Genomic DNA, 57,671 nt, shown 5'->3' on the forward strand with positions numbered 1-57,671 from the left:
AAAGGCCAGCGGACCGGAAGATGTGATGGAGTGGATGCGTTTCTTTCGAGGGCAGAATAAAGAGGAGCTGAAAGAAGTGGCAAAGGGAAATGAATATCTGGAAGGAGCATACGAAGATTTAGTAAAGATGAGCCTGGATGAGCAGAAGCGTCTAGAGTATGAAGCCAGAGAGAAAGCGATCCTGGATTACAGATCCAATATGGAGGGAGCCCGGAATAGGGGCTTCCAGCGGGGCATGGAGCAGGGCTTCGAGCGTGGAATTACTCAGGGAGAGCAGTCGATGCTGATTCAGCTTTACCGAAAGAACCGTCTGACGTTGGAAGAGGCGGCAGAAGAGGCAAAAATGCCAGTAGAAGAGTTCCAAAAGCTTGTGGAAAGCAAAGAGGAATAATATACATTTTTGCGGAAGGCGGTCTTCCGGTAGAAGATGTTGCGTGGGCATGTGACTGTTATGACGCAGCGCGGGAAATGCAGATCGGAACGTCTTTGAATCTCTGGGATATCCCGGCTATGCAGTAGTGTGCGGGTAGAAAAACAGCATGAAAAAGTGAAAAAGGATAGATTATCAGCACTCTTTTGGAAAGAGTGCTAATTTTCTATTGACTTTTTCAGATCCGAGTATTAAGATTACTGTTAGATGTGAAAAGAAGATATGCCGGCGGAGCTGAAAGTGCCATGAGAAGGAGTGCACCGCCGGCACGATATATGATGAAGGAGTGATTATCATGTCAGTAAAAAAAGGAAGTCTTTCCATCAGCAGTGAAAATATTTTTCCTATTATAAAGAAGTGGGTGTATTCAGACCATGACATTTTCTTCCGTGAGATGATTTCAAACGGATGCGACGCCATTACAAAGCTGAAAAAGCTGGATATGATGGGCGAATACAGCCTGCCGGAGGATTACAAGCCGGAGATTCACGTTGTAGTCAATCCGGAAGAGAAGACACTGAAATTCATCGATAACGGTATCGGTATGACAGCAGATGAGGTAGAAGAATACATCACCCAGATCGCATTTTCCGGTGCAACCGAGTTCCTTGAGAAATATAAAGACAAGACGACAGAAGACGATATGATCGGCCACTTTGGACTTGGATTTTACTCTGCGTTCATGGTAGCGGATGAAGTGCATATCGATACTCTTTCCTATAAAGAAGGAGCTGAATCCGTTCACTGGGTAAGCGAAGGCGGCACAGAGTATGAGATGCAGCCAGGCAATAAGGAAGGCGTAGGTACCGAGATTACTTTGTTCTTAAATGAGGACAGTTTACAGTTTGCAAACGAATACCGTGCAAGAGAAGTACTTGAGAAATACTGCTCTTTCATGCCGGTTGAGATTTATCTCGAAAAGGCCAATGCACCGACCGAGTATGAGACCATCGATGAGAGCGAACTGAAAGATACCGACGTCGTAGTAGAGCACATCCATGAAGATGCAAAGATGGAAGAGCGCGAGAATGAAAACGGCGAAAAAGAAATGGTAGAAGTTTCTCCGGCTAAAGAGAAAGTCAAAATCGAGAAACGTCCGGTTCCGATCAATGACATTCACCCGCTGTGGGCAAAACATCCAAACGAATGCAGTAAAGAAGACTACATCGAGTTTTACAGAAAAGTATTCCTGGATTATAAAGAACCATTATTCTGGATCCATCTGAATATGGACTACCCGTTCAACCTGAAAGGAATCCTGTACTTCCCGAAAATCAACACCGAGTACGATTCTATCGAAGGAACAATTAAGCTGTACAACAATCAGGTATTTATCGCGGACAATATCAAAGAGATCATTCCGGAATACCTGATGCTCTTAAAAGGTGTGATTGACTGTCCAGATCTTCCGCTGAACGTATCACGAAGCGCTCTGCAGAACGACGGATTTGTAAATAAAGTGGCTGACTACATTTCCAAGAAAGTCGCTGACAAACTGACAGGAATGTGCAACACAGATCTGGAAAATTACGAGAAATACTGGGACGATATCAGTCCGTTCGTAAAATTCGGATGCCTCAAAGACCAGAAATTCTGCGATAAGATGATGGATTCCATCCTCTTCAAGAACCTGGATCACAAGTATCTGTCCATGAAAGAACTGATCGGCGAAGCACCGGAAGAAACCGAAGAAGAAAAGACAGAAGATCAGAAAGCAGAAACAGCAGACGAGAAGAAAGAGCCGGAGAAGAAGACTATCTACTACGTGACAGATGAACAGCAGCAGAGCCAGTATATCAACATGTTCAAGAGCCAGGGCATGGATGCGGTCATCCTCTCCCACAATATCGACTCTCCGTTCATCACACAGTTAGAGCAGAGAAATCCACACATCCACTTCCAGAGAATTGACGCTGACGTCACAGATCAGTTCAAAGAAGAAGTGAGCGCAGAAGAAAAAGAAACATTCGACAAACGCGCAGAAGAAATTGCCGGCATCGTGAAAAAAGCGATGAACAACGAAAAATTAAACGTCAAAGTCGAAAAACTCAAAGACGAGAGCGTTGCATCCATGATGACCCTCTCCGAAGAGTCCAGAAGAATGCAGGAAATGATGAAGATGTATGGCATGGGCGGTATGGACGCTTCCATGTTCGGAACCGACACCACACTCGTACTGAACATCAACCATCCACTGGTACAGTACATCGAAAACAACAAAGACAACGAAAACATCAACCTCATCTGCCAGCAGCTCTACGACCTGGCAATGCTGTCCAACAAACCACTCAACCCGGAAGAAATGACAGCATTCATCAAACGAAGCAACGACATCATGATGATGCTCACAAAATAACTTTTTTATTCAAAGGGGACGTGTTCCGATGCATCGGAACACGTCCCCTTTGAAAAATCTGTATTGCAATCTGTACCGTACAACTTTTGTGCTTGTGGTGTTTTCTACCGATTTTCTTCAAATTCCAGTCCTTTTTGTGTGAATATTTTGGTTACCATGCTGTCCCATGTGTGTTCCAGGCTTTTGTCAAGTACAAATGTGTGGAAGGATGTTCCAGTGGTGCATGTGAGTCTGGTGCCGTCGAAGCGAAAGTTCAGGTACAGGCCTTTGATATCGCTGGTCTGGTATGGGAGTCCTTCGTTTTGGAGGAGGGACTCAATCTGATCCGGAGCGAGGGAGAGAATGAAGTGGAAGCGTAATGGTGTCTGTTTTCCTTTGATGAGGGAGAAGCAGTATTCTCTTACCTGTTTCCAGCGGACGTAAGGCTCAGGGCTTTCATTTTCGGTGTCCGGATAGAATTCCGGGTGGTAGGTTCCGTCGATCTGGAAGGTGCAGTAGGTCGTGATTTCTCCGCTGATGAAGGAGAAATTGTCGAAGCGGCCGGACAACAGAAGGACGGACATACAGTTTTTTGTATTCATGATATAGCTGACCATTCGTAAGCCTCCATGGTTTGTAGTTTCTTAATTTCCTTGTACCAGTATACCAGAATCGTTGTAAAAAAGATATAGACTTGTTTGGAAGTTCTCCCGGCGTTGACTTTTTGTCTTGTTGTAAGTAAGATAGAGGTAGCGCAAAATGAGATCAGGAGGTCAGATGACGATGAATGAAATAGAACGCTTGCTTACATTTACAAAGGAAGCGGTTTCCCCGTTCCATACGGTGGAGGCGGCGGGGAAGCTGCTGGAGGAGAAGGGATTTTCCCCGCTTTCCTGGAAAGAGGAATGGAGCCTGAATCCGGGCGGAAAATACTACCTGGTTCACCATGGATCCGCGCTCTTTGCATTTACCATCGGAAAAGACGCAAAGAAGGAGCAGGAGATACGGATGGCGGCAGCCCATGGTGATTTTCCGGGATTTCGGATCAAACCGGATCCGGATATGAAGGCAGAAGCGTATATCAGGCTGAATACGGAGCCTTATGGAGGGGTGAATCTGGCGAGCTGGATGGACCGTCCGCTTTCGGCAGCGGGACGTGTGGCAGTCCGCGGGAAAGATGCCTTTCATCCGGAAATGCGGCTGGTAGATTTTGAAAAACCGGTTCTGACGATTCCGAATATTGCTATTCATCTGGACCGTGAGATGAATAAAGGAAGAGAATTAAACCGTCAGACCCAGATGCTCCCGCTTGCAGCCATGGGAACCGGAGCGGAAGAGAAGGGATTTTTTAAGAAATACCTTGCGAAAAAGCTGGATGTAGCGGAGGAGGATATTCTGGAATATGAGATGAATATCTACAATGCGGATCCGGGAGAGCTGATTGGATTTGAAGAGGAATTTGTATCCGGACCGAGACTGGACGACCTGACCGGAGTGCTTGCGATTCTGGAAGGCCTCTGGGACGGCGAAAGAACGGGCGGCATCAATCTTGGAATCGTGTTCGATCACGAGGAGATCGGAAGCAGCACCAAGCAGGGAGCCGGATCGACGCTGCTTCTTCTGCTTCTGGAGAGAATTGTGACAGCTCTTGGATGGGACCGGATGGATCTTCTGAGAATGCTGGAGGATACGATGCTGCTTTCTGTGGATGTAGCCCACGGTGTACATCCGAATTATCAGGAAAAGGCGGATCCGACGAATCATCCGGTGCTGAACGGGGGATTCTGTATCAAGGAAGCTTCTTCCCAGAGCTACGCTACGGACAGCGAAGCGATTGCCATTGTACAGGCACTCTGCGAGGAAGGAAAGATTCCGTACCAGAAATTTGTAAACCGCTCGGACGGAACCGGCGGCGGAACACTGGGAGCGATTGCGTCCGCCCTGGTACCGGTGCGGACCATTGATATCGGCGTGCCGCTTCTTGCTATGCATTCCAGCAGGGAATTGATGGGAAAGAAAGATATGAAAGCGCTGACTTCCTTTATCCGCACTTTCTTTTCAGCGGAATAATGGAAGATGAGAAAGAGAAAAGGGGAGAAAACAGGATTTTGAACAGCCAGATCGAACGACAGTTTCAGGAACGTTCCAAAAGAGAAGCTTTACGTCTGAATAAATTTTTGAGCGAAGCAGGGGTCTGCTCCCGCCGGGAGGCGGACCGTCTGATTGAAGCCGGCCGGGTGACCGTGGACGGAAAAAAGGCCGAAACAGGTATGAAGATCACGCCGGGACAGGAAGTCCGGGTAGACCAGAAACTGGTGAAACCGGAGGAGGAAATGATTGTCCTTGCGGTCAACAAGCCAAGGGGAATTGTCTGTACGGAAGAGAAGCGGGAGCCGGACAATATTATCCGCTTTCTCAATTATCCGACCAGAATCACGTACGCAGGCAGGCTTGACAAGGATTCCGAGGGACTTCTTCTGATGACAAATAACGGGGATATTATCAATAAGATGATGCGGGCAGGCAATTATCATGAAAAGGAATATCTTGTTACGGTGGACAAACCGGTGACAGAGGAATTCCTGCAGCATATGGCCCGTGGAGTTCCGATTCTTGATACGGTGACAAGACCATGTCAGGTAAAGAAAGAGGGGAAAAAGACCTTCCGGATTGTCCTGACACAGGGACTGAACCGTCAGATCCGCCGGATGTGCGAGGCACTCGGCTATAAGGTCGTGACGCTGAAGCGTGTGCGGATCATGCAGATCCGCCTTGGAGATTTAAAGCCGGGGCAGTACCGGCCTCTTACAGAGCAGGAGCTTGCAAGCCTGGACCGGATGCTGGAACACTCTTCCAACATGCCGGAGCGTGATCGGAAGAACCGGGAAAGAAAAGAGAACAGGAGACAGAAACCATGACAAAAATACAGGGAAGCATAGAAGAAAAGAAGCAGAGGATGACCGAGCTTGTCGATCTGTTGAATGAGGCAGGACGCGCCTACTATCAGGAAGCGCGGGAGATCATGAGCAACTTTGAGTATGACAGGCTTTATGATGAACTGCTTTCGCTGGAGGAGGAGCTTCAGACGACCCTTGCGGCAAGCCCGACGGTGCATGTCGGATACGAGGTAGTCAGCGAGCTTCCAAAAGAACGGCACGAGCGTCCGATGCTCTCTTTGGACAAGACCAAGGAGGTGGGCCGTCTGAAAGAATTTCTGGGAAACCAGACTGCCCTGCTTTCCTGGAAAATGGACGGGCTTACGATTGTCCTGACCTACCGGGACGGGGCGCTTTTTAAGGCGGTCACCAGAGGAAACGGAGAAATCGGGGAGGTTGTTACCAACAATGCCCGGGTGTTCAAAAACATTCCGTTAAAGATTCCTTATCAGGGAGAACTGATTCTCCGTGGCGAGGCGGTGATCCGTTATGATGATTTTGAACGGATCAACGAGGAAATCGAAGATGTGGATGCGAAATACAAAAATCCGCGGAATCTTTGCAGCGGTTCCGTGCGGCAGCTGAATAATGAGATCACGGCAAAGCGAAATGTCCGCTTTTATGCCTTTTCCCTTGTGCGGGCGGATGGCGTAGACTTTGAGAACTCCAGAAAACGCCAGATGGAGTGGTTAAAAGAACAGGGCTTTGAGACTGTAGAATATCATATGGTAAATGCAGGCACGATCGAGGAAGAAGTGGCCTGGTTTGCGGATCAGATTCAGAAAAATGAAGTGCCGTCCGACGGGCTGGTGCTTCTGTATGACGACATTGCTTACGGCCAGTCTTTAGGAAGTACTGCCAAATTCCCCCGGGATTCCTTCGCTTTTAAATGGGCGGATGAAATCCGGGAGACGACGCTTCGGGAGATCGAGTGGAGTCCGTCCAGGACAGGGCTGATTAATCCGGTGGCTATTTTCGATCCGGTAGAGCTGGAGGGAACGACCGTTTCCAGAGCCAGCGTCCACAATATCAGCATTATGGAGGAACTGGAGCTGGGCATCGGGGACCGGATTCAGGTGTACAAGGCCAATATGATTATCCCGCAGATCGCGGAAAATCTGACCAGAAGCGGAGTACGGGACATTCCGGAAACGTGTCCGGTGTGCAGCGGGAAGACCGAGGTCCGGCAGATCCTGAATGCAAAAGCGCTCTACTGTACGAATCCGCAGTGTCAGGCAAAACAGATCAAGGCATTTACCCTTTTTGTCAGCCGGGACGCCATGAATATTGACGGGCTTTCTGAGGCGACCATGGAAAAGCTGATCGGAAAGGGATTTATCCATGAGTTTGCGGATATCTACCACCTGGATGAACACCGGGAGGAGATTCGGGAGATGGACGGTTTTGGAGAAAAGTCCTGCCAGAATCTGCTGGACAGCATTGAAGCGTCCAGAGAGACGACACTTTCCAGGCTGATCTACGCCCTTGGTATTGAAAACGTGGGGGCGGCTACGGCAAAACTGATTTGCAGACAGTTTGATGACGATCCGGAAAAGATTGCCGATGCAGACCGGGAGGCATTGAGCCGGATTCAGGGAATCGGGGATGTTATTGCCGGAACATTTACAGAGTATTTTCAGGATCCGGAAAAGAGAGCCCGGTATGAAAATCTGTTAAAGGAAGTTCATCTGCAAAAGGAAGAGCGGCAGGAGCAGCAGAGCTTTGCCGGAATCAATTTTGTCATTACCGGATCGGTTACACATTTTAAAAACAGAAACGAAGTCAAGGAAGAGATTGAGAAACGGGGCGGTAAGGTGACAGGTTCTGTAACATCCAAAACAAACTACCTGATCAACAATGACACCGAATCCACTTCCTCCAAAAACCGGAAGGCGAAAGAGCTCGGAATTCCGATTCTTTCGGAGGAAGATTTTCTGGATATGCTGAAAAACGAGGGATAAAAATGGGAAATCATGCAGAAAATGAAATAGAAGCGTACCTGCCCTTCTGGGAGAGCCTGACTGAGTCCCAGAAGGCGAAGATCCGTTCGGAGGCAGTGCAAAAAACAGCCGGAAAAGGAGAAATTGTCCACCGGGGAAGCGGTGACTGTCTGGGATTTCTGATTGTAAAAAGCGGGCAGCTAAGAGCCTATGTGGTCTCGGAGGAAGGAAAGGAGATCACGGTATACCGGATGTTTGAGAGGGATATGTGCCTTCTGGCGGCAAGCTGTATTTTCCGGAACATTGATTTTGAGATCTGGATGGAGGCGCGGGAGGAAACGACCTACTGGGTCATCCCTCCGGTCGTCTATCAGGAGCTGATGGATACGTCTCTTCCGGTCATGAAATATACAAACGACCTGATGGCGGAGCGGTTTTCCGACGTCATGTGGACGATGGAGCAGATCCTTGGAAAGAGTGTGGACAAGCGTCTGGCAGCACTGCTCATCGAGGAAGCCCAGAATACCGGGGAGGAGGAATTTTCCCTCACCCACGACCGGGCGGCGAGAGAGCTTGGAACGGCGCGGGAAGTGGTCACAAGGATGCTGCGGTATTTCCAGCAGGAGGGGCTTGTGCTTCTTTCCAGAGGAAAGGTCCGGATCCTGGACCGGGACCGCCTTTATGCGCTGGCGGAGGAGAGTCTTCGATAAAAAAGCGGCCGGCTTTGTGACTTTGTTACGGAAACAGGTGGGAAATTGCGTATAATAGGAGACAGAAACAAGGAAAACAACAATTCACAGGAGGAATAATAGATGGCAGAAGTAATGACAATCACACAGGAAAATTTTGAAGCGGAAGTATTAAAATCCGAGAAACCGGTATTAATTGATTTCTGGGCAGAATGGTGCGGACCATGCCAGACCTTTATCCCGATCATCCATTCCTACGCAGAGAAGACGGACGCGGTAAAAGTCGGAAAGATCAATGTGGATGAAAACAGAGAGCTTGCAAAGCAGTTCCGGATCTTGAGCATTCCGACAGTCATGCTGTTTCAGAACGGCGAATCCGTAAAACGCCATTCCGGAGTCCTGATGGAGGACGAATTAAAGGCGTGGGTGGAAGAGTAAAGCATCAGTTTAGAAAAACTTTACTTGTCCGAACGGGACATCTGGGCTATAATATCTTCTATAAAATTCTATAAAATCAGTATAGAAGGGGTTTTAGCAAATGTCAGATGAAAAGAATACAACGATCGACGAAGTGAACACAGATGACCGGAAACTCGAAGAGACTGTCAAAGGCGTTGTAGAAGATACGTCAAAAGATGACAGCGAATATGAAAAACTCTGCTCTATCTGCCACCGCCCGGAAAGCATTGCGGGAAAGATGATAGAGCTTCCGAATAACCTATATGTCTGTCCGGATTGTATGCAGAAGAGCTTTGATATGATGAATAACGGACAGATCGACTTAAACCAGTTGATGCGGATGCCGGGTGTTCAGATTCTGAATATGCAGGATCTGGAAAACATGATGCCGAAGCAGCAGAAGGTAAAGAAGAAAAAAGAGAAGAAAGAAGAAAAGCCGGAGCTGGATCTTCACAATATTCCGGCGCCGCACAAGATCAAGGCAAAGCTGGATGATTATGTGATCGGCCAGGAGCAGGCGAAGAAGATTATCTCGGTAGCGGTTTACAACCACTACAAGAGAGTGGTGACCGATACGATGGATGACATCGAGATCGAAAAGTCCAACATTCTGATGCTTGGACCGACCGGTTCCGGTAAGACATACCTTGTAAAGACACTGGCAAGGCTTCTGGATGTACCGCTTGCCATCACGGATGCGACTTCCCTTACAGAGGCCGGCTATATCGGTGATGACATCGAAAGCCTGGTGTCAAAGCTTCTGGCGGCAGCCGACAATGATGTAGAGAAGGCAGAGCGGGGAATTATCTTCGTAGATGAGATCGACAAGATTGCCAAGAAGAAAAATACAAATCAGAGAGACGTCAGCGGCGAATCCGTACAGCAGGGAATGCTCAAGCTTCTGGAAGGAAGCGATGTGGAGGTTCCGGTAGGAGCCAACAGCAAGAATGCCATGGTACCTCTGACTACGGTCAATACGAGAAACATTCTCTTTATCTGCGGCGGAGCCTTTCCGGGGCTTGAGCAGATTATCAAAGAGCGGCTCAATAAGCACTCCTCCATCGGCTTTATTGCAGATCTGAAGGACAAATATGACAACGACAAAAATCTGCTGTCAAAGGTGACGGTGGAGGATCTGCGAAACTTCGGAATGATTCCGGAATTTCTGGGACGTCTCCCGGTGATCTGCACATTGCAGAGCCTGGATCGGGATATGTTCGTCAAGATCTTAAAAGAGCCTAGAAACGCGATCCTCAAGCAGTATCAGAAGCTCCTTGCTTTGGATGAGGTGCGTCTGGAATTTGAGGATGACGCGCTGTACGCCATTGCGGAGAAGGCAATGGAGAAGGATACCGGAGCCAGAGCGCTGCGTGCCATTATCGAAGAGTTCATGCTGGATATCATGTATGAGATTCCAAAGGATGACAGCATCGGAGAAGTGATTATCACAAGGGACTACATAGAGGGAACCGGCGGACCGGTGATCCGGCTCAGGGGCCAGGAAGTGCCTCCGCTGCTTGAGAATAATCCGGTACAGGAGTCCGGTCTTTAAAAAAATGAAATAAGTAATATGGGACCTGCATATACTTACAAAAAGTATATGCAGGTTTTTTGATGGATGTAGAACAGTGCAGGGAAGCGGTTTTGTCGGAAGAATATCGGGATTTTATGTTCACAGACCGTTTTTTTTCTTTACTCAGGGAAGGCACCTATCTGACACAGCCGGCAGGAACTTTGTATCAGAATGTGTATCTGCCGCGCTCTGAGGCAGAGCGTTTTCCGGAAAATGATATTCCTTATTATTCCATTCCAAAGTGTTTCACGCCGCTCGATATGGGGGCCTTAAATGCTGCCGGGATTACGACAGTACAGAATTATCCGGGACTGGAGCTGAAAGGGCAGGGGATGCTGATCGGATTTCTGGATACCGGGATCGATTATACAAATCCGGTGTTCCGAAGTCTGGACGGATCCACCCGGATTCTGGGGATCTGGGACCAGACCATTCAGGACGGCAATCCGCCGGAAGGATTCTGCTATGGAAGTGCCTATACAAGAGAAGATATTAACAAGGCACTGCAGCAGGAAGATCCGTTGGCTTTTGTGCCGACAAAAGATGAGGACGGGCATGGAACCTTTACGGCAAGCGTGGCAGCAGGAAGCGCCAATGTGGAGAACCAGTTCGTGGGGGCTGCGCCGGAGGCGATGATTGCCATGGTGAAGCTGAAACCCGCAAAACAGTATCTGCGGGAGTATTATTTTATCCGGGAAGGGGCCTTGGCCTATCAGGAGAATGATATGCTTGCCGGACTTTACTATTTAAACCGGCTGGCGCTGAAATATGACCGGCCGCTTGTACTCTGCGTGCCCCTGGGGGGCAGTCTTGGAGGGCATAACGGGACGGCGCCGGTATGTGAGGAACTGGAATTCTATGCCGGTCAGAAAAACCGCGTAGTTGTGACAGGAACAGGAAACGAGGCAGATAAGCGGCATCATTATCAGGGAGAGACCAGCGGACAGAAGGAAAGGGAGATGGTGGAACTTCGGGTCGGGCCGGGAGTACGGGGATTTCAGGCGGAAATCTGGACAGACATTCCGGATGTTCTGGCAGTCTCATTATACTCTCCGTCCGGGGAGCAGATTCAGAAAGTTCCGATCCGTCAGAACAGTAGAAATGAATACCGTTTTCTTCTGGAACAGACAACAGTTATTATAGACTACCGTCTTCTGGTAGAGCGGACGAATTCGGAACTGATTATTCTGAGATTTATCAATCCGGCAGAAGGAATCTGGAAAATCGGTCTGGAACCTCTGCAGAGTATCGACGGGCTTTTTCATATCTGGCTTCCGGTTTCGGATTTTCTGACGGGAGAAGCCTATTTTCTGAGGTCGAGCCCGGACGAGACGATTCTGGAGCCGGGAAGCACACCGTCAGCTATTACCGCTTCCTTTTATAACTGGGAAGAAAATTCGGTTGCGGTTCAGTCCGGCAGGGGCTATACTAGAAACAGGATGATCAAGCCGGAATTTGCCGTTCCGGGCGTTAATGTGACAGGGGCTGTTCCGGGAGGAACCTTTACGGAGAGGTCCGGTTCCAGCGCGGCGAGCGCTATTGCGGCCGGAAGCGCGGCGCTTCTCTTGCAGTGGATTATACAGGATCAGAAGTCTCAGGCATCCTCGGCTCAGGTGAGGAATATTCTTATTCTTGGTACAAGAAGGATTCCTGGAAACGAATATCCGAACCGGCAGTGGGGCTATGGTACGATGGACCTTTACCACACCTTTGAAGAGATACGGCAGTTATAAAGGAGGAAGAAACAATGGATGATTTTTTTAGCGAACTTGGGAAGAAAATTTCAGAGACTGCAGATATTGTAGGAAAAAAGACCAATGAGATCCTGGATACGGAAAAGCTGAAAAGCCGGATCCGTACTCTGGAACGTGCCAATGAGCGGGACTATATTGACATCGGCAAGTCCGTCTATGAGAAGTTTCAGGAGAATGAGGTGACAGATGAGTCATGCATTGAGTTCTGTGAAGCGATTGAGAAAAGACAGGAGCAGATCGAAGACCTGAAAAAGGAGATCGACCGGATCAAAGGAGAATAAATGCGGATGAAGAAATGGATGATGGGATTTGCGGCCGTTCTTCTGGGTGCAGATCTCTTCTGTAAGTACCGTACGGAACAAAAAGCCGACGTAGAGAAAGAAAAAGAGCTTTTCGGAGGGAAAGTGCTGATCCGCAAGGTACACAATCATGGATTTGCCCTGAATGTGTTAAGCGGAGAGGACCGGATTGTAAAGGGAGGATCCCTTCTTACCGGAATCCTGCTGCTTTGTTACCATGTGAAGCTGTTTTTTTCTAAAAAAGGAACATGGAAATTTGCAGGGACATCCTTGATGCTTGCCGGGGCGCTGAGTAATCTATACGACCGTTTCAGGAGAGGCTATGTGGTGGATTACATCGGATTTGCGGCGGCGGATCCGCAGATACGAAAGATTACGTTTAATATCGGAGATTTCTGCCTGATGGCCGGGGCTGCCGTTCTTGCAGCCGCCCAGGCCGCCAGATCAGTCACAAAAGAAATCCGGAAAGAGGTTAAGAAGCAGAGAAAAACTCTTTAATCTGACCATGAATAATTTCCATCAGCCGGGTGCGGGATTCTACCGCCGCCCAGGCAACATGGGGTGTGATCAGAAGTTTTTTACTGTCTCTGATATCAAAGAGGGGATTGTCAGCTGACATCGGTTCCTGACAAAGTACGTCAAGACCGGCCGCGGCGATGGTTCCCTTTTTTAATGCGTCCGCCAGATCCTGCTCCACAACGATCGGTCCCCGTCCGAGGTTCAGCAGGATGGCGGATGATTTCATCTTTTCGAGAGCTTTTGCATTGATCAGCCCTTCCGTATTTGAATTCAGAGGGGCGTGAATGGAAATAATATCGGAGGTGGATAATAAAGTGTCAAAGTCCACCTGATGATAGCCTTCCTGCTCCGGGCTGCCTGAGGTAGAATAGTATACAACGTCCGCACCAAAACAGGAGGCAATATCAGCTACCCGGCGGCCGATGTTTCCAAGTCCGATGATGCCGAAGCGCATGGAGCAAAGTTCATGAAAGTGCTCGGCAAAATGGGTGAAGATCCGGTCGTTGATATAGCTGCCTTCCTTGACATAGTCATCGTAATAGCGGAGCTTTTCCAGCAGGTAAAAGAGCATGGCAAAGGTGTGCTGCGCAACGGATTCGGTAGAATAGCCGGCCACATTGTGCCAGGCTATCCCACGGCGTTCCAGATAGTCTTTATCCAGATTATTGGTACCAGTGGCGGTGACGCAGACCAGCTTTAAATGGGAAGCGTTCCCGATGGTTGTTTCGTTGACGGGTGTTTTATTGACAATCAGAACATCAGCGTCCTGAGTCCGTGCAGATGCTTCCGAAGGTGTCGTGAAGTCGTGATAGATCACTTCGCCCAAGTCTTCAAAAGCGGACAGATCGATATCTGAGCCGATGGTTTTGGCATCCAGAAATACAAGTTTCATGAAAGAGCCTCCTTATTATTTCTTTTTTTTCATTATAGACAGAACGAACGGAAAAGTAAAGAAAAGGGGTTGACAATAAATCAGAAGAAATAGTATACTAATCCTCAGAAGAGCATTTGCGAATTATACTAATAGTTTGCAGATGTTATTTTTTTGGAAAAAAGAGAGTAAAACTGCGGAAAGGAGAATCCAACATGAAGAAACTGGATACGAAGAAACTTGGAATTGACATACTGATTGATATTGTCGGGGGAATTCTGATTGCAATTGGAACATACAACTTTGCCGCCATGGCGAAATTCCCAATGGTAGGATTTAACGGAATTGCTTTGATTTTCTATCATTTGTTTGGACTGCCGATCGGTACGGTTGCGATGCTTCTGAATATCCCGGTTGCCATTGCGTGCTTCCGGATCCTCGGAAAAGACTTTTTTATCCGCTCCATCCGGACGATCATCATTACGTCCGTGATCATGGACGTTGTTGCGCCGATGTTCCCGGTATATACCGGTGACCGGATGCTGGCAGCAATCTGTACGGGTATTTTCTCCGGTCTGGGCTATGCCCTGATCTACATGAGAAATACATCTACAGGAGGATCGGATTTCATCATGCTTTCTATTAAGGCGTTGAATCCGCATCTGTCTCTTGGAAAGATTTCATTTGCGCTGGAAGCGATTGTTGTTCTTATTGGAACAATTCTTGTTTCGAAAGATATTGACAGCCTGATCTACGGTATGATGATCAGCTTTATTCTCTCAGCGGTTGTGGACAAGGTAATGTACGGAATTGATTCCGGAAAGATGTCTCTGATTGTGACAGACTTTCCGGTAGAAGTGGCGGCACGGATCGACGAAGAAGTCGGACGGGGAAGCACGTTCTTAAAGGCAGAGGGAAGCTATTCCCATATTCAGAGAGATGTTGTACTCTGTGCATGCAACAATAAAGAAATGTACGGAATCCGTAAGGTTGTAAAGGAGATTGACCCGAAGGCATTTATCATCATTGTAGAGTCCAACGAAGTACTTGGAGAGGGATTCAAGGCCCACTAAAGCCCGGGACATGTAGGAGAAAACAGAAACGGCAGAGATCATTCAGGTCTCTGCCGTTTTTTTCGTATTTTTTATTTCTGTTCTGCGTAAAGCTTTACGATTTCGACTACTACATCGGTTGCAAGATCCATTCCCTCTACTGTGATATGTTCATATGGTCCGTGGTATGCGTGTCCGCCGGTACCAAGGTTCGGGCAAGGAAGTCCTTTGAAGCTTAACTGGCATCCGTCTGTGCCGCCGCGGATCGGAAGAATCTGAGCCGGAACATTGGCACGTTCACAGGCAGTTTTCGCATTCTCAATGAGGTGCATGCAGTCCTTGATAATGGTGGACATATTCTTGTACTGCTGTGTGATCGTCAGTTTTACTGTGCCTTCGCCCCATTTTTCGTTCAGGTCTTTTTCGATCAGACGAAGTGTCTGCTGGCGTGCTTCAAACATGGAAGCGTCATGATCTCTGAGGAAGTAGTGGAGTTCCGCCTTTCCTACATCTCCGCTCATGGAAACAAGATGGTAGAATCCTTCATATCCTTCAGTTCCACGAGGTGTCTCGCAGCCCGGAAGCATGTTGTTGATTTCCATGGCAACAAGGCTTGCATTGATCATTGTATCCTTGCTGGATCCCGGATGAACGGCAAAGCCTGTGATTTCAAAGTCTGCTTTGCATGCGTTGAAGTTTTCGTACTGGATTTCCCCTTCGCCGTCTCCGTCCAGAGTGTAGCCGAAGTCCGCGTCGAATTCCTCTACATTGAAGTGGGAAGCGCCGGTTCCGATCTCTTCGTCCGGTGTGAAAGCAACACGGATCGCTCCATGAGGAATGTTTTCTTCTTTGATGCGTTCGATCATGGTCATGATCTCGGCAATGCCGGCCTTGTCATCTGCTCCGAGTACTGTCGTGCCGTCTGTTGTGATCAGAGTACGGCCTTTCAGTTCCGGAAGATGAGGGAAGGCGCTGACTTCCAGTACACGGCCGCTGTCGCCAAGCACAACGTCTCCGCCGTCATAGTTTTCATGGATCACCGGAACGATGTCATGGTCGCAGAAATCGGAAACCGTGTCCATGTGAGCGATGAATCCCATCTTCGGGCAGTTCTCGTAGCCCGGAGTTGCCGGGATCTTTCCGTATACATAGCACTGATCGTCCACATGAGCCTCCACGCCCAGCTCTTTCAGTTCGTCTACCAGAATGTTCGCGAGATCAAACTGGCATTTGGAAGATGGAACAGTTTCGCTGTTCTCATCGCTTGGTGTCCTGACAACGACGTATTTTAGTAATCTTTCATAAGCTTTCATTGGAATTCCTCTCCTTTATTGTAAATTTTCCTATATCCCATTATAGCATTTTTTACAGGATGTACAAGTCCCGAAAATCCGGAAGGACACTTTGGAGGGAGAATTGTAGGGAAAAAATAGGGAAAGATGTAGTATAATAACGCTGAAATGATATGGAAAAGAAGAGGGAAAGAAAATGGAACGACTTTTGATTGTAGATGATGAACCGGGAATCCGGATGCTTTAAAAATTATCTCGCAGCCGGAAAAGAGTACATCCGGCATCATCTGCCGCAGCAGGCACTCGTTAGTGCCGTTCTGTTTGGCGCGGCTCCCCTGATTGCCGGAGTCGAGAATTTAAGTCAGGTGGAGACAGCACAGCTTCTGGATTTTTATGCCGTACTGCCCGGCATGATTCTTTTGATTCCGATTTTCCTTCCGGAACAGAATCCGGACATCCGGGATCTGATCCGGTCAAAATATACTTCCATGGGAAGCATTTATCTGATCCGGATTCTACTAAGCGCTCTTGTGATGGTGCTTCTGACCACGGCTTTTGTGTGGATGCTGAAACAGGGCGGATGCAGTTTTCCAGCAGGGAAATTCCTTCCGGCAGCACTTTCCGGAATGATTTTCCTGGGAGGACTGGGGGCCGCGGCTTACGCTCTGAGCGGAAATCCGGTCATCGGTTATATGGCATCTCTTGCATATTATCTGTTCGCTTTCGGGACCGGAGAAAAATATCTGGGCAACTGGTTTTTGTTTTCCTTGTCGGCGGGAGGCTATACAGAAAAAAGGTATCTGGCTGTGACCGGCCTTATATGCCTCCTGATGGCAGTGTGGGTAAGTATTCATAAAGAACGATCCTGAAAAAGAAGCACTTGCCTTTTCTGGAAATCGGAGTAAGATAATAGAAGACCGATGCAAAGGAGAAGGATAATGGAACGAGTGATTGTAATTGCAGTGTTTATCTGCATGATGATGACGGCGCTTCTGATTGCCCACGCAGTGGTCTTTACTGTTCTGGGTGAAAAATGCGTCTGGCTGATTAAAAGTTACCGGGATCTTCCAAAGGAGAAACAGAATCTCTATGATCCGGGCCTTGTTGTAAACGGGGCAAGAAACGGACTTGTGTTGTGGGCACTGTGGTTTGTGCTCGGAGCCGTGCTTTCCTATGTGCTGACACCGTTTCTTGTAGTGGTATTTCTCGGCGTATGGCTGGCGGCTTTCTTTTCCGGCAGAAGCTTTAAGGAAAAAAAGTACGAAAAATATAAAAGGTCTTGACAGAGCACTCCTTTCGATCTAGAATGAAGAAAATCGAAAGGAGCTGCTTTTTTGTATGAGCCCGGTATTAATGAATCAGTTTGTAAGCATGAACAGGGACGACGATAGGTAGCGCTTGTATTGTGAGAGAGTTCACAGGTACAAGCGCTTCTTGTGTTGTACCTGTGTGGAAGAAATAGAAACAGAATCACACAGGATGAGGAGAAATCTTGTGTGGTTCTGTTTTTTTGTTACCGAAAAGCCAAAGGTACAGCCAACAGCTCTTTTTATTCTGGCAGGAAAGGTTGTGATCGAATGGGACATAAAGACGATGCCCACATGGATGAGGATCCGGATGGAAAAGGAGAAAATAACGATCAGAAATTCATGAAAGGGTAAGGAAAAGAAAGATGGAAGAAATCAGATATATCGGAGGAAACGTAAAAAATCAGCAGGAGGAACTCAGCCTTCTGGAGCATGCAGGGGAGATTGTGGAGATACACGGAAGCATTTACAAAATCCGGAAGATGAGAGGGTTTGCATTTGTGCTGCTGCGGACGGCAAAACACGTGATTCAGTGTGTTTATTCCGAAGAAAAGGCATCCTTTTCGCTGGAGGAACTGGAAGAGGAAAGCTGCGTGATCTTCCAGGCGGAAGTGGTGAAGGAAGAGCGGTCACGGACCGGTGTGGAGCTGCATCTGATCGGGATGGAAGTACTCTCAAGGCCGTATGAAAAAAGCCCGGTGGTCATCAATCAAAAGCAGGTGGACACATCCATCGCCACGCTGCTTGACTATCGTCCGGTGACACTTCGCAATGAAAAGGAACGTGCCATTTTCCGGATTCAGAACGGCATTACCAACGCGGTACGCAGATTTTTGCAAGGAGAGGGATTTACGGAGATTCATACACCGAAGATCGGATCCGCAGGAGCCGAAGGCGGAGCCAATATTTTCCGGCTGGACTATTTTGGAAAGGAAGCGTATCTGGCACAGAGCCCGCAGTTTTATAAGCAGATGATGGTAGGCGTCTACGAGAGAGTCTTCGAGATCGCGCCGGTATTCCGGGCGGAGAAACATGACACCTCCAGACATTTAAACGAGTATATAAGCGTGGACTTTGAGATGGGATATGTGACGGGAGTGGAAGAGCTGATGGAGATGGAGGCTGCAATGCTGAAATTCGTATTCACTTCTCTGAAAGAAGAGTGCAAAGAAGAGCTTGCCCTCCTTCAGGTGGAGATTCCGGAATGGAAAGAAATCCCGGCGATTCCATTTGCCAAAGCAAAAGAGATTGTGGCCAAGATTCGGAAAAGACCGGTGGAGGAGCCGGAAGACCTGGAACCGGAAGAAGAAAAGCTGCTTTCCGAATGGATTCTAAAAGAGACCGGAAGCGAGCTTGTCTTTGTAACCGAATATCCGGAGAAAAAGCGTCCATTTTATGCTATGGACAGCGAGACAAATCCGAATGTGACAAAAAGTTTCGACCTTCTTTACAAAGGTCTGGAAGTCACGACAGGAGGGCTTCGGATTCACAATTACGAAGAACAGGTGGCGAAGATGAAACGAAGAGGTATGCATCCGGAAGTGTTTGAAAGCTATCTCATGGCACATAAGTGCGGACTGCCGCCGCACGGAGGCCTGGGACTTGGACTGGAACGATTTACAAGCAGGCTGCTTGGCTTTGAAAATGTGCGCCGGGCATCCCTGTTTCCAAGAGACATCCACCGGCTGGTGCCGTAGGAAAGTAAAGCGAAGGCTGTGCGGAACGACATCCGCACAGCCTTCGCTTTAGTCTACCGGAGATTCCCAGGTTTCCAGAATGGCATCCAGTTTCTCCTGGCTCAGTGAAATGATCCGGTGGTTTGCGTCAAAATAAGTTTTTTCAGAAACCGCGTTCATGAAGTCTTCGTAACAGACAGTACGCTGATCCTTCAGCATGAGATACCAGTCCTCAATCCCCTTGATCTGATCAAGAATAATATAAGGTTCTGTCGGCAGGACGGTCGGAAGATCTGCTTCAGATCCTCCAGAGCGCCCATGGATGCGTTCGCATCATTCTGCATCAATGTATCGATGTCACGTAGAGTTTGTGTCTGGCCTTCCAGAATAAACTGTTTTGTTTTCAGTGTGGTGCAAAGAAGCTTGACCACTTCATAGAAACGGCGGATTTCCGCTTTGCTGGTAGGAAGGCTGAGCTTCAGGGAAATTGCATTTTCGTTTACGGAAAGCTCCATCCCTCTCGCAAGTGTTTCCGGGTCATACAGAAGGGTACAGTTCCCGGTTTCACGCTCTATGAGCCGGAAATTTTCATCGGCGGTCCCATAAGACAAGCCGGACAGACGGATCACATCCTCCAGGGTCAACGGTTTTCTGAAAATAGATTTTTGACGGATCTCTACAGTTACGGACATAGGATCACCCCTGATTTCATTACACAATAAGGAAAGAAAGAGAACAATCGCAAAGCATTTCCCTGGCAGAACTGTAGTTCCGAGCGGTTTAGTACGGTTAGCTGATCGATTTTTGCTGTAAGAACCGTAGACACGGGCGATATAGTACGGTTGCCGGATCAAATTTCGCTGTAAGAACCGTAGACACGAGCGATATAGTACGGTTAGCTAGCCAGTTTTCGTTAAGAGAACCGTAGTTACATACGATTTACTACGGTTACCAGCTCGATTTTCGTTGTAAGCACCGTAGTCACCCACATTTTACTACGGTTCTAAAAGAGAGTTTCCTTGACAGAACCGTAGTTTTATCGCACAGGCGGATAACTGGCGATGATCTTCTAAGTCAGGTAAGAACTAGATAGTGAAAGAGCAGGAAATATAGAAAATTGAAACGAGAAAATTCAGAAAATTAGCACTCAAGTGTTGACAGTGCTAATAAAAAATGCTATTGTTATATCGTCGATAGAACAGACAAACAGAAACTGGAAATAGATTAAGAGAATTATTCGTAAGGAGGAAGAAAGGTATGAATATTAACAAATTCACACAAAATTCTATGCTTGCGGTACAGGGATGCGAGAAGATCGCAGATGATTACGGAAATCAGGAGATCGAGCAGGAGCATCTGCTTTATTCCCTGCTGGCACAGGATGGGAGCCTGATTCTGAAGCTGATGGAAAAGCTCGGGATTCAGAAAGAACTGCTGATTGAGCGTGTAGAGCAGGCGCTCAGGAAGCGTCCGAAGGTACAGGGCGGACAGCTCTATATCGGTCAGAATCTGAACAAGGTGCTGATCCATGCGGAGGATGAGGCAAAGCAGATGGGGGACGAATATGTTTCAGTAGAGCATATTTTCCTGGCACTTCTGAAGTACGCAAACCGTGAGGTAAAAGAGATTTTTAAAGAGTTCAGCATCAATCGGGAGAATTTCCTGCGGGTGCTTTCCGAAGTCAGAGGAAACCAGAGAGTAACAAGTGACAATCCGGAAGCGACCTATGATACGCTGAACAAATACGGGTATGATCTGGTGGAACGAGCCAGAGAGCAGAAACTGGATCCGGTCATCGGACGTGACGCCGAGATCCGGAATGTAGTCCGGATTCTTTCCCGTAAAACGAAGAATAACCCGGTGCTCATCGGTGAGCCGGGTGTCGGAAAGACCGCAGTTGTCGAAGGGCTGGCACAGCGGATCGTCCGGGGCGATGTTCCGGAAGGACTGAAAAATAAGCAGCTGTTTGCACTGGATATGGGTGCGCTGGTAGCAGGAGCAAAATACAGAGGTGAATTTGAGGAACGTTTAAAAGCGGTTCTCGAGGAAGTCAAAAACAGCGACGGAGAGATCATTCTCTTCATCGATGAGCTGCACACGATCGTGGGAGCAGGAAAGACGGAAGGCTCCATGGATGCCGGCAATATGTTAAAGCCGATGCTGGCAAGAGGCGAGCTTCACTGTATCGGAGCCACCACGTTGGATGAATATCGGGAGTACATTGAAAAAGACGCTGCTCTGGAGCGGCGGTTCCAGCCGGTAATGGTAGATGAGCCGACAGTGGAGGATGCCATTTCCATTCTTCGTGGACTGAAAGAGCGGTATGAAGTCTTCCATGGTGTAAAGATTACAGACAGTGCCCTGGTAGCGGCGGCAACCTTGTCAAACCGTTACATCTCCGACCGTTTCCTGCCGGACAAGGCGATCGACCTGGTGGATGAGGCATGTGCATTGATCAAGACGGAGCTGGATTCCATGCCGACCGAGCTTGACGAGCTTAGAAGAAGGACGATGCAGCTGGAGATCGAGGAAGCAGCTCTTAAGAAAGAAGACGACCGGTTAAGTCAGGAGCGTCTTGTAAAACTGCAGCAGGAGCTGGCGGAAAACAGAGAAGAATTTGCCAAACAGAAAGCCCAGTGGGATAATGAAAAATCATCTCTGGAGCGGGTACACCGTCTCCGTGAAGAGATTGAAAGTGTCAACCAGGAGATTCAGAAAGCACAGAGCAGCTACGATCTGGAGAAGGCGGCAGAGCTTCAGTACGGCCGTCTCCCGCAGCTGAAAAAACAGCTGGAGGAAGAAGAAGCAAAGGTCAAAGATGAAGACATGTCCCTGGTACACGAAAGTGTGACAGAAGAAGAAATTGCGAAGATTGTTTCCAGATGGACCGGAATTCCGGTAGCCAAGTTAAATGAAAGTGAGCGGAGCAAGACTCTTCACCTGGATGAGCAGCTTCATAAACGGGTGATCGGACAGGACGAAGGTGTTACCAAAGTGACAGAAGCTATCATCCGTTCCAAAGCGGGTATCAAAGACCCGACAAAGCCGATCGGATCCTTCCTGTTCCTTGGACCTACCGGAGTCGGAAAGACGGAGCTTGCCAAGGCACTGGCGGAAAGCCTGTTTGACGATGAAAAGAACATGGTTCGTATTGATATGAGTGAGTATATGGAGAAATATTCCGTGTCCCGACTGATCGGAGCACCTCCGGGATATGTCGGATATGACGAAGGCGGACAGCTCACAGAGGCAGTCCGGAGAAAACCGTATTCGGTTGTCCTATTTGATGAGGTGGAAAAGGCACATCCGGATGTATTCAACGTCCTCCTGCAGGTACTGGATGACGGGCGGATCACGGACTCTCAGGGACGGACGGTAGACTTTAAGAATACCATCCTGATCATGACATCCAATATCGGTTCTGCCCACCTGCTGGAAGGAATCGATGAGAACGGAAACATCCGCCCGGAAAATGAAGAGCTTGTTATGAACGAACTGAAAGCGCATTTCCGTCCGGAATTTCTGAACCGTCTGGATGAGATCATCATGTTCCGTCCGCTGACGAAAGAAAACATTACCGGAATTGTTGATCTGCTTGTCAAAGATGTCAATAAACGTCTGGCAGACCGGGATCTGCACATTGAACTGACAAAGGATGCCAAGAAGCACATTGTCGAGGGCGGCTACGATCCGATGTACGGCGCAAGACCGCTGAAACGGTATCTGCAGAAATATGTGGAAACCCTTGCAGCCAAGCTGATCCTGGAAGGAAATGTCGGATCCGGCGATACGATCATTATCGATGAAAAGGACGGAGAACTGACAGCAGGTACCGGAGGACGGGTACCGATGGAATATCAGGAAAACGACAACTAACAGAGAATCAGGGGCGGTACTTATAGAGTACCGTCTCTTTTTTTGCGCGTTTATAGGAAATATCTATTAGAGCAGCCGGAGCATTTGTGATACCTTATTGTTAACACAAAAGAAAGCGAGACAGGATATGATTCGGGATTATGCGTGCAGACCGGAAGCATCGGATCAGGGGATTGCCGGTCTGATCCGGGAATACGATCTTCCGGTTCCGGAAATATATAAAAAGAGAGAACAGATGATCAAAGCTGCAGTGCTGGAAAGAGAGAAACGGAAGAAACCATTCTGTACGTTGCCTTTTGACCATACGCTGGAGGCAGAGAATATGGGCGGGAGCATCCGTTATGGAAATGAGAAAGCAGGACCGAGGGCGGCTGCCCCGGTCTGCAGTTCTTTGGAGGAACTTTCTTTTCTCTCCCGGATGGATCCGGAAAGCGGCAGAATGGCAGAAACACTGGCGGCGTGCCGAATGCTCAGAGAGCAGGGAGAGGAAGTGGTATTTCAGATGTCCGGACCTTACACGATCTGGAATACGCTGATTGAACTGAAACAGGTCTTTAAGGCCGTCAGAAAAACACCGGAACAGGTGGAAGCGCTGTTTCAGAAGCTGGAGGAGGATCTGCTCGGCCTGCTTCTGGAAGTGAAGAAAAACGGTGTACGGATGGTCAGTTACGCAGATTCCGCAGGAGGGCTTTCTATTCTTGGTCCCCGTATGTTAGAATGGACAACAGACGTGTTTACGGCACCATTTCTGCGAAAAGCAGAGCACATCCTTGGACAGGAGATGGTGATGATTCTTTGTCCGAAGACAGCCTGTGCGCTGGAAGACACCGGATCTGCGGTGAGAGAGGAGATTGCCCTGCCGGAAGAGATGACGTATCAGAAAGCCTGCATCTATGCAGCAGGGAAAGCCCGGTTTCCGGCTCAGATGTGTATCAATGGCGGCGGGAGCGTGCTGAAAAGCAAAACATTACAGGTGATCAGGCTTTGCCGGAATGAAATAGAGGAGTAATAGCGAAGACGCCGGGAGGCGAAAAGGAGGAACAACATGAGTTCAAAGGAAGAATTATTAAAACGGATGTCCGACGGCGTGGTGGACATGGAAGAAGATGATGTGGCTGAGGCCGCGCAGGAATTTATCGATGCGGGATACCCGGCACTGGAAGGAATCATGGACGGGCTGATTGACGGAATGAACCGGACAAGCGTTCTGTTTGAAGAGGAAGAGTATTTCGTGACCGATGTCCTGCTCTGCTCGGACGCCATGTACGCAGGATTAAACGTATTAAAACCGCATCTCCCGGAGGAAGACCCGGAGAGCAAAAAGAAAGCGGTGATCGGCGTTGTAGAAGGAGATACCCACGATATTGGAAAAAATCTGGTTAAGATTATGATGGAGACGGCCGGTTTTGAGATGGTGGATCTTGGAAGAGACGTGCCGCTCCAGAAGTTTGTGGATACGGCAAAGGAGACCCGCGCGGATCTGGTCTGCCTGTCCACGCTGATGACAACGACCATGAGCGGAATGAAGACAGTTATTGATCTGCTCAAAGAGGCCGGTATCCGGGATGAGGTCAAAGTAATGATCGGAGGGGGACCGGTATCCAAGAACTTCGCGGATAAAATCGGTGCCGACGGCTATTCGCAGAATGCAGTGGAGGCAGTGCGCCTTGCGAAAAGTCTGCTCAACATCGCATAACAGAAAGAAGAGGGAAAAGAAATGCTGACACCAAAAGAACGACTGAAAACGGTACTTTCCGGAAAGAAGGCGGACCGTACGCCGTGTATCTGCCCGGGCGGTATGATGAATATGATTACCGAAGAGCTGATGAAAACGGTTCAGATCTATCTGCCGCAGGCGCATACAGATGCCAGGATGATGGCGGGTCTTGCAAAGGCGGTCTACGAACAGGGATGCTTTGAAAATTACGGCGTGCCGTTCTGTATGACGATTGAGGCGGAGGAGCTGGGGGCCGGGGTGGATATGGGATCCAGTGCCTACGAGCCGCATGTGACAGAATACGTGATCGGGACAGTGAGTGACTGGGAAAAGCTCCCAAAACTCGATGTGACGAAAGGAAGGGCAAAGGTAGTTCTGGATGCTCTGGGGATTCTGAAAGAAGAGGGAGACGCTGTGCCGATCGTAGGAAATCTCACCGGTCCGGTCAGTACGGCAAGCTCGGTGATGGAACCGGTCGTCTTTTATAAAGAACTTCGGAAAAAGAACGCGGACGCGCATGCGTTCATGCAGTTTGTGACAGACCAGCTGATCCGGTTCGGGCAGGCACAGATTGAAGCGGGGGCGGACGTGATTGCCATTTCCGACCCAAGCGCAACCGGGGAAATTCTGGGGCCAAAATATTTTCGGGAATTTACAGTCCGGTACGTAAACCAGATTGTGGATGCCATGAAGGAGGCAGGTGCGCAGACGATTGTGCATATCTGCGGCCACATGAATCCGGTGTACAAAGAGGTGGACGAAATCCACAGCGATGCACTGAGCTTTGATTCCGTCGTACCGATGAAAGAAGCAAGAGAAGAGCTGAAAGGCCGGACACTGATGGGAAATGTCAGCACCTACACACTGGAATTCGGGGATCCGGACAAGGTGGAGACACTGGCGAAAAACTGTGTCAAAAACGGATCTGACATCATTGCCCCGGCATGCGGACTGGGAATGCGCTCACCCCTTGTCAACATCCGCGCCATCCTCCAGGCGGTGAGAGAGGAGGAGAATCATGCCTGAAATCAGAGTAAAAGGAAGCGAAAAAGCCATTCTTTGTGAGAACGGAGCCAATCTGTTACAGACCCTCTTAAAGGAGGGCTTTTTTGTGGACAATCCATGCAACGGAAATGGGACATGTGGAAAGTGTAAAGTCAGAATCCTTTCCGGAGACGAGCCTGGCATCCGGCTTTCCTGCCTGGTAGAGGTGACGGAAGATATGGAGGTGGAGCTTCTTGGAACAGAAAAGGAAGGAAAGGTGCTCACTTCCGGCTATGTTCCGGAATTTGAAAAGGAATTCCGGGACGGATACGGAATTGCGATGGATATCGGTACGACAACGGCGGCGTTGGATCTGGTGAGACTCTCCGATGGAGAAGTACTGGGCCAGGCGTCCATGCTGAATGCCCAGAAGCAGTTTGGCCAGGACGTGCTGACACGGATCACCTATGAGTACGACCACCCGGATACCGGGATTGCGGACCTTCAGCGGGCAGTCGTGGAGTCTTTGAATGAAGAGATCCGGCAGCTCTGCGAAAAAGCCGGTATCGAAAAAGAGGAGATCCGGGAGATAGATGTGGCGGCAAACTGTACGATGATGCATATGCTGCTCGGAGTAGATGCAAGATCCATCGGACGCGCGCCGTACCGGCCGGAATTTACAAAAGCACAGAAATTAAAGGCGGCCGGGATCGGCCTGTGGGCAGGGGAAGAGACCATGCTCTACTGCCTGCCGTCGGTTTCTGCCTATATCGGTGCGGATATCGTGGCAGGCGTGCGGGTCTGCGGCCTGCATGAGGAAACGGAGAAGGTGCTTTTTATCGATATCGGCACGAACGGAGAGATTGTCCTTGCAGGCGGAGGACATCTGCTCAGCTGTTCCTGCGCGGCGGGGCCTGCGCTGGAAGGAATGAATATCAGCTGCGGAATGAGGGCGGCGGACGGAGCGGTGGAGGATGTCCGGATCACCGAAGACGGAATCCGGCTTACTACAATCGGAGACGGAGAGCCGGAAGGACTTTGCGGAAGCGGAATCCTGGCAGCGGTCAAAGAGCTTCTCCGTACCGGACTTGTCAAAAAGACCGGAGTTTTTGTCAAAAAGGATGCTCTGGATCCGGAAGATTACCGCTATGATCTGATCCGTCTGAACGGTACCAAACGGGAGCTGATTCTTGATGACGAACGGGATCTGTTCATCACACAGGGGGATGTCCGCCAGGTACAGCTTGCAAAAGGAGCGATTCTCTCCGGGTTTACCGCCCTTTTGAAAAAGGCGGGGATCGAGATGAAGGATCTGCAAAAAGTACTGATTGCCGGGCAGTTCGGAGCCCATCTTCCGGCAGAGTTCCTCACCGGTGTGGGAATCCTGCCAGAAGAGGTGGAGGACCGCCTTGTCTATGTGGGCAATTCTTCCAAGACCGGAGCCTACATGACATTGATGTCAGAGACGATGAAGCAGGAGATGGAAGCACTGGCGGAGAAAATCGAATATATGGAACTTGCCGAGACAGAAAATTACGAACGGATTTTTACGGAAAGCATGATCTTTCCGGGAAACTGACGGAGGTGAAAAGCAGATGAAAGCAGAACCGAACAGACGGGATCAGATGACACCCCATGAAAGAAGGCTTGCCATGGAGAAAGGGGAAAGGACAGACCGGATTCCGGTGATTCCTTTTATCGGAGAGATTTCCGGCCGCCTGACAGGGACATCGAGCCGGGAGTACTGGCACGATGCAGGGAAAATGGTGGAGGCGGAGATTGCGGCCTTTAACCGGCTGGGACACGACGAACTCAGCCTCGGCCCGAATACGTGCGGGATTCTGGAGGCCCTTGGAGGGAACGTTGTCTACCCGGAGGAGGGAATGCCTTACTTTGAAGGAAGATATCTGACAGACTACCGGATGCTGGACGGGATGGAGCCGGTACGTCCGGAACAGTCGAAGCGCCTGCTGTTTTTCCGGGAGGCGCTGGAACGGATGAAAAAGGCGGCGGACGGAGTCGTGGATGTGGCCCCGAGTATCGGCGGCCCGTTTACGATTGCTGCCAATTTACGAGGCGTGGAATATTTTCTTCGTGATTTGAGAAAGGAGCCGGAACAGGTGAAGCGTCTGCTGCGCCTTGTGACCGATTCCATGAAGAACTGCGTGGACATGATCGCGCCTTATGCAGACGGTCTTCGGATGGCAGATCCGGTGGCATCCCCGGCACTGATCTCTCCGAAATATTTCCGGGAGATGGTTTATCCTTATCTTGTAGAGATCATGGAGTATGCCGACGGGAAAATCGGGCAAAAGCCGTCCCTTCACATCTGCGGAAATACGAGAAAAGTATGGGATTATTTCCGGGAGATGCCGATCCGTGCCATCAGTCTTGACAACATTATGGATCTGGAAGAAGCAAAACAGGAACTGGGCGGCCGGATGACGATTGTAGGAAATATCCCTCCGGTGGAATGTCTCCTGCATGGCTCGGAAGAGGAACTTCGTAAAGAAATCCGGGAAGAGGTACAAAAAGCAGCGGGAAGTTCGAAAGGATATATCAGTGCCAGCGGATGCGATGTGCCGTACCAGACCGATTTTGCCATGCTGGATAGCTGGATGGATGAAATCCGTAAGATTTCCGGCTTATAGAAAATGCCTATGTCCATATAGAAATTATTGATTTGTGGAAATAACAAACTGCGTGATATCATAAACGATGATATATATTGTAACTTTTTATAAGATACAGGAGGAGAGAACATGAAAAAGAAATTAGTGAGTGTACTGCTTTGTACAGCCATGGTCACAGGACTTCTCGCAGGATGCGGAGGGGGATCCGATGATAAGGGCGGAAGCAGCGACGGAGGAAAAGAGACGATCACCATGTGGTGCCCTCCGCTTGATGACAACATGCTGGAAAACTGGGAGCCGCTTTTAGAAGACTTCAAAGAGGAAAATAACTGTGAAATCGATATCCAGATTCAGCCTTGGGAAAACTATGAAGAAAAATGGTCCACAGGCGCGGCATCAGGTGAACTGCCGGACATCGGATATATGTATGCGGAGATGTTCCCTACTTACATCGATTCCGGAGCCGTGGCGGACATGAGTGAATACATTACGGATGAAGACAGAGAAGAATATCTCTATCTGGATCATGGGTACATGATGGACGGACAGTACGGATTTCCGATTGTAACAGGAGTACCGTTTGTTCTTTACTATAACGAAGACATTCTGAATTCCCTTGGCGAACAGCCGCCGGAGACATGGGAAGACTTCGCGCGCATCTGTGAAAAAGCAACACAGGATACAGACGGTGACGGCAAGGTTGATCAGTACGGATATGCAGTCGGATTCAATAATGGAAGCATGAACATGCTTTACCTTCTGAACGCATATTTTTACAGCTTGTTGTGGCAGGCAGGAACAGATATCTACAACGATGACTATAAGACTGTGAAATTCAACGATGAAGCAGGTGTAGAGGCAGCGGAATTCTTCTATAGCCTGAAAGACTATATGCCGGAGAACATGATGTCTCTTGCGGCTGAGGATGCATTTTCTACAATCTTCGGACAGGGAAAAGCGGCGTTCGGAGTAACACGTTCTTCCGCAATTCAGGAGACACTGTTTGCAGAGTCCTATCCGGATCTGAACTGGAACTATGTTACATCCTTAAAGAATAAAGATTATGGTACATTCGGAGCAACAGACTGTCTGACTTTATCTTCACAGGCGGAAAATCCGGAACTTTGCATGAAGCTGATCAAGTACATCACAGGATCCGAGTTCATGACAGAGTACCACAAGATTGCTTCCGGCGCTCCGCTGACAAAGAGTGAGCAGTACCAGGGAGATCCGAAGATGGAACGAATTGTAACTGAAGACAGAGATAAATACCGTCCGCTTCAGGTAGGACCTTGCGGAAGCGATATTCTTCAGAACCTTGCAAGCGAGCTTCAGGGAATGATGGAAGGAAGCAAGAGCCCTCAGGAAGCAATGGACGATGCTGCCCAGTACGCGAATCAGGCTCTGGATGAATATTGGGCTGATAAAGAATAAACCGGCTTTGGCGGTTACAGAAAAGGAGCAGAGATGAAAAAAAGGAGAAAGTTTTTATCCACCATCGCGCCCTACGGGTACGTGATGCCGATCAGCCTGATTCTTCTGACCTTCGTGGTCGGATCTGTCGTGATCTCGCTGATCTTCAGTTTTACAAAATACAACCTGCTTCTGGATCCGGAGTTCATTCAGTTTGATAATTATAAAAGGATGCTGACAGATCCGAAGATGCATCTGGCTGTTATAAATACACTGAAAGTCATGGTACTGGTAGTTCCTCTGCAGGTAGTATTATCTGTACTGTTTTCCGTGCTGGTAGCATCCAGAAAGCATACTCTGATCGGTAAAATTGCCAAGGCGGCAATCTTTATTCCGGTGATTTCATCCAATGCGGTCGTCGGTACTGTATGGAAAACAATGTTGAATGCAAGAATTCCGGTACTTTCGGATCTGCTGGATCTTTTCGGTATCGATACCGCAATGCTTCTTGGAAGCAGTACCACTGCAATCGTTACGGTGTCCATGATCATGGTGTGGAAAAGCTTTGGATACTATATGGTACTGAATCTCGCGACACTTCTGTCCATACCGGACAGTTACTATGAGGCTGCAAAGGTGGATGGAGGCGGAACACTTCAGCGGTTCCGGTACATTACTCTTCCACTGATGAAACCGGCGATTATCATGGATGTATTTTTAAGCGTGGTCAGCTCACTGCAGAGCTTTGAACTGATTTATACAATGACCGGAGGCGGTCCGGCAAATTCCACTATGACGATGGTATTTTATGCGTACAATCTGACATTTAAAACCGGAAAGGCCGGATATGCCATGGCGGTATCCAATGTGCTGTTCCTGCTTGTTCTGGCAGTCATGGTGCTGCAAAAAGGATTCATGAAGCGGGAAGCTTCGGAAATATAGAGGGGAGGAAGAGCATGAAAGGAAAGAAAAAAATACCGGGATTTCTTGGTGATCTTCTTCTGCTTGCGACAGCGGTATTCTGTGTGCTTCCATTTATCTACATGATTCTGATGTCATTGAAAAGCACGGTGAATGCCTATGATTTCAGTTTCAGTTTGTCCGAAGCAACACTGGAACAGTATATTAAGATTTTTACCAAAAACAATTTTTTGCAGTATCTGACTAACAGTGTGATTGTGTCATTTGGGGGAGTTGCCCTGACACTGCTCTGCAGCTGTCTGGCTGGATATTCATTTGCAAAGCTGAAGTTTAGAGGAAATGACAAGATTTTCTTTTTTCTGATGATGACGATGGTTGTACCTTCGGAAGTGATTATTGTACCACTGTACCTGATTGTCCGTGGATTTGACTGGATTAATACATTCCGGGCGCTGATCCTGCCGCTCCCGACGGCGTTTGGGGTTTTTATCATGCGGCAGGCAATCATCGGGGTTCCAAAAGAGCTGATTGAGTCTGCAAAACTGGACGGCGCCGGTGATATGAAGATTTTATGGAGAGTGATCCTTCCGCTTGTGAAGTCTTCCATGATGACACTTGCCATTTTCACTTTTGTAGGTGCATGGAATAACTTTATCTGGCCGCTGGTTGCAACAACGGAGGATTCCATGCGGACGCTGCCTCTTGCCATCAGCACGATGAAAACAGCCTATGATTCGGATGTAGGGCTGACTATGGCAGGTGCAGCAGTGACCTTCCTTCCGCCGTTTATCTTTTATCTGATTTTACAGTCGAAATTCGAAGAGGGAATCACCATCAGCGGAATGAAGGGATAACCGCCTGGGAAAAGAATAGAAAAGAAGCAGGATTTTGCTGGAATCCTGCTTCTTTTGCTGTTACCATAGAAGCAGAAGAGAAAGGCGGCGAAGAGGATGAGACGGATTATTTTTCATATTGATGTGAATTCCGCGTATTTAAGCTGGACGGCAATCGAATACTTAAAAAGAGGGGATGAGGAGGATATCCGCGATATTCCGTGCATCATCGGAGGCGACAGAAAGTCAAGGCACGGGGTTGTCCTCGCCAAGTCCATCCCTGCAAAGGCCTACGGCATCCGCACCGGGGAGCCGGTCGTGTCGGCCATCAAAAAATGTCCGACCCTTCGGATGGAGCCGCCGGATCACAAGATGTACGCAAGGTACAGCAGGAATCTGATGGATCTTCTGCGAAGCTACACGCCGGACATCGAGCAGCTCAGCATCGACGAATGTTTCCTCGATTTTACCGGCATCGCCCACCAGTTTGCCACACCGATTGACGCGGCTTTTGAGATCAAGAACCGGATCCGGGAGGAGTTTGGGTTTACCGTGAATATCGGGATTTCCACCAACAAGCTGCTGGCAAAGATGGCCTCCGATTTTGAAAAGCCGGACCGGGTGCACACTCTGTTCCCGGAGGAGATCGAGGAGAAAATGTGGCCGCTTTCCGTTTCGGAGCTTTACATGGCGGGAAAGGCAAGCGTGGAAGTGCTGAAAAAGCTGGAAATCCGTACTATCGGGGAGCTGGCTCATGCGGATCCGGATTATCTGGAGATCCATCTGAAAAGCCACGGCAGGCTTCTGTGGGAATTTGCGAACGGACAGGGGGATGACGTTGTCCGGTCCGAAGGGGAAGAGGCAAAGGGGATCGGAAATTCCACCACCCTTTCCGAGGATGTCGAGACAGAAGAAGAGGCGAGGAAAGTACTTCTGATGCTTTCCGAAAGTGTCGGAGGGAGACTGCGGAAGGCGGGAAAGAAGGCCGGAAGCATCACTGTGGAAATCCGGTATGCCACCTTTCAGAATGTCTCCCATCAGATGCAGATTTCACCACCCACACAGTCGGATTCCATTCTCTATCAGAAAGCGTGCGTTCTTTTTCATGAGCTGTGGAACGGGATGCCCATCCGTCTGCTTGGAATCCGGACTGCAAAACTGGAAGAAGAGAGCGCTCCGCAGCAGATGAATCTTTTCGATTATCTGGAGACGATACAGGAAACACAGAAACAGCCAAAGAGGAAGGACGAAAAGCATCAGAAGCTGGATCAGGCCCTGGATCAGATCCGGAAGAAATTCGGTGACGATGCGGTGATGCGTGCCGCTTTTCTGAAAAAAGAGGAAAAGGACCCGAAAGAGCAGGGATAGCGTTTGACAGCGGTTTCCTGGAGGGTTATAATAAAACGACGTGAAACAGGAGAAAAGAGGAAAAAACTATGGAATTTGTGTCAAGAGAATTCATACCGGTTCTGCTTGGCGGTGACATCAACACGTACAGTGTGGCGCGCGCCTTCTATGAGCAGTATCAGGTAAAGACGTATATTTTTGGAAAATATCCGACCGGACCGAGCTACCAGAGCAGGATGATCGAGTACCGGGCCAATCCAAAGATTGATACGGATGACTATTTTCTGAAAACCGTACATGCCTTTGCACGGAAACATAAAGATAAAAAGATTGTACTGATCGGCTGCGGAGACAGCTATGTAGCGCTGATCAGTAAGCATAAAGCGGAGCTTGACGATAACATTATTGCCCCGTATATTGATTTTGACCTGATGAACAGCCTTCAGCAGAAGGAGACCTTCTATAAGCTTTGTGAGAAGCACGGGGTAGACTATCCTGGAACCTTTGTTTATAAGAACGGCATGTCTATGGATTTTACCATCGACTTCCCGTACCCGGTGATCTTAAAGCCGTCCGACAGTATCAAATACTGGGAGCATCCGTTTGACACCCAGAAGAAGGTTTACACGATCCGGTCCAGACAGGAGTTAAACAGCGTCATCAAAGAGATCTACGATGCGGGATACGATGATGACCTGATTATCCAGGATATGATTCCGGGAAATGACGAGTACATGCGTGTGCTGACTTCCTATTCCGACAAAAACGGAAAGGTGAAAATGATGTGTCTGGGACATGTACTGTTAGAGGAGCACACACCGCACGGACTTGGAAATCATGCGGTGATCATCACCGAGCCGAATCAGGAGCTGATGAAGCGGGTAAGAAATCTTCTGGAGGATCTGCACTATGTAGGATTTTCCAATTTCGATATCAAGTACGACAGACGGGACGGAAAGTACAAGTTTTTCGAGATCAACACAAGACAGGGACGGAGTAACTACTATGTGACCGGTTCCGGGTTCAATGTTGCAAAATATATTGTAGAAGAATATGTGTACGGAAAAGAACTGAAGTTTGAGACTGCAAAGGAAGAGCACCTCTGGATGGTTGTTCCGAAGGCGGTCGCATTCAAATATGTCAAAGATCCGGAGTCAAAAGCGAAGATGAAGAAACTGATCAAAGCAGGAAAGATGGTCAACCCGGTCTTCAAGAAGGGAGATCTTGGATGGCCGAGACTTTACCGGATGCTGCGGACACATTTCAGCCACTTTATCAAATTCAGGAAGTACTACAGCTAGAAGGCTGGAAATGACAGGAGGAGCCATGAAGAAAAAATTAGGGGTAATCGGCGGCATGGGACCGGAGGCAACCGCATATTTTTACGAGGAAGTGATCCGGCATACGAAAGCGGACTGTGACCAGGACCATCTGGACATGACCATCTTAAGCCATGCTTCCATGCCGGACCGGACGAAAGCGATCCAGACGGGAGAAAGCCGGAAGCTTCTGCAGGCGATGGCTGAAGATATCCGGATCATGGAAGCGGTCGGTGCGGCCAATCTTGCAATTCCATGCAACACCTCGCATTATTTTTATGACCAGATTCAGGAAATGACAGACATTCCGATCATCCACATGCCGAGGGAGACGATCCGCTACGCAAAAAGCCATTATGAAAATGTAAAGCGGATCGGAATCATGGGGACGGACGGAACGGTATCTGCCGGTATTTACCGGAAAGAGTGCGAAGCTTTGGGAATCGAGGAGATTGTGCCGTCGGAAAAAAGACAAAAAGACGTCATGTCTCTGATCTACGATGATGTCAAAGCCGGAAAAAAAGGAGATTATCAGAAATTTGAGCGGGTGATGGAAGAGTTCATCAAAAAGGACTGCGACGTGGTGATTCTGGCATGTACGGAGATTTCGGTCTTTAAAAAAGATCACGTACTGCCGGAGATCTGCCTGGATGCCATGGATGTGCTGATCCGGGAGTCCATCGTAAGGTCCGGGGCCTGCTATCAATAAAGAAAAGGAGAAAACAGATGTCACAGAGGAAAAGCGATACCTTGAAAACATATGCGGATCTGATGGAGGAGTGCGGTCTTCTTGTAAAAGCAGAGTTCTTCGGACAGGAAGACAGTCATCCGGAGGTGCTGACCTATGACTCACGGGAAGTGACGAAAAATACGATGTTCATCTGCAAAGGTGCTGCATTTAAGGAAGAGTATCTGACTTCCGCCGTGGAAAAGGGAGCAATCCTTTATATCAGTGAGAAAGAGTACGATACCGGGAAGGATATCCCGTATATTCTTGTAAAAGATATCCGTAAGGCAATGGCAGTACTGGCAGATGTCTTCTACGGTTCCGCATGGAAAGAGCTTACCGTGACCGGAATCGGCGGAACAAAAGGAAAATCCACTTCCGCATACTACATGAAGTCGGTTGTGGATGATTATATGAAAGAGATCGGGAAACCGGAGAGCGCGGTCATTTCTTCCATCGATATCTATGACGGTGTCAGCAGAGTGGAGTCCCACATCACAACACCGGAGGCGGTAGAGCTTCAGCGCCATTTCCGGAACGCGGTGGACAGCGGAATTACTTTTGCGGAGATGGAAGTATCCAGCCAGGCGCTCAAATACAACCGGGTGGACAGGATGCGCTTTGATGTTGGAATCTTTTTAAATATTTCAGAAGACCATATCAGTCCGATTGAGCATCCGGATTTTGAGGATTACTTTACATCCAAGATGAAAATGTTTGCCCAGACCGATCATGCGGTAGTCAACCTGGACGCGGACTTTTCAGACCGGATTCTGGAAGCCGCCAGGGCGGCAGGCGACCTGACCACGTTCAGCCAGAAAGATGAGGGGGCAGACTACTTTGCGTACAACATCCGGAAAGACGGACATGAGACGAAGTTTTCCGTACGTTCCAAAGACGGGGAGGAAGATTATGTCCTGACCATGCCGGGCCTGTTTAATGTGGAAAACGCGGTGGCAGTCATTGCGGCGGCAAAGATTCTTGGCATTCCGGATTCCTGCATTCATTCAGGACTGGAAAAAGCAAGATCCAGCGGACGGATGGAGCTTTACGCAAGCAGGGACAAAAAGATCATTGCCATTGTCGATTATGCCCACAACAAGCTCAGCTTTGAAAAGCTGTTCTCCTCTACGAAGGAGGAATATCCGGACTACGCCATCAAGTCGGTGTTCGGATGCCCGGGAAAGAAAGCCTACATCCGGAGAAAGGATCTGGGAACTATCGCGGGACAGTATTCCGAAAAGGTGTATCTGGCGGCGGAAGATCCTGGATATGAGCCGGTGGAAGAGATTTCCGGCGATATCGCCCAGTATGTGAAAGCCCAGAACTGTCCGTATGTGATGATCGAAGACCGTGGGGAAGCCATCCGTACAGCGATCGAGGAGTCAGAGGACAAGACCGTGATCCTTGTGACAGGAAAGGGAAATGAGACACGTCAGAAGTACGGAAGTGAGTACATCGACTGCCCGTCCGACGTGGAATATGTGAAAAAATATCTGGAGATTTACGACCAGACTCATTAAAGAAAAATGCCGGGGATGTGCTTCCCCGGCATCATTTGTCAGAAGGCCTCTTTTCGTTCGGCGTTTGTGATAAAGTCAACCAGCTCGGAGACAAAGTCGGCGGTCCGGTTATCGCGGTCAAACTCCTGGTTGAACTCGACGATATCATACGATACAATCGGCAGTTCTTTCATCAGAGTTCCCATCATTTCATAGACTTCTTCTTCCGTAAAGCCGCTTTTGACAGGAACAGACACTCCCGGCATCAGGGCCGGATCCATGGAGTCAATGTCAAAGCTCAGATGGAAGTAGTTCAGACGGGAGAGATACTGTACCGCCTCGGAGAGACACGAAGCCAGTCCCTTTTTGCAGATCTCCGGATAGGTATAGAAGCGGATCCCAAGATCCTTCATGATCGTAAGCTCCGGCGGATCAATATCACGAAGTCCAAGATATACAATGTTCTCAGGGCGGACCTTGGCACCCGGGTGTAAGAATCCGGTGAGTTTAGGATCGCCAAGTCCCAGAAGAGAAGCTACCGGCACACCGTGAATATTTCCGGTTACCGTCGTGGCATCCGTATTGATATCCGCATGGGCATCGATATAGATCAGTCCGATTTCCTCCTGAAAGTGATCCTTTACATAGACGCTGGCAGCCGAGGCAGAGCCCATCACCACACTGTGGTCACCGCCCAGAAACAAAGGCGTCTTTCCCGTCTCAAATACAGAATACATATACTGGGCGATGCTCTGACAAGTAGCAGCCACGGTATTCCGGTTTTTTAATACGCAGTCCGGATCTTCCTCCATGATGATTTCCGGAAGCTTTACAATTCTTAAATTTTCGTAACGATTTCTCAGATAATCCAGACTATATTTCAGTCCTGGTGCGCCAACCCCAAAGTGCATCGGACATCCAAAAATACTGAACATAGCAACCTCCAATGATATAGTTTTTGTGCCTAACCAGTATAACATGAGGGTATGGAAAAGACAAGGAGGGCTCTAAGATGACGGTTGGCGAAAAGTAACAATTATGCTATGATTACTTATATTGATAGTAAGAACTGTCAGAAAGTATGCGGGCTTATGAGAGCAGTTGAGCTTTTACAGGCAGTCCGGTATGAGCCGGCAGGAGAGAAGATCCGGTTTCCGGACAGAGAGATTTCCGGAGTCAGCATCGATTCCAGAGACTGCCGGGAGGGTTCGGTGTTTGTATGCATCCGGGGAAGCGTATGCAACGGGAGCCGCTATGCAAAAGAAGCGGTCCGGCATGGAGCAAAGGTTCTGGTGGCAGCAAAAGAAGAGCAGGAACTGATCGGTAAGATACTTGGGCAATTCCCGGAATGTGAAGGAGTCCTTGTAGAGGATGAGCGGGAGGCAGCGGCCCTTCTGGCGGCAAGGTACGAAGGAGAACCGTCGAGATCCATGACGATGATCGGCGTGACAGGAACAAAGGGAAAGACGACGACAGTCAGCATGATCCGGAAGATCTTATCGGAGGCCGGAATCCGGACCGGAATGATCGGAACGACCGGGCAGTTTGACGGGAAGGAGCATCTGCCGTCCGAACATACGACGCCGGATGCGGTGACCTTGCAGAGAAGTCTCGCAAGAATGAGGAAAAATGCCTGCCGTGCCTGTGTGATGGAAGTATCCTCCCAGGCATTGAAGCTTCAGAGAACGAAGGGGATCTGCTTTGATACCGGCGTGTTTTTGAATCTGGGGGATGATCATATCGGAAGATTTGAGCACGCGGACAAAGAGGAATATCTGGCATGTAAGAGGAAGCTGTTTTTGCAGAGCCGGGAGGCAGTGGTCAATGCGGATGATCCGGCATGGAAGCAGATGCTTGCGGGTACGGGATGTCCGTTTCAGACCTTTGGTATCCGAAATGGAGACTTCCGGGCGGTAAAGATACGGACGGAAAGCTTTGTCCAGGGGCATCCGGGAGTGGAGTTTGACATCGGGAAGGTGCATTTTCAGATCCCGGCACCCGGAATCTTTACCGTATACAATGCGCTGGCAGCTGTCCGTGTCTGTATGCAGTACGGCGTGACGCCGAAGACGGCAGCCGGATCCCTTCTTGATTTTCAGGTAAAGGGACGGATGCAGTTTTTCTCCATCCCGGGAGGAGGAGAGGCGGTCATCGATTACGCGCACAATGCCATGAGCCTTGAAAGTGTGCTTACGACGCTTCGGGCATACCGACCGGCCCGGCTGATTACGGTGTTTGGCTGCGGAGGCCAGAGGGCGAAGGAACGTAGATTTCAGATGGGCGAAGTCTCGGGAAGACTGTCGGATCTGACGGTGATTACATCTGACAATCCAAGATGGGAGGCCCCGGAGGCGATTATGGATGACATCGAGACCGGAGTACGAAAGACAGACGGGAAGTATCTTCGGATCACGGAACGGAAAGAAGCAGTGAAACAGGCGGTGGAGATGGCAGGACCGGGCGATCTGGTTGTGATCGCGGGAAAAGGCCACGAGAATACCCAGGAGATTCAGGGTGTTTTCTATCGGATGGATGAACAGGAATTGGTAGAGGAAGCATGTACGCAGAAATTATTATAGATATCACACATGAAAAACTGGACCGGATCTTTGAGTATAAGGTGCCGGAAGAACTGGAAGGGACACTTGCCGTCGGAAGCAGCGTTCTGGTTCCGTTTGGAAACGGGGACAAAGTCCGAACAGGTTTTATCATCGGATTTTCGGAAAAGAGCAGCTTTGATCCGGCAAAGATCAAAGAGATCAGGGGAAAAGCTCCGAAAAGTATCCGGATCGAGGAGAATCTGGTAGCGCTGGCAGCCTGGATGAAAGAGCATTACGGCGGTACGATGATCCAGGCGCTTAAGACGGTCTGGCCGGTAAAGAAACAGGAGCGTCCAAAAGAAAAGCGGATCATCCGCCGGACTGTCACAGAGGAAGAAGGAAGAGAGTGGCTTGCTCTGTTCCAAAGGAAGAATCAGAAGGCAAGGGCAAGGCTTTTGGAGGCGCTTCTGGAAAATGAGGAGCTGGATTACGGCTGGATTTTGAGAAAGCTTGGACTGACCGCTTCGGTTGTCCGGGCACTGGAGGAAATGCAGATTCTTACCGTGGATACAGAAACGGTATGGAGAAATCCGGTCAAGGCATCGGAAGAGTCCCAAAAGCAGATTGAATATACAACAGAGCAGAAAGAAGCAATCCGGATTTTCAAGGAGGATTTCCAGCGGGGAAATCCCGGCACCTATCTTCTGTACGGTGTGACAGGAAGCGGAAAGACGGAAGTTTACATGGAGATGATCCGAAGCGTTGTACAAAGCGGCAGGCAGGCGATTGTCCTGATCCCGGAGATTGCATTGACCTATCAGACGGTCATGCGGTTTGTGCGGGTATTTGGAAACCGGGTGTCCATTATGAATTCCAGACTGTCTGCCGGGGAACGCTATGACCAGATGATGCGGGCGAAGAATGGTGAGATCGATGTGATGATCGGCCCAAGGTCGGCGCTTTTTACCCCGTTTGAGCATTTGGGTCTGATTGTGATTGACGAAGAGCATGAGACGACTTATAAGAGCGAACAGGTACCAAGGTATCATGCAAGGGAGACCGCGATCGAGAGGGCCAGAATCGAAGGGGCGGGCGTGGTGCTCGGATCGGCAACGCCATCGCTGGAAGCCTTTGAAGGATGCAGGAGAGGGCAGTACCGCCTGCTCCGCCTGACCCAAAGGGTGAAGAAGCAGAAGATGGCCGAGGTGTCCGTGATTGATATGCGAAAGGAACTGCAAAAAGGAAACCGCTCCATTTTAAGTGACTGTTTACGGGAGAAGATCGAGGACCGGCTGAAGCGGCGGGAACAGGTTATGCTTTTCCTGAACCGGAGGGGATTTGCGGGCTTCCTGTCTTGCAGGTCCTGCGGATATGTAGTAAAATGTCCTCATTGCGACGTGTCTTTATCCTGGCACAGAGGGGGACGGATGGTCTGCCATTACTGCGGGTATGAGGAACCGATGATTCATACCTGCCCGTCCTGCGGTTCCCCTCACATCGGAGCCTTTAAGGCAGGGACGCAGCAGGTGGAAGATCTGATCCGGAAAGAGTTTCCGGAGGCAAAGGTGCTTCGGATGGATCTGGATACGACAAGAGGGAAGGAAAGCTACGAGACTATTCTCTCGTCGTTTGCAGATCAGGAGGCCGATATTCTGATCGGTACCCAGATGATCGTAAAGGGACATGATTTTCCAAATGTCACCCTGGTCGGGGTGCTGGCGGCGGATCTTTCCCTTTATATCAGTGACTACCGGGCGGCAGAGCGGACTTTTGCGCTTCTTTGTCAGGCGGCAGGCCGTGCAGGCCGGGGGGATCTGCCGGGAGAAGCGGTGATCCAGAGCTACAATCCGGAGCATTACAGCATACAGGCCGCGGCAAGGCAGGACTACGAGGCGTTCTTTGCGGAGGAGATGAAGTTCAGGACGCTGATGGGATATCCGCCGGCGGCTCACCTGATGGCGGTGCTGATGACGAGCGAAGATGAGGCGCTTTTAAATAAAGGGGCCTACTATCTAAAGCTGTTTGCGGGCAGGATCCGGACGGATGCAGGGCTTGAGATCATCGGGCCTGCCAGTCCTGCCATCGGAAAGGTGAAGGATCAGTACCGGAAAGTGCTTTATCTGAAGCATGAGGATTACCGCGTGCTGACAGAGGCAAAGGATAAGATGGAACAATATATTGAGATTAATGAAGGATTTCAAAACATCCGGATCCAGTTTGACTTTGATCCGGTTCAGACATTTTAATAGTAAAGAGAGGGATTCATTATGGCAATCAGAAAGATACGGGAAGTTGGAGATGACGTACTGGAAAAGCAGTGCAAAAAGGTGGACAAGATGACACTTCGGACGAAGATCCTCATTCAGGATATGTTCGATACGATGTATGACGCAATGGGAGTCGGACTTGCGGCTCCGCAGGTTGGCATCTTAAAGCAGATCATCACCATTGATGTAGGAGATCAGCCGATCGTGCTGATCAACCCGGAAATCATTGAATCGGACGGCACGCAGACCGGGGAGGAAGGATGTTTAAGTCTTCCGGGCAAATACGGCATTGTAACCCGTCCGAACCATGTCAAAGTGCGGGCGCTCAACGAGGACATGGAAGAAGTCATCTGGGAGGGAGAAGGCCTCCTTGCAAGAGCATTCTGTCATGAGATTGATCATCTCTCCGGCCTGATGTACATGCGTCTTGCAGAAGACGGCATCCATGACAATGCAGCGGAAGAAGAATAGAAAGGACTGTGACAGAGTATGAAAGTCATTTTTATGGGAACACCGGATTTTTCCGTCGGAACACTGGAGGCGCTTCTTGAGGCAGGACATGAGGTTGTCCTTGCGGTGACACAGCCGGACAAGCCGAAGGGAAGAGGAAAGGAAATGCAGTTTCCTCCGGTCAAGGAGACGGCTCTTCGGCATGGAATTGAGGTTTACCAGCCAAGAAGGATCCGGGAAAAAGAATGTATCGAGAAACTTGCCGCCTATCAGGCGGACATCATGGTTGTCATCGCTTTTGGACAGATTCTGCCAAAAGAGATTCTGGAGATGACGCCGTATGGCTGTGTCAATGTTCATGCCTCCCTGCTTCCGAAGTACCGGGGCGCGGCGCCGATTCAGTGGGCCGTGATCAACGGGGAAAAGGAAAGCGGAGTGACGACCATGCAGATGGATGAAGGGCTGGATACCGGAGACATGCTGTTAAAGACAACGATTGTTCTGGATGAAAAGGAGACGGGAGGAAGCCTTCACGACAAACTTTCAGATGCCGGGGCAAAGCTTTGTGTTGAAACATTAAAACGTCTGGAGGAAGGAAGCATCCAGCCGGAAAAGCAGGGAGAAAGCCCGACGGAATATGCCCGGATGCTGAATAAAGCGATGGGAGCCATTGACTGGAATCAGGATGCGGTTTCTATTGAACGGCTGATCCGTGGTTTAAATCCATGGCCAAGTGCATATACTACATGGGACAACAAGACAATGAAAATCTGGGATGCGGATGTGACAGAAGATGTGCCGGGAACGGAAGATGCCGGACCGGGAGAGATCACGGCAGTGTCCAAAAAGGATTTCACAATAAAGACCGGAGAGAAGAGTCTGGTGATCCGGGAGCTTCAGATTCCGGGGAAAAAGCGGATGGACGCGGGTGCATTTCTGCGTGGATATCCGCTGGAAGCAGGAATGAGTTTAGGGGAGAACTGATCTGAATAAAGAAAGGGAGAGGTAGAAATGCCATTTTACTATTACTATGATCCGACGTACAGCCTTGTACTGATCGGGCTCCTCCTTTGCCTTGCGGCATCGGCACGGGTCCGTTCCACCTATGCAAAGTACGGGAGAGTGCGGAGCCGTTCCGGGCTCACCGGACGGGAGGCTGCCGAGCGGATTCTGCGAAGCGCAGGGATCTACGATGTGCGGATCGAGCATGTGAGCGGAAATCTGACGGATCACTTTGATCCGGGAAACAGGGTACTGCGCCTGTCAGATGCCACATATCAGTCTGCTTCTGTAGCGGCGGTTGGAGTGGCGGCCCACGAGTGCGGACACGCGATCCAGCATTCACGGGGATATGCGCCGTTGAAAATCAGAAGCGCTATCGTTCCGGTGGCGAATTTTGGATCGGCCATCGCATGGCCATTGATCCTTCTGGGACTGTTATTCAACAGCCGTTCTTCGTATCTGCTGATCCAGATCGGGATTCTGGCATTTTCGTTTGCCGTTTTGTTTCAGCTTGTTACCCTTCCGGTGGAGTTCAACGCATCGAGAAGGGCAGTGCAGATTCTGGGAGAGAGCGGGATGCTGATTCCGGATGAGCTCTCCATGACGAAGAAAGTATTACGGGCTGCGGCGCTGACCTATGTGGCAGGAGCCGCCTCGGCGATTCTGCAGCTTCTGCGTATCATTCTGCTGACAGGAGGAAGACGGCGTGAATAAACCGATCGAAGAAAGAGAACTGATTCTTGCCATTTTGCTGGAAGTGACAAGAGACAAGGTGCCGGGCCACCTGGCCCTGTCAAGAGTCCTTAGCAAGTATCAGTATCTGGATAAAAGAGAACGTGCCTTCATCACAAGGGTGACGGAAGGAACGCTGGAGCATATGATCGAGATTGATTACATCATCGATCAGTTTTCCAAAACAAAAACAGCAAAAATGAAGCCGGTTATCCGTATTATTTTAAGAAGCGCGGTCTACCAGCTGAAGTATATGGATCAGGTACCGGCCTCCGCAGTCTGCAATGAGGCGGTAAGACTTGCAAAGAAGAGAGGATTTCAGAATCTTTCCGGATTTGTCAATGGAGTACTTAGGACCATCGCAAGACAGATGGATCAGGTGAAGCTTCCGGAGCATCCTCTTTCCAGACGTCTTTCTGTGCAGTATTCCATTCCGGAATGGATGGTGGAAATGTGGCTTTCGAGCTATCCGGAAGAGACGGTGGAGAAGATGCTTTCCTTTATGATGGAAGAGCATCCGACCTGTATACGGTTTGACCCGGAACGGATCACCAAAGAGGAAATCAAAGCCCGCCTGAAAGAAGACGGAGTGGAAAAAGTGGAGGATCATCCGGTTCTCCCGTATGCGCTGTGGATTTCCGGATACGATTATCTGGGCGGCCTGGAAACATTTGAAGAAGGACTGTTTTATGTGCAGGATGCAAGTTCCATGATGGCGGTGGAAAGCCTGCCGGTCAAGAAAGGCGATTCGATTATCGATGTCTGTGCCGCGCCGGGCGGGAAAGCGCTCCATGCGGCGGAAAAGCTTGCGGGAACCGGGCATGTGGACGCCAGAGACCTGACGGAATATAAAGTGGGACTCATCGAAGAGAATATCGGGCGCAGCGGGCTTACCAATATCAGCGCGCGGCAGCAGGACGCAAGAGTGTGCGATGAGGCTTCGGTTGAAACGGCGGACATCGTCATTGCCGATCTTCCATGTTCCGGCCTTGGCGTACTTGCCACAAAGAAAGATATCCGTTACAATATGACGCCGGAGACACAAAAAGAGCTTGCCGCGCTTCAGCGGGAGATCTTGTCCGTGGTGCACCGTTATGTGAAGCCGGGCGGAACGCTTCTTTACAGCACCTGCACCATCAACCGGGAGGAGAACGAGGAAAATACAGCCTGGTTTCTGGAACAGCACAGGGAGTTTACGCTTGAAAAGGAAAAACAGTTCCTTCCGGGCATTGATCCGTGCGACGGATTTTACATAGCAGTTATGAAAAAACAGGAGTCGAAATAGATGGAAAAGAAAGATATTGCGTCCTATACTCTTCAGGAACTGGAAGACGAGATGAAAGCCATCGGTGAAAAGCCGTTCCGGGCAAAGCAGATTTACGAGTGGATTCATGTAAAACTGGTGGAATCCTTTGATGAGATGACCAACGTATCCAAAGCTCTCCGGGAAAAGCTGGACCGGGAGTATGAGATCGCGACGGTAAGTCTGGTGGAACGGCAGATTTCCGGAATCGACGGAACGAACAAATTTCTCTTTGAGCTTTCGGACGGAAACATGATTGAGAGTGTCCTGATGAAATATAAACACGGAAACAGCATCTGCATTTCCTCCCAGGTGGGATGCAGGATGGGGTGCCGCTTCTGCGCGTCAACCATCGGCGGACTGGTGCGAAACCTCACCGCGTCAGAGATGCTGAGAGAAGTATATGAAGTGCAGAAAATCAGCGGGGAGCGGATCTCGAACATCGTTGTGATGGGAACGGGCGAACCCCTTGACAATTATGAGAATTTCGTCCGGTTTATCCGGATGGTCAGCGACGGGCACGGGCTTCACATCAGCCAGAGAAACATCACCGCATCCACCTGCGGGATTGTGCCGAATATCCGGCGCCTGGCGGATGAGAAATTTCAGATCACGCTGGCGCTTTCCCTTCACGGATCCAACCAGGAGAAGCGTAAATCACTTATGCCCGTGGCAAATAAATATGAGCTGTCTGAAGTCCTTGCGGCGTGTGACGAGTACTTTGAAAAGACCGGAAGAAGGATCACGTTTGAGTACAGTCTGGTGCACGGGGTCAACGATACAGAAGAAGACATCCGGGAGCTGACGGCCCTTTTGAAGCATAGAAACTGCCACCTGAATCTGATTCCGGTCAACCCGGTAAGGGAAAATAATTTCAAAAGACCGGATAAAAAAACTGCAGGGATTTTTCAAAATAAACTTGAAAAAAATGGGATTAATGTTACTATAAGAAGAGAAATGGGCTCTGATATTGACGGAGCCTGTGGTCAGCTCAGAATAAAACACAGAGACAATAATAAGGAGAATGAAAATGAAAACATTTTCAATGACTGATATTGGAAGAAAAAGAGAGGTCAATCAGGACTACGTGTTCGCTACAGATGAAACGATCGGGAATCTCCCGAATCTTCTTGTGGTAGCTGACGGAATGGGCGGACATCGTGCGGGTGACTTTGCTTCCAGGTTTACCGTGGAGGTTCTGGCCGAAGAGGTACAGAACTGCAAAGAGACCCATCCTGAGACGATTCTTGGAAACTCGATCCAGGCGGCAAACGAGCGGCTTTTAGAAGAGGCCGAAAAGGACAACAGGCTGGAGGGCATGGGAACGACGCTGGTTGCGGCCACGATACTGGATCATGTACTTTATTTTGCAAATGTCGGAGACAGCAGGCTCTATCTGATCAACAAGGAGATCCGCCAGCTTTCCAAAGACCACTCCATGGTGGAAGAGATGGTAAGGCTTGGAGGACTGACAGAAGAGGAGGCAAAGCATCATCCGGATAAAAATATCATCACACGTGCGATCGGGGTGAAGCAGAAAGTAGAGCCGGACTTTTTTGAGTACCGCTTAAAGGGCGGAGACATCATACTGATGTGCAGCGACGGCCTCACGAATATGGTAGATGACGATGAAATTTTTCAGATTGTAAAGAGCGCACGTGATATAGTGGAAGCAGTGGAAAGTCTAATTCAAAGAGCAAATGAAAACGGCGGCTCGGATAATATTGGAGTAGTACTGGCGCAGCCGTATGCAGATGAGGTGAGTGTATGGTAAAAGATGGTATTGTATTAGGGGAGCGGTATGAGATCCTCAGTAAGATCGGTGCCGGAGGCATGGCCGATGTTTACAAAGGACGCGACAATGTACTGAATCGTTATGTTGCCGTCAAAGTACTGAAAAAAGAATACCGGGAAGATGAAACCTATGTGAAGAAGTTCCGGTCGGAGGCTCAGGCCGCAGCCGGAATCATGAATCCGAATATTGTCAATGTCTATGATGTAGGCGTGGACCGCGGACTTTATTATATGGTAATGGAGCTGGTAGAGGGAATCACGCTGAAAGAATATATCGCAAAGAAAGAAAAGCTGACACCGAAAGAGGTAATCAGCATCACACTTCAGGTATGTGCCGGCATGGAGGCGGTACATAAAGGCCACATCATTCATCGTGATATCAAACCGCAGAATATTATTATTTCAAATGAAGGAAAGGTAAAAGTAACCGACTTCGGTATTGCCAAGGCGGCAAGCTCTAATACAACGAGTTCCAATGCCATGGGATCGGTCCACTATACTTCACCGGAACAGGCAAGAGGGGGCTTTTCCGATGAAAAGAGCGACATCTATTCCATCGGTATTACGATGTATGAAATGGTGACCGGTCGTGTGCCGTTTGACGGAGATTCCACAGTTGCGATTGCCATGAAGCATCTCCAGGAAGAGATCGTGCCGCCGTCAGAGTACGTGCCGATGCCGTACAGTCTTGAGCAGATCATCTTAAAATGTACTCAGAAGAATCCGGATCTGAGATATCCAAACGTGACACTGCTCGCACAGGATCTTAGAAGATCACTTTCCGATCCGAATGGTGATTTCGTGAAGAACGGCGCTGCCGCATACGGTGCAGGCGCTGATACTGTCATGATTTCCGAGTCAGACAGAAGGAAACTTCAGAATCAGTACGATGACGAGTATGATGATGACGACAGATACGACGATGAGTACGATGACGGATACGACGATGACTATGACGATGGTTACGACGATGACGATTACGATACAAGAAACCTGAAAACCCACAGGAACAAAGAGGAACACACCGGCAAGAAGCCGAAGATGAGCAATATGATGAAGATCATTATTGCGCTGGTGGCAGTCCTTGTTGTCTGTGCGGCAGCTTACGGAATCGGAAGCGCGGTAGGCCTTTTTGGAGGAGGCTCCGGCAGTCAGGAAGAGGAAGAAGTCCGTATGGCGGACGTTCCGAATCTTGCCAACCTTGGCCTGACAGAAGACCAGGCAAGAGAAGCTGCCGAGAAAGCAGGATTCAAGCTGGAAGTATCCGGCACCGAAGCGTCTGACCAGGACGAAGGTACTGTCATCGATCAGGATCCGGAATATGGAGAAGAGGCTGAGAGAGGAAGCACGATCAATGTTGTTTTAAGTGCAGGACCGTCGACCGTGACTGTTCCGGATGTAACCGGTGATGATGTCAGCACGGCAACCGAGAAGATTGAGGCCGAAGGACTCAGCGTGGGTTCCACAAGTGAAGAGTACAGCGATGAGTACGATGAAGGAGAAGTGATCCGGACGACACCGTCTTCCGGCAGTGAGGTGGAAGAAGGCTCCACAGTTAATCTGGTAGTCAGCCAGGGAGTAAATCCGGAGGATGAGATGGTGACAGTTCAGAGCTTTGTCGGCATGCCGGAGAGAAATCTGACATCCTGGGCGGAAGATAATGGCATCAACGTAGACCGGTCCGAGGACTACAGTGATGATGTGGGCGTAGGAAGAATCATTTCCCAGTCTCTGACATCCGGCACTGTGGCAAAAGGCACGACCATCAGCTACGTGGTGAGCCTTGGAGGAGAGCCGGACGAAGAAGAACCGTCGGACAGCAGTAATAATAATGACAACAACAGCAGTGACAATACCAATAATGGAGGAAGCGATTCCTCATCCGGAAACGATTCCGGATCTTCTACATCTTCGGATGGACCGGTCTGGGAGAGTAACATCGCATCCTGGGTACAGGAAAACGGAAATCCGAAATATAATGTGGAATACGAGGAAAATTCTTCAGTAAGCCGTGGACAGGTGATCCGTTACGAACAGAATTCTGACGGAAGTTACACCTTCTATGTAAGCCTCGGCTAAGGACAGGATGCGGACAAACATACAAGGAGACTTTCATGAAGGGTAAGATTGTGAAAGGAATTGCCGGATTCTACTACGTTCACGTAGTAGAATCCGGTGTTTATGAATGTAAGGCAAAAGGGATCTTCCGAAAGGAGAAGATCAAACCGCTTGTAGGAGACAATGTCGAAATTGATGTGATCAATGAGTCGGAGAAAACGGGGAATATCACAGAGATCCTGCCAAGGAAAAATGAACTGATTCGTCCGGCGGTCGCAAATATCGATCAGGCACTGATTGTATTCGCGGTGACAAGCCCCAAACCCCATCTGAATCTGCTGGACAGGTTTCTGATTATGATGGAGAGCAAATCCATTCCGGTGACGCTCTGCTTTAATAAAAAGGATCTGGCAGACGAAAAAGAATGGGAACTGTTAAAAGAGACTTATGAAGCCTGCGGCTATCCGGTTATATTTACCAGCGCCGCAAAAGAGGAGAATATCGATCAGGTAAGGAAGATCCTGGAAGGAAAGACGACTGCCCTTGCGGGACCGTCCGGTGTGGGAAAATCCTCACTGATCAATCTGCTGGATCCGAATGCCAATATGGAGACCGGAGAAATCAGCAGGAAGATTGAACGGGGACGCCACACAACGAGACATTCCGAACTGTTTTCCATTGGCGGGGAGACCTATATCATGGATACGCCGGGATTTGGTTCGCTGTATGTGAATGATTTTGAAAAAGAAGATCTGAAGGATTATTTCCGTGAATTCAGACCTTACGAGGGAAGCTGCCGTTTTCAGGGATGCAGCCACATCCATGAACCGGGATGCGAGGTAAAGGAGGCACTTTCAGAAGGATTCATTCCGAAGAGCAGATATGAAAATTATCTGGAGATGTACCGCGAACTGGAGCAGAAAAAGCGATATTGAGGAGGAAAAGCATGAAATATATTTTGGCGCCGTCTCTTTTGGCGGCAGATTTTAAATGTCTTGCCGGGCAGATGAAAATGACAGAGGAAAACGGGGCAGAGTACCTGCACTTTGATGTAATGGACGGGATGTTTGTACCAAGTATCTCTTTCGGGATGCCGGTATTAAAGTCCATCAAAGGAGCTACAGAGCAGGTGATGGACGTGCATCTGATGGTTCAGGAACCGGTCCGCTATGTGAAAGATTTTGCAGATGCAGGCGCGGATATCATTACGATCCATCTGGAAGCATGTCAGGATGTGAAGGAAACGATTCAGAAAATTAAGAACTGCGGGAAGAAGGCAGGGATTTCCATCTGTCCGCAGACGGATGCGGATCAGCTGCTCCCGTATATGGAACTTGTGGACATGATTCTTGTCATGAGTGTACAGCCTGGATTTGGAGGACAGAAGTTTATTCCGGAATCCATTGAAAAGATCAGGAAGGTACGCCGGATGATTACGGAATGCGGCCGGGACATTGATCTGGAAGTGGATGGAGGAATCTATCAGGACAATGTAGAGGAAGTGCTGAAAGCAGGGGCGAATGTAATTGTTGCAGGATCCGCGGTATTTGGCGGAGATCCGGGACAAAATACAAAGGCTATGATGGAGAGATTAAGACAATATGAGTAGAGTGACAATCATCATCAGCGGAGGCGCGATTAACGATAATTTCGCACTTTCCGTACTGGAATCTTACGAATCGAAACGTATCATCGGAGTGGATAAAGGAGTGGAGTTTCTGTACAGGCACAAAATTGAGCCGGAGTACATTGTAGGGGATTTTGACAGTATCTCAGAAGAAGTAATCCGCTATTACCGGGAGGAGACGAAAATTCCGATCCGGGAGTATAATCCGGTCAAGGATGCATCGGATACAGAGATCGCAATCCGGCTTGCCATTACACTTGGCTGCGACCGGATGATTATTCTGGGAGCAACGGGATGCAGGATTGACCATGTCTGGGCCAATGTACAGTCTCTGGAAATTGCCAGAAAGGCAGGAATACAGGCGGAGATTCTGGATTCATGCAACAGGATCCGGCTCTGCGACCGGGAAGTGCGCCTGAAACGGCGCAATGCATTCGGGAAATATTTTTCCCTGTTCCCGTTTGGAGGAGAGGTGGAAGATCTCACGATCCGTGGAGCGAAATATCCGCTGAACCATCATCACCTGCTCCCGAACGACAGTCTCTGTGTCAGCAACGAGATCGCGGAAGACGAGCTTGTGATCACGTTTGCATACGGAACACTGATTTTGATGGAAACAAAAGACGAGTAAGAAATTTACAAAGAGAATGGAGAGAAATTAAATGAAACTTGGAATCGTAGGATTACCGAACGTAGGGAAGAGTACGCTGTTTAATTCCCTGACAAAGGCAGGAGCGGAATCAGCCAACTACCCGTTCTGTACAATTGACCCGAATGTGGGCGTCGTAACTGTACCGGACGAGAGATTGAATGTGCTGGCGGACATGTACCAGACAAAAAAGATCGTTCCGGCTGTCATTGAATTCGTAGATATTGCGGGACTTGTAAAAGGTGCATCCAAAGGAGAGGGGCTTGGCAACCAGTTCCTTGCCAATATTAGGGAAGTGGACGCCATCGTCCATGTGGTAAGATGCTTTGAGAACAGCAATATCGTTCACGTAGATGGAAGCATCAATCCGCTCCGTGATATAGAGACCATCAATCTGGAGCTGATCTTCTCCGATCTGGAAGTGCTGGAACGCCGTATCAGCAAGCAGATCCGGGCGGCAAGAAACGACAAGGCGGCAGCAAAAGAAGTGGACCTGATGCAGAGAATCAAGGCGCATCTGGAAGACGGAAAAATGGCAGGAAGCTTTACGGATATCCGGGATGAAGAGGAAGAAGAGTGGATGAACAGCTACAATCTCCTCACAGCAAAACCGGTGATCTTTGCGGCCAACGTATCGGAAGACGATCTGGCAGATGACGGCGCCTCCAATGAGGGGGTACAGAAGGTCAGAGAATTTGCCAAAGAAGCAGGTTATGAAGTCTTTGTGGTCTGCGCTGAGATCGAGCAGGAGATCGCAGAGCTTGAGGACGACGAAAAGCAGATGTTCCTCGAGGATCTTGGCCTGAAAGAATCCGGACTGGAAAAACTGATCAAGGCAAGCTACAGTCTCCTTGGCCTGATCAGCTACCTGACAGCAGGAGAGCCGGAAGTCCGTGCATGGACGATCAAGAAAGGGACAAAGGCACCTCAGGCAGCCGGAAAGATTCATTCTGATTTCGAAAGAGGATTTATCCGCGCGGAAGTAGTTGCATACGATGACCTGATTGCCTGCGGCAACATGACAGCCGCAAAAGAGAAAGGCCTCGTCCGTTCCGAAGGAAAAGAATATGTCGTAAAAGACGGGGACGTAGTACTGTTCCGGTTTAACGTATAACAACTTCAAAAACAACAGGGAAGCCGTACAGCTGTCGGGAAACGACGGCTGTGCGGCTTTTTGTTCAGAAAAAGGTGCAAAAATCTGGGACAAGTATACTGGACTTTTACAGGTAATGGCGATATAATATAAATATCTATGAATTTAGAAACATTTTTTGAAACTTAAGGAGGAATAAAGAAATGGGAAGATCAATGAAAACCATGGATGGTAACCATGCTGCTGCTCATGCTTCTTATGCATACAGCGATGTAGCTGCGATCTATCCGATTACCCCTTCATCTGTTATGGCAGAAGCTACAGATGAGTGGGCTACCCAGGGAAGAAAGAACATTTTTGGACAGGAAGTTCAGGTTACGGAGATGCAGTCCGAGGCCGGAGCAGCAGGTGCCGTACACGGCTCTCTTGCAGCAGGTGCCCTGACAACTACATACACAGCATCTCAGGGACTCCTTCTGATGATCCCGAACCTGTACAAGATTGCAGGCGAACAGCTTCCGGGTGTGTTCAATGTATCTGCCCGTGCGCTTGCAAGCCACGCGCTCTCCATCTTCGGAGATCATTCCGACGTATACGCATGCCGTCAGACAGGATGCGCAATGCTTTGTGAATCAAGCGTTCAGGAAGTTATGGACCTGACACCGGTTGCTCACTGTGCGGCAATCAAAGGACGCCTTCCGTTCATCAACTTCTTCGACGGATTCCGTACATCTCACGAAATCCAGAAGATCGAGACATGGGATTACGAAGATCTGAAAGATCTCGTTGACATGGATGCGATCGATGCATTCCGTAAGCACGCGTTAAATCCAAATCATCCTTGCGAAAGAGGATCCGCTCAGAACCCTGACGTATTCTTCCAGGCAAGAGAAGCATGTAATCCGTACTATGACGCAATGCCGGCCATCGTTCAGGAATACATGGACAAAGTAAACGCAAAGATCGGAACAAACTACAAACTGTTCAACTACCACGGAGCAGAGGATGCTGAGCATGTAATCATTGCTATGGGATCTGTATGTGAGACAATCGATGAGACTGTTGACTACCTGCTTGCAAAAGGACAGAAAGTCGGAGTCGTAAAAGTACGTCTTTACAGACCATTCAGCGCTGAAGCACTTGTAAATGCAATTCCGGAAAGCGTAAAAGTGATCTCCGTTCTCGACAGAACAAAAGAGCCGGGAGCACAGGGCGAGCCGCTTTACCTTGACGTTGTTGCAGCATTAAAAGGAACAAAATTCGACGGCGTGAAGATCCTCACAGGACGTTACGGATTAGGTTCCAAAGATACGACACCGGCTCAGATCGTTGCCGTATACAACAACACAGAAAAAGAAAAATTCACAATCGGTATCGTTGATGATGTGACACACCTGTCACTGGACGAAGGTGAACCGCTTGTTACAACACCGGAAGGAACAATCAACTGCAAATTCTGGGGACTTGGAGCAGACGGTACTGTCGGAGCTAACAAGAACTCCATCAAGATCATCGGTGATAATACAGATATGTATGCACAGGCATACTTTGATTATGACTCTAAGAAATCAGGCGGTGTGACAATGTCTCACTTACGTTTCGGTAAGAAACCGATCAAGTCCACTTACCTGATCAAGAAAGCAAACTTTGTTGCATGCCACAACCCGTCCTATATCAACAAATACAACATGGTACAGGAACTCGTTGACGGAGGAACATTCCTTCTGAACTGTCCATGGGATATGGAAGGACTGGAGAAACACCTTCCGGGACAGGTAAAAGCATTTATTGCAAACCACAACATCAAGTTCTACGTAATCGATGGTATCAAGATCGGTAAAGAGATCGGACTTGGCGGACGTATCAACACAATCCTTCAGTCTGCATTCTTCAAACTGGCAGCCATCATTCCGGAGGAAGAAGCGATCGACCTGATGAAGAAAGCAGCAAAAGCTACTTACGGAAGAAAAGGTGACAAGATCGTTCAGATGAACTATGATGCAATCGATGCAGGTGCAAAACAGGTTGTTGAAGTAACTGTACCGGAAAGCTGGAAAGATGCAGCTGACGAAGGTTTATTCACACCGGAAGTAAAAGGCGGAAGAAAAGAAGTTGTAGACTTCGTTAAGAATATCCAGGCAAAAGTAAACGCTCAGGAAGGCAACTCTCTGCCGGTATCTGCATTTACAGAATACGTAGATGGTACAACACCGTCAGGAACAGCTGCTTACGAAAAACGTGGTATCGCAGTGGATATCCCGATCTGGCAGCCGGAGAACTGTATCCAGTGTAACCGTTGTGCGTATGTATGTCCGCACGCAGTTATCCGTCCGGTAGCTCTGACAGAGGAAGAAGCTGCAAACGCACCGGAAGGAATTCAGACAATTCCGATGATCGGTATGCCGGATATGAAGTTTACCATGACAGTCTCCGCTTACGACTGTACAGGATGCGGCTCCTGCGCAAATGTATGTCCTGGAAAGAAGGGCGAGAAGGCTCTCGTTATGGGCAACATGGAAGCAAATGCGGGCGAGCAGGTATACTTCGATTTCGGAAGAGAAATTCCGGTAAAACCAGAAGTAGTAGCAAAATTCAAAGAAAATACTGTAAAGGGAAGCCAGTTCAAACAGCCGCTGCTTGAGTTCTCAGGCGCATGTGCAGGATGTGGTGAGACACCTTACGCAAAACTTGTTACACAGTTATTCGGTGACAGAATGTACATCGCAAACGCAACAGGATGTTCTTCTATCTGGGGTAACTCCTCACCGTCCACACCATACACAGTAAACGCAGAAGGCAAGGGACCAGCATGGTCTAACTCCCTCTTCGAAGACAACGCTGAGTTTGGATATGGTATGCTTCTTGCAAACAAGGCAATCAGAAATGGATTAAAGACAAAAGTAGAGTCTGTTGCAGCATCTGAAAACGCTTCTGAAGAAGTAAAAGCAGCATGTCAGGAATGGCTTGATACATTCTCCTGCGGCGCAACAAACGGAACAGCTACAGACAAACTGGTAGAAGTTCTTTCAGGATGCGACTGCGAAGTATGCAAAGACATCGTAAACAATAAAGATTTCCTCGCTAAGAAGTCACAGTGGATCTTCGGCGGAGACGGATGGGCATATGACATCGGATTCGGCGGACTTGACCACGTACTTGCAAGCGGACAGGATATCAACATCATGGTATTCGATACAGAGGTTTACTCCAACACAGGCGGACAGTCCTCCAAGGCTACAAAGACAGGTGCGGTAGCACAGTTTGCAGCAGGCGGAAAAGAAACCAAGAAGAAAGACCTTGCAGGTATCGCGATGAGCTACGGCTATGTATACGTTGCTCAGATCGCAATGGGAGCTGACTTCAATCAGACAGTAAAAGCGATCTCCGAGGCTGAGGCTTATCCGGGACCGTCACTGATCATTGCTTACGCTCCATGTATCAACCATGGTATCAAGAAGGGTATGAGCAAAGCTCAGACAGAAGAACAGCTCGCAGTAGAGTGCGGATACTGGAACAACTTCCGCTTCAACCCGGCTGCAGAGAACAAGTTCACACTTGACAGCAAGGCTCCGACAGGAGACTACCAGGAATTCCTCAACGGAGAAGTTCGTTACAACTCTCTTGTAAGACAGGATCCGGAAAAAGCAAAAGTTTTATTTGCAAAGAACGAACAGGAAGCAAAGGAAAGATACGAATATCTGAACAAACTTGTTACACTGTACGGCAAAACAGAATAATTGAATGCCAGAAACTGACAGATGATTTACAATACAGGGACGTATTACGGTACGTCCCTGTATTTTTTTCGCCTATAAGAGGCTGTTCTGCATAAACTTTCTTTATAAGTGAAAAAATTGTATAAAACTGTCGGATATTCGTACAAGTAAAGAATAAAAATACGCTAAAAATGAATAAAAATACAGAAAGTGACAACTTTACTAAAAATTTAAGTTTTCAATTATGTGAAAAACTAAACAAAAACTGAACTGTATTCTAGTATATCTTGCACAAGTGTTTTTAGAAAGCGAACAAATTGAGCGACAATAGTAGAAAAGAGAAGAAAAATAATTGAAAATGATAAAAAGCTAACAAATAAAACAAAAAAATATCAAATAATATAAAAAAACATGACAAAATGTTTGTTGTCAGGTTGACAATCATAAATGAATAGTGATAATATAAATATACATTTTAGATAGGGGGTACAATCAGATGGATACTATCCAGAAGCTGAGAATATATATGGAAGAGAAGAAGGTAGATTCTTTCTTTATTGCCAAGCCAGCTAATGTCCGTTACATCAGTTCCTATACCGGTGAAGATTCTTATCTGTTCATTACACAGAAGAAGCAGTTCTTCATCACTGATCCACGTTATACAGAACAGGCATCTTATGAATGTCCTGATTACGAAGTGGTCAACTGGAGGACGCCGAACAATACGATCGGAATGACGGTACAGAAACTGGCGTCAGAAGAAGGGGCAAAAACAATTGCTTTTGAGGAAGATTATCTCACCTTCTCTTTTTATGAATCTATCCGGAGCCAGGGCGCGACAGAGATGGTACCGACGGTTAATGTGATCGAAGAGTTCCGTTCTGTTAAGACCAGCGAAGAAGAAGGATATCTAAGAGCAGCATGTGAGATTGCATCCAGAGCATTTGATAAGATTATTAAAGATATCCGTGTCGGAATGACAGAAAAGGAGCTGGCATCCAGACTTTCCCATTACATGGTAATGGAAGGGGCGGACACCAAGCCGTACGGCGGGATTTTGATATCAGGAGCAAGGACATCACTTCTTCACGGCATTCCGTCCAGCAAAGCCATCGAATACGGTGACTTCGTCCTGATGGATTACGGATGTCAGTTCAATGGTTATCTTTCTGACATGACAAGAACTGTTGTAGTCGGAAAGGCGACAGAGAAGCAGAAAGAAGTCTACAATCTCTGCCGTCAGATGACCGAAGATGTAGAGGCGGCGATTAAGCCGGGAGTGACAGGTACCGAGTGTTATGAGGCATCACTGAAAGCGATCAAGGACACAGAGTATCTGCAATACAATTACGGAGGGATCGGCCATGGCGTCGGCCTGTTCGTACATGAGCTTCCATTTATCGGAAGCAACAGCAAAGATGTTCTCCAAGAGGGGAACATTATGACGGTAGAACCGGGGATTTATATACCGGGATGGGGCGGTGTCCGGGTCGAAGATCAGGGACTTGTCACAGCAAAGGGATATGAAAACCTGATAAGTGCTACACATGAGTTAATAGAGCTTTAAAAAAGGAGGACACATTATGAAGAGAAAAGTATTTGCAGCGCTGCTTGCAACAGCGATGGTAGGAACCATGCTTGCCGGATGCGGCACACCTGGAAGCGGCGGAAGCGACGGCGGCGGGACCAGTGATGAAAAAGTGTTCCGTTATTCCACATCCACAGAGCCGACTACACTGGACCCGACAAAAGGTAACTGTATCCCTGACAACGAGATTGCACATGCTCTGACAGAGAGTCTTGTTCGTAATACAGGCGGAGAGATTGAACCGGGTGTTGCTGAGAGCTGGGAAGTTTCCGAAGACGGACTGACTTATACATTCCATCTGAATCCGGATGCAAAATGGAGTGATGGAGAACAGATTAAAGCACAGGATTTTGTTTACAGCTGGCAGAGGCTGATGAATCCGGATACAGCGGCACCGTACGCATTCATCGGTGAATACCTGAAAAACGGTCTTGCTGTAGAAAAAGGT

The 57,671-nt window shown here is 48.7% G+C and carries 51 protein-coding genes (1 of these 51 running past the window's edge); 45 read left to right on the forward strand and 6 right to left on the reverse strand.

What is annotated here, in order from left to right; all coding sequences use genetic code 11:
- A partial coding sequence (locus H6A32_RS05735) for a PD-(D/E)XK nuclease family transposase (RefSeq protein WP_204863910.1) occupies positions 1–391 on the forward strand: 391 nt, incomplete at its 5' end.
- Between the two features lie 334 nt (positions 392–725).
- Entirely contained in the window at positions 726–2,786 is a 2,061-nt protein-coding gene (htpG, locus tag H6A32_RS05740; protein ID WP_204863911.1) for a molecular chaperone HtpG, read from the forward strand.
- Between the two features lie 104 nt (positions 2,787–2,890).
- Here the strand turns inward: htpG and H6A32_RS05745 are convergent, their stop codons facing one another.
- The gene (locus tag H6A32_RS05745; protein WP_204863912.1) at positions 2,891–3,382 is read right to left on the reverse strand and encodes a DUF5721 family protein; all 492 of its coding nucleotides are present in this window, start codon (positions 3,380–3,382) and stop codon (positions 2,891–2,893) included.
- A 160-nt stretch (positions 3,383–3,542) separates the two neighbouring features.
- Here H6A32_RS05745 and H6A32_RS05750 point away from each other — a divergent pair, with 160 nt between their 5' ends.
- From H6A32_RS05750 to H6A32_RS05790, 9 genes are all read left to right on the forward strand, one after another.
- Positions 3,543–4,835 carry a M18 family aminopeptidase gene (locus H6A32_RS05750; RefSeq protein ID WP_204863913.1) on the forward strand — a complete coding sequence of 431 codons (1,293 nt, stop codon included), beginning with the start codon at positions 3,543–3,545 and terminating at the stop codon, positions 4,833–4,835.
- Positions 4,836–4,873: 38 nt separating this feature from the next.
- Complete coding sequence (gene rluF, locus H6A32_RS05755) at positions 4,874–5,683, forward strand: 23S rRNA pseudouridine(2604) synthase RluF (protein WP_087169300.1); 810 nt, start codon at positions 4,874–4,876, stop codon at positions 5,681–5,683.
- Positions 5,680–7,662: an NAD-dependent DNA ligase LigA gene (ligA, locus tag H6A32_RS05760; protein WP_243424864.1), complete on the forward strand. Its 1,983-nt coding sequence runs from the start codon at positions 5,680–5,682 to the stop codon at positions 7,660–7,662. Before rluF ends, ligA begins: the two co-directional genes overlap by 4 nt.
- A gap of 2 nt (positions 7,663–7,664) precedes the next feature.
- A complete protein-coding gene (locus tag H6A32_RS05765; protein WP_087255530.1) occupies positions 7,665–8,351 on the forward strand; it encodes a Crp/Fnr family transcriptional regulator in 687 nt (228 codons plus the stop codon).
- Between the two features lie 102 nt (positions 8,352–8,453).
- Entirely contained in the window at positions 8,454–8,768 is a 315-nt protein-coding gene (gene trxA, locus H6A32_RS05770; protein WP_087169257.1) for a thioredoxin, read from the forward strand.
- Positions 8,769–8,868: 100 nt separating this feature from the next.
- Positions 8,869–10,341 carry an ATP-dependent Clp protease ATP-binding subunit ClpX gene (gene clpX, locus H6A32_RS05775; RefSeq protein WP_204863914.1) on the forward strand — a complete coding sequence of 491 codons (1,473 nt, stop codon included), beginning with the start codon at positions 8,869–8,871 and terminating at the stop codon, positions 10,339–10,341.
- Positions 10,342–10,403: 62 nt separating this feature from the next.
- Positions 10,404–12,095, forward strand: a complete 1,692-nt coding sequence (locus tag H6A32_RS05780) for a S8 family peptidase (protein WP_204863915.1) — start codon at positions 10,404–10,406, stop codon at positions 12,093–12,095.
- Between the two features lie 14 nt (positions 12,096–12,109).
- On the forward strand, positions 12,110–12,397 hold the full coding sequence (locus tag H6A32_RS05785) for a hypothetical protein (protein WP_087169260.1): 288 nt from the start codon (positions 12,110–12,112) through the stop codon (positions 12,395–12,397).
- Between the two features lie 6 nt (positions 12,398–12,403).
- The gene (locus H6A32_RS05790; RefSeq protein WP_204863916.1) at positions 12,404–12,913 is read left to right on the forward strand and encodes a signal peptidase II; all 510 of its coding nucleotides are present in this window, start codon (positions 12,404–12,406) and stop codon (positions 12,911–12,913) included.
- Here H6A32_RS05790 and H6A32_RS05795 read toward each other — a convergent pair.
- Positions 12,888–13,826 carry a D-2-hydroxyacid dehydrogenase gene (locus tag H6A32_RS05795; protein ID WP_204863917.1) on the reverse strand — a complete coding sequence of 313 codons (939 nt, stop codon included), beginning with the start codon at positions 13,824–13,826 and terminating at the stop codon, positions 12,888–12,890. The genes H6A32_RS05790 and H6A32_RS05795 overlap by 26 nt on opposite strands.
- Positions 13,827–14,020: 194 nt before the next feature.
- Here H6A32_RS05795 and H6A32_RS05800 point away from each other — a divergent pair, with 194 nt between their 5' ends.
- A complete protein-coding gene (locus H6A32_RS05800) occupies positions 14,021–14,878 on the forward strand; it encodes a YitT family protein (protein WP_087169263.1) in 858 nt (285 codons plus the stop codon).
- Between the two features lie 71 nt (positions 14,879–14,949).
- Here the strand turns inward: H6A32_RS05800 and pepT are convergent, their stop codons facing one another.
- Complete coding sequence (gene pepT, locus H6A32_RS05805; RefSeq protein ID WP_087169264.1) at positions 14,950–16,170, reverse strand: peptidase T; 1,221 nt, start codon at positions 16,168–16,170, stop codon at positions 14,950–14,952.
- A gap of 197 nt (positions 16,171–16,367) precedes the next feature.
- On the opposite strand from pepT, the gene H6A32_RS05810 reads away from it, so the two are divergent.
- The 4 genes from H6A32_RS05810 to aspS all read left to right on the forward strand — a co-directional run bounded on the left by H6A32_RS05810 (position 16,368) and on the right by aspS (position 19,153).
- Complete coding sequence (locus H6A32_RS05810; RefSeq protein WP_204863918.1) at positions 16,368–17,018, forward strand: hypothetical protein; 651 nt, start codon at positions 16,368–16,370, stop codon at positions 17,016–17,018.
- Positions 17,019–17,087: 69 nt separating this feature from the next.
- Positions 17,088–17,432, forward strand: coding sequence for a DUF3784 domain-containing protein (locus H6A32_RS05815; protein ID WP_158099311.1), 345 nt, complete (start codon positions 17,088–17,090; stop codon positions 17,430–17,432).
- Between the two features lie 166 nt (positions 17,433–17,598).
- Positions 17,599–17,802, forward strand: a complete 204-nt coding sequence (locus tag H6A32_RS05820; protein ID WP_204863919.1) for a hypothetical protein — start codon at positions 17,599–17,601, stop codon at positions 17,800–17,802.
- Between the two features lie 19 nt (positions 17,803–17,821).
- Positions 17,822–19,153 (forward strand): aspartate--tRNA(Asn) ligase, encoded by a 1,332-nt coding sequence (gene aspS / locus H6A32_RS05825; RefSeq protein ID WP_204863920.1) that lies wholly within the window; start codon positions 17,822–17,824, stop codon positions 19,151–19,153.
- Positions 19,154–19,201: 48 nt separating this feature from the next.
- Here aspS and H6A32_RS05830 read toward each other — a convergent pair whose 3' ends face one another.
- Both H6A32_RS05830 and H6A32_RS05835 read right to left on the reverse strand, forming a co-directional pair.
- Positions 19,202–19,351: a hypothetical protein gene (locus tag H6A32_RS05830; RefSeq protein ID WP_204863921.1), complete on the reverse strand. Its 150-nt coding sequence runs from the start codon at positions 19,349–19,351 to the stop codon at positions 19,202–19,204.
- The gene (locus tag H6A32_RS05835; protein WP_204863922.1) at positions 19,345–19,824 is read right to left on the reverse strand and encodes a hypothetical protein; all 480 of its coding nucleotides are present in this window, start codon (positions 19,822–19,824) and stop codon (positions 19,345–19,347) included. Before H6A32_RS05835 ends, H6A32_RS05830 begins: the two co-directional genes overlap by 7 nt.
- 565 nt (positions 19,825–20,389) lie before the next feature.
- Between H6A32_RS05835 and clpB the strand changes: the two genes are divergently transcribed.
- The 13 genes from clpB (at position 20,390) to H6A32_RS05900 (ending at position 36,425) form a co-directional block, all read left to right on the forward strand.
- Entirely contained in the window at positions 20,390–23,008 is a 2,619-nt protein-coding gene (gene clpB / locus H6A32_RS05840; RefSeq protein WP_204863923.1) for an ATP-dependent chaperone ClpB, read from the forward strand.
- A gap of 127 nt (positions 23,009–23,135) precedes the next feature.
- Positions 23,136–24,017 carry a uroporphyrinogen decarboxylase family protein gene (locus tag H6A32_RS05845; protein ID WP_204863924.1) on the forward strand — a complete coding sequence of 294 codons (882 nt, stop codon included), beginning with the start codon at positions 23,136–23,138 and terminating at the stop codon, positions 24,015–24,017.
- A gap of 36 nt (positions 24,018–24,053) precedes the next feature.
- Positions 24,054–24,704: a corrinoid protein gene (locus H6A32_RS05850; protein ID WP_087169274.1), complete on the forward strand. Its 651-nt coding sequence runs from the start codon at positions 24,054–24,056 to the stop codon at positions 24,702–24,704.
- Positions 24,705–24,725: 21 nt separating this feature from the next.
- The gene (locus H6A32_RS05855; protein WP_087253962.1) at positions 24,726–25,751 is read left to right on the forward strand and encodes a methylcobamide:CoM methyltransferase MtbA; all 1,026 of its coding nucleotides are present in this window, start codon (positions 24,726–24,728) and stop codon (positions 25,749–25,751) included.
- The gene (locus tag H6A32_RS05860) at positions 25,744–27,288 is read left to right on the forward strand and encodes an ASKHA domain-containing protein (RefSeq protein WP_087253966.1); all 1,545 of its coding nucleotides are present in this window, start codon (positions 25,744–25,746) and stop codon (positions 27,286–27,288) included. Before H6A32_RS05855 ends, H6A32_RS05860 begins: the two co-directional genes overlap by 8 nt.
- A 16-nt stretch (positions 27,289–27,304) precedes the next feature.
- Complete coding sequence (locus H6A32_RS05865) at positions 27,305–28,360, forward strand: uroporphyrinogen decarboxylase family protein (protein WP_087253969.1); 1,056 nt, start codon at positions 27,305–27,307, stop codon at positions 28,358–28,360.
- A gap of 111 nt (positions 28,361–28,471) precedes the next feature.
- Positions 28,472–29,776 carry an ABC transporter substrate-binding protein gene (locus tag H6A32_RS05870; RefSeq protein WP_087169278.1) on the forward strand — a complete coding sequence of 435 codons (1,305 nt, stop codon included), beginning with the start codon at positions 28,472–28,474 and terminating at the stop codon, positions 29,774–29,776.
- A gap of 33 nt (positions 29,777–29,809) precedes the next feature.
- Positions 29,810–30,697: a carbohydrate ABC transporter permease gene (locus tag H6A32_RS05875; protein WP_087253972.1), complete on the forward strand. Its 888-nt coding sequence runs from the start codon at positions 29,810–29,812 to the stop codon at positions 30,695–30,697.
- Between the two features lie 14 nt (positions 30,698–30,711).
- Positions 30,712–31,530, forward strand: a complete 819-nt coding sequence (locus H6A32_RS05880) for a carbohydrate ABC transporter permease (protein WP_087253975.1) — start codon at positions 30,712–30,714, stop codon at positions 31,528–31,530.
- A gap of 96 nt (positions 31,531–31,626) precedes the next feature.
- Positions 31,627–32,877 carry a DNA polymerase Y family protein gene (locus tag H6A32_RS05885; protein ID WP_204863925.1) on the forward strand — a complete coding sequence of 417 codons (1,251 nt, stop codon included), beginning with the start codon at positions 31,627–31,629 and terminating at the stop codon, positions 32,875–32,877.
- A gap of 68 nt (positions 32,878–32,945) precedes the next feature.
- Positions 32,946–34,157, forward strand: a complete 1,212-nt coding sequence (locus H6A32_RS05890; protein WP_087169282.1) for an ATP-grasp domain-containing protein — start codon at positions 32,946–32,948, stop codon at positions 34,155–34,157.
- Positions 34,158–34,182: 25 nt separating this feature from the next.
- Positions 34,183–34,884, forward strand: coding sequence for an aspartate/glutamate racemase family protein (locus H6A32_RS05895; protein WP_191434707.1), 702 nt, complete (start codon positions 34,183–34,185; stop codon positions 34,882–34,884).
- A gap of 17 nt (positions 34,885–34,901) precedes the next feature.
- Positions 34,902–36,425, forward strand: coding sequence for a Mur ligase family protein (locus H6A32_RS05900; RefSeq protein ID WP_204863926.1), 1,524 nt, complete (start codon positions 34,902–34,904; stop codon positions 36,423–36,425).
- Positions 36,426–36,463: 38 nt separating this feature from the next.
- Here H6A32_RS05900 and H6A32_RS05905 read toward each other — a convergent pair whose 3' ends face one another.
- Positions 36,464–37,339, reverse strand: coding sequence for an arginase (locus H6A32_RS05905; protein WP_204863927.1), 876 nt, complete (start codon positions 37,337–37,339; stop codon positions 36,464–36,466).
- A 108-nt stretch (positions 37,340–37,447) separates the two neighbouring features.
- Here H6A32_RS05905 and H6A32_RS05910 point away from each other — a divergent pair, with 108 nt between their 5' ends.
- The 16 genes from H6A32_RS05910 to H6A32_RS05985 all read left to right on the forward strand — a co-directional run.
- The gene (locus H6A32_RS05910; RefSeq protein WP_204863928.1) at positions 37,448–38,983 is read left to right on the forward strand and encodes a UDP-N-acetylmuramoyl-L-alanyl-D-glutamate--2,6-diaminopimelate ligase; all 1,536 of its coding nucleotides are present in this window, start codon (positions 37,448–37,450) and stop codon (positions 38,981–38,983) included.
- Complete coding sequence (gene priA / locus H6A32_RS05915) at positions 38,962–41,190, forward strand: replication restart helicase PriA (protein WP_204863929.1); 2,229 nt, start codon at positions 38,962–38,964, stop codon at positions 41,188–41,190. The genes H6A32_RS05910 and priA overlap by 22 nt, the downstream gene beginning before the upstream one ends.
- A gap of 21 nt (positions 41,191–41,211) precedes the next feature.
- The gene (def, locus tag H6A32_RS05920; protein WP_087169288.1) at positions 41,212–41,682 is read left to right on the forward strand and encodes a peptide deformylase; all 471 of its coding nucleotides are present in this window, start codon (positions 41,212–41,214) and stop codon (positions 41,680–41,682) included.
- Between the two features lie 18 nt (positions 41,683–41,700).
- Complete coding sequence (gene fmt / locus H6A32_RS05925) at positions 41,701–42,645, forward strand: methionyl-tRNA formyltransferase (protein WP_087169289.1); 945 nt, start codon at positions 41,701–41,703, stop codon at positions 42,643–42,645.
- A 27-nt stretch (positions 42,646–42,672) separates the two neighbouring features.
- Entirely contained in the window at positions 42,673–43,377 is a 705-nt protein-coding gene (locus H6A32_RS05930) for a zinc metallopeptidase (RefSeq protein WP_204863930.1), read from the forward strand.
- Positions 43,370–44,680, forward strand: a complete 1,311-nt coding sequence (gene rsmB, locus H6A32_RS05935) for a 16S rRNA (cytosine(967)-C(5))-methyltransferase RsmB (protein ID WP_138373516.1) — start codon at positions 43,370–43,372, stop codon at positions 44,678–44,680. Before H6A32_RS05930 ends, rsmB begins: the two co-directional genes overlap by 8 nt.
- The gene (gene rlmN, locus H6A32_RS05940) at positions 44,681–45,751 is read left to right on the forward strand and encodes a 23S rRNA (adenine(2503)-C(2))-methyltransferase RlmN (protein WP_118636579.1); all 1,071 of its coding nucleotides are present in this window, start codon (positions 44,681–44,683) and stop codon (positions 45,749–45,751) included.
- Positions 45,729–46,472 (forward strand): Stp1/IreP family PP2C-type Ser/Thr phosphatase, encoded by a 744-nt coding sequence (locus tag H6A32_RS05945; RefSeq protein WP_087169293.1) that lies wholly within the window; start codon positions 45,729–45,731, stop codon positions 46,470–46,472. The genes rlmN and H6A32_RS05945 overlap by 23 nt, the downstream gene beginning before the upstream one ends.
- Positions 46,466–48,571, forward strand: a complete 2,106-nt coding sequence (gene pknB, locus H6A32_RS05950) for a Stk1 family PASTA domain-containing Ser/Thr kinase (protein ID WP_204863931.1) — start codon at positions 46,466–46,468, stop codon at positions 48,569–48,571. Before H6A32_RS05945 ends, pknB begins: the two co-directional genes overlap by 7 nt.
- A gap of 35 nt (positions 48,572–48,606) precedes the next feature.
- Positions 48,607–49,485 (forward strand): ribosome small subunit-dependent GTPase A, encoded by an 879-nt coding sequence (gene rsgA, locus H6A32_RS05955; RefSeq protein WP_087169295.1) that lies wholly within the window; start codon positions 48,607–48,609, stop codon positions 49,483–49,485.
- Between the two features lie 11 nt (positions 49,486–49,496).
- A complete protein-coding gene (rpe, locus tag H6A32_RS05960) occupies positions 49,497–50,159 on the forward strand; it encodes a ribulose-phosphate 3-epimerase (RefSeq protein ID WP_191434724.1) in 663 nt (220 codons plus the stop codon).
- Complete coding sequence (locus H6A32_RS05965) at positions 50,152–50,808, forward strand: thiamine diphosphokinase (RefSeq protein ID WP_087169297.1); 657 nt, start codon at positions 50,152–50,154, stop codon at positions 50,806–50,808. Before rpe ends, H6A32_RS05965 begins: the two co-directional genes overlap by 8 nt.
- Before the next feature lie 31 nt (positions 50,809–50,839).
- A complete protein-coding gene (gene ychF / locus H6A32_RS05970; RefSeq protein WP_087254013.1) occupies positions 50,840–51,940 on the forward strand; it encodes a redox-regulated ATPase YchF in 1,101 nt (366 codons plus the stop codon).
- Positions 51,941–52,122: 182 nt separating this feature from the next.
- Positions 52,123–55,656, forward strand: a complete 3,534-nt coding sequence (gene nifJ, locus H6A32_RS05975) for a pyruvate:ferredoxin (flavodoxin) oxidoreductase (protein ID WP_087169299.1) — start codon at positions 52,123–52,125, stop codon at positions 55,654–55,656.
- 475 nt (positions 55,657–56,131) lie between these two features.
- On the forward strand, positions 56,132–57,202 hold the full coding sequence (locus tag H6A32_RS05980) for a M24 family metallopeptidase (protein ID WP_087169482.1): 1,071 nt from the start codon (positions 56,132–56,134) through the stop codon (positions 57,200–57,202).
- A 16-nt stretch (positions 57,203–57,218) separates the two neighbouring features.
- Positions 57,219–57,671, forward strand: the 5' end (the start) of a protein-coding gene (locus tag H6A32_RS05985; RefSeq protein WP_087254024.1) for a peptide ABC transporter substrate-binding protein. Its footprint extends 1,185 nt past the window's final position; 453 of the gene's 1,638 nt are visible here — the first part of the coding sequence; it begins with the start codon at positions 57,219–57,221; its stop codon lies off the right edge, out of view.

It is taken from the genome of Drancourtella massiliensis (assembly GCF_016900655.1).
GTDB classification, from domain to species: domain Bacteria; phylum Bacillota; class Clostridia; order Lachnospirales; family Lachnospiraceae; genus Sellimonas; species Sellimonas catena.

Bases quoted from the DNA above. Each gene is read 5' to 3' on its own strand.
- htpG (WP_204863911.1), top strand. From the start codon at position 726: ATGTCAGTAAAAAAAGGAAGTCTTTCCATCAGCAGTGAAAATATTTTT.
- H6A32_RS05745 (WP_204863912.1), bottom strand. From the start codon at position 3,382: ATGGTCAGCTATATCATGAATACAAAAAACTGTATGTCCGTCCTTCTG.
- H6A32_RS05750 (WP_204863913.1), top strand. From the start codon at position 3,543: ATGACGATGAATGAAATAGAACGCTTGCTTACATTTACAAAGGAAGCG.
- ligA (WP_243424864.1), top strand. From the start codon at position 5,680: ATGACAAAAATACAGGGAAGCATAGAAGAAAAGAAGCAGAGGATGACC.
- H6A32_RS05765 (WP_087255530.1), top strand. From the start codon at position 7,665: ATGGGAAATCATGCAGAAAATGAAATAGAAGCGTACCTGCCCTTCTGG.
- trxA (WP_087169257.1), top strand. From the start codon at position 8,454: ATGGCAGAAGTAATGACAATCACACAGGAAAATTTTGAAGCGGAAGTA.
- clpX (WP_204863914.1), top strand. From the start codon at position 8,869: ATGTCAGATGAAAAGAATACAACGATCGACGAAGTGAACACAGATGAC.
- H6A32_RS05780 (WP_204863915.1), top strand. From the start codon at position 10,404: ATGGATGTAGAACAGTGCAGGGAAGCGGTTTTGTCGGAAGAATATCGG.
- H6A32_RS05785 (WP_087169260.1), top strand. From the start codon at position 12,110: ATGGATGATTTTTTTAGCGAACTTGGGAAGAAAATTTCAGAGACTGCA.
- H6A32_RS05790 (WP_204863916.1), top strand. From the start codon at position 12,404: ATGAAGAAATGGATGATGGGATTTGCGGCCGTTCTTCTGGGTGCAGAT.
- H6A32_RS05795 (WP_204863917.1), bottom strand. From the start codon at position 13,826: ATGAAACTTGTATTTCTGGATGCCAAAACCATCGGCTCAGATATCGAT.
- H6A32_RS05800 (WP_087169263.1), top strand. From the start codon at position 14,021: ATGAAGAAACTGGATACGAAGAAACTTGGAATTGACATACTGATTGAT.
- pepT (WP_087169264.1), bottom strand. From the start codon at position 16,170: ATGAAAGCTTATGAAAGATTACTAAAATACGTCGTTGTCAGGACACCA.
- H6A32_RS05810 (WP_204863918.1), top strand. From the start codon at position 16,368: ATGATGAACCGGGAATCCGGATGCTTTAAAAATTATCTCGCAGCCGGA.
- H6A32_RS05815 (WP_158099311.1), top strand. From the start codon at position 17,088: ATGGAACGAGTGATTGTAATTGCAGTGTTTATCTGCATGATGATGACG.
- aspS (WP_204863920.1), top strand. From the start codon at position 17,822: ATGGAAGAAATCAGATATATCGGAGGAAACGTAAAAAATCAGCAGGAG.
- H6A32_RS05830 (WP_204863921.1), bottom strand. From the start codon at position 19,351: ATGCTGAAGGATCAGCGTACTGTCTGTTACGAAGACTTCATGAACGCG.
- H6A32_RS05835 (WP_204863922.1), bottom strand. From the start codon at position 19,824: ATGTCCGTAACTGTAGAGATCCGTCAAAAATCTATTTTCAGAAAACCG.
- clpB (WP_204863923.1), top strand. From the start codon at position 20,390: ATGAATATTAACAAATTCACACAAAATTCTATGCTTGCGGTACAGGGA.
- H6A32_RS05845 (WP_204863924.1), top strand. From the start codon at position 23,136: ATGATTCGGGATTATGCGTGCAGACCGGAAGCATCGGATCAGGGGATT.
- H6A32_RS05850 (WP_087169274.1), top strand. From the start codon at position 24,054: ATGAGTTCAAAGGAAGAATTATTAAAACGGATGTCCGACGGCGTGGTG.
- H6A32_RS05855 (WP_087253962.1), top strand. From the start codon at position 24,726: ATGCTGACACCAAAAGAACGACTGAAAACGGTACTTTCCGGAAAGAAG.
- H6A32_RS05860 (WP_087253966.1), top strand. From the start codon at position 25,744: ATGCCTGAAATCAGAGTAAAAGGAAGCGAAAAAGCCATTCTTTGTGAG.
- H6A32_RS05865 (WP_087253969.1), top strand. From the start codon at position 27,305: ATGAAAGCAGAACCGAACAGACGGGATCAGATGACACCCCATGAAAGA.
- H6A32_RS05870 (WP_087169278.1), top strand. From the start codon at position 28,472: ATGAAAAAGAAATTAGTGAGTGTACTGCTTTGTACAGCCATGGTCACA.
- H6A32_RS05875 (WP_087253972.1), top strand. From the start codon at position 29,810: ATGAAAAAAAGGAGAAAGTTTTTATCCACCATCGCGCCCTACGGGTAC.
- H6A32_RS05880 (WP_087253975.1), top strand. From the start codon at position 30,712: ATGAAAGGAAAGAAAAAAATACCGGGATTTCTTGGTGATCTTCTTCTG.
- H6A32_RS05885 (WP_204863925.1), top strand. From the start codon at position 31,627: ATGAGACGGATTATTTTTCATATTGATGTGAATTCCGCGTATTTAAGC.
- H6A32_RS05890 (WP_087169282.1), top strand. From the start codon at position 32,946: ATGGAATTTGTGTCAAGAGAATTCATACCGGTTCTGCTTGGCGGTGAC.
- H6A32_RS05895 (WP_191434707.1), top strand. From the start codon at position 34,183: ATGAAGAAAAAATTAGGGGTAATCGGCGGCATGGGACCGGAGGCAACC.
- H6A32_RS05900 (WP_204863926.1), top strand. From the start codon at position 34,902: ATGTCACAGAGGAAAAGCGATACCTTGAAAACATATGCGGATCTGATG.
- H6A32_RS05905 (WP_204863927.1), bottom strand. From the start codon at position 37,339: ATGTTCAGTATTTTTGGATGTCCGATGCACTTTGGGGTTGGCGCACCA.
- H6A32_RS05910 (WP_204863928.1), top strand. From the start codon at position 37,448: ATGATTACTTATATTGATAGTAAGAACTGTCAGAAAGTATGCGGGCTT.
- priA (WP_204863929.1), top strand. From the start codon at position 38,962: ATGTACGCAGAAATTATTATAGATATCACACATGAAAAACTGGACCGG.
- def (WP_087169288.1), top strand. From the start codon at position 41,212: ATGGCAATCAGAAAGATACGGGAAGTTGGAGATGACGTACTGGAAAAG.
- fmt (WP_087169289.1), top strand. From the start codon at position 41,701: ATGAAAGTCATTTTTATGGGAACACCGGATTTTTCCGTCGGAACACTG.
- H6A32_RS05930 (WP_204863930.1), top strand. From the start codon at position 42,673: ATGCCATTTTACTATTACTATGATCCGACGTACAGCCTTGTACTGATC.
- rlmN (WP_118636579.1), top strand. From the start codon at position 44,681: ATGGAAAAGAAAGATATTGCGTCCTATACTCTTCAGGAACTGGAAGAC.
- H6A32_RS05945 (WP_087169293.1), top strand. From the start codon at position 45,729: ATGAAAACATTTTCAATGACTGATATTGGAAGAAAAAGAGAGGTCAAT.
- pknB (WP_204863931.1), top strand. From the start codon at position 46,466: ATGGTAAAAGATGGTATTGTATTAGGGGAGCGGTATGAGATCCTCAGT.
- rsgA (WP_087169295.1), top strand. From the start codon at position 48,607: ATGAAGGGTAAGATTGTGAAAGGAATTGCCGGATTCTACTACGTTCAC.
- rpe (WP_191434724.1), top strand. From the start codon at position 49,497: ATGAAATATATTTTGGCGCCGTCTCTTTTGGCGGCAGATTTTAAATGT.
- H6A32_RS05965 (WP_087169297.1), top strand. From the start codon at position 50,152: ATGAGTAGAGTGACAATCATCATCAGCGGAGGCGCGATTAACGATAAT.
- ychF (WP_087254013.1), top strand. From the start codon at position 50,840: ATGAAACTTGGAATCGTAGGATTACCGAACGTAGGGAAGAGTACGCTG.
- nifJ (WP_087169299.1), top strand. From the start codon at position 52,123: ATGGGAAGATCAATGAAAACCATGGATGGTAACCATGCTGCTGCTCAT.
- H6A32_RS05980 (WP_087169482.1), top strand. From the start codon at position 56,132: ATGGATACTATCCAGAAGCTGAGAATATATATGGAAGAGAAGAAGGTA.